Origin of the sequence: Microbacterium sp. T2.11-28 (genome assembly GCF_950097975.1) — a bacterium.
Lineage (GTDB): Bacteria > Actinomycetota > Actinomycetes > Actinomycetales > Microbacteriaceae > Microbacterium.
Genome location: NZ_CATNHF010000032.1, coordinates 1 through 56,390 on the forward strand (window position 1 = coordinate 1; position 56,390 = coordinate 56,390).

Sequence of the window (56,390 nt, forward strand, 5' to 3'; positions counted from 1 at the left end):
CGGGGTGTGACGCTTCCTGCTGTTCGTCATGATCTGACCAGTCTCCCTGCCCGCGACCGCGGACAACAGGACGACTCTCATAACGACTGGACCTACGAAACGGGGTCAGCCCAAACCCATCGGTGGGCAGCGGCGCACCTGCTCGGGGAGCCTTGGTTCTCCGTGCAGATCCTCGGCCGCTGAACGCCCGCCACATGAGGTTCGCCGAGAGCTACAGCTGCTCGGGAACGTCCGTCAACCGGTCGCTGCCCGATTAGGGGGATCCCTATCCGGGCATTGTCCGCTGGCGGGGCATTGCGGGCGCAGCCGACCGCGACAGCGGGCTACACCGCGCCCTCGTCCGCCTGAGCATCATCATCGCCAAGCAGGCTCGCGAGCGGCCCGCGCCAGTCGTAGTGCGCCACAGGAACGACGAGAGTCCCCTCACGAAGGTCGTGAACATCGCCCGCAGTGAGCTGCCATCTCGCGGTCAGTTGCTCGGGAGACTCGTCCTCAACGAAGAGGACCAGCACGATGTCGTCCTCCTCCGTCATCCGGGCCTCCTTGGAGCGCAAGAGGTTCAGCGATAGTGACAGCTTCGCAGGAGAGGTCTGCGAGATCTGGAGGAGGCCATCGGTGTCGCGAGCCGCGAACGGGGCGATGTGCGTGTCCCTCAGGATGTACGCCAGACTGTCTCGACCCCACTCTGGCGGGCGATCCGGAAACAGTTCGGCCCGGTCGTCGCGGTCCGGATCCTCCCAATCGAGAGCGCGCACCGGCTCATCGAACTCGATGTCGACACGGACGTCGCGGAGGGATCTCATTTCCGGGTTCTTCACGCGAAGGCGAATCCCGACGGCGATTCGCGCCGCGAGGTCGTGGAGTCCGGATGCTGGATCCGCCATTGCAGCCGTGCTCCAACGTTCGACTTGACGTCGGAAGTCGGTCTCGGAGCGCTGCTCCATCAGGCCCTGGGTTGCGAGGATCCCGAAGGGACCCCCTCCGCGGTCTGATCCGATTCCACGCAAATAGTCGTCCTTCGCGTCCTCGACCCAGCTCACGACTCGCTTCGGATCGAACTGGACACCCATTACCGATCCTTCGATGTCGACCGTGATGTCGGGCAATTTGGGAGCCTCCCCGGACGCCATCAGTCTCGCGAGCATGGACTGGACTTCCACCCCCTTGGCTTTCTCCGTGTTGCCATCCCCGCGAAGGTAGATGTCTCCGTTGAACAACCCCTCACCGTCTGCCAGACACGGCCAGATCCGCGCTGTCGGTGGGTCTGCAATGATCGCGATCACGTCATGCTCATCGTCGACGCGTATGCGCTCGAAGTCCCACCCCGGTCCGTCGGCACCGGTGAACTTACTGACCTCCCGCTCGAGATCCTTCGCCTCGAACGCGGCGATCCCCGAGATCGCGCCGGCGCTGACACCGAGAAGCATGACGGCGTGTCCGCCGAACCGCTTTGCCGCCTTCGCGGGGTCGCGGTTTGCGGCGCCCAGAACGAACTTCGCGACTTTATGACGACCACGCTTGCCGTTCAGGTCGACGTCCGACTTCATCTCGAGGAAGTACCTCTCCTGACGGTCGTCGGAGGAAGCAGCCCACTCAACCAGTGCCGACCACCCCCGCGCGCCGGTGGGAAGACGGCTGAGGTCGATCTCGGTCATAGCTCGATCGAACCATAAGACTCGGATACACCGGTCAACTGGTGGGATCCCTAACCGGGCGACGCACGTAGGTGGCGCTCTCGCGAGCGGTGCCGATGCGATGTCGCTCCTACGCCAGGCTGCCCTGACGTGACGCGAATGTCGGGGGACCGGTGCAGGATTTGCTCGGGAGGTCACGATGGCAAAGATGCAGTCCGCTGTTCGCGTTGGATTTGTGACGCATGTATCAGACGTCTGCCGCGGCGCCTCTCGTAGTCCGCGGCCGATCGCGGCTGCCTGAATGGAGGGGTCGTGCCGGAGCACTACGTGAAGGTCACCTACGAATGCCGCAACGGCTTCACCTGGGATCTCATCGCCACGGTGACACAGCAGGTGCATGTACGACTACGCGCGGCTCCGCCGACCGGCGTGGCCGGTGCCGCCGGACGTCCGGCGGGGGCATGCGACCCGCCGTCTGCGGTAAGGCTGACCGAATTGGTGACGGCGGAACTGCACAGCAGCCGCCATCCAGAGCACATCCGTCGCGGATCGGTTCTCATCCGCGAGTAGCAGCTATCGCAGCCGGCTGAGGAGCGTGTCCACGGTCGTCACGGCGACTTCGTGCGCCGCAGAGCCCAACGCGGCGGTCGGAATCGATTCGTCAGGGAGGAGCTGGATGGCCTCCTCGCGACTCGGAATCGACATCGACGAGCGCGATGCGCTGGGCACCGGACCCACCGTGACGCGCGGTGCGCCAGTGACGCGAAGCGCGACCGCGCAGCGGGCGGTGGAGACGTACTCCATCCGGTCGGTGAGGCGGAGGGCCCGGGTGACGTTCTGCACTGCATCGTCGCGGTCAAGAAAGGAGCCCATCTGGTCCGCCGGCAGGACGAATGTCACCGCGAACTGACCGGACTTATCGATGGATGCGGCGTCGAAGCGGGACGGTCGCACGCTGTTCCATCCAGCCCGCGGGCCGTCGTCGCTGGAGGAAAGCCTGAACGTATCCACGCCGTCGTGCTCCGTGAGCCCAGACAGCTGTGAGATAACGTTCTCCGAGCGGAGCATCGCTGCCAAACGCTGCGCAGCCTGCCGGAACACCCGGTCCGTGGTGGGAGTGTCGGCGACCGGGAGGACCCGCACTTCAAACCTCGGGTCCCGCGATCTGATGTCACGGTCCGACACCCAGCCAGGCTGGACGAGAGTTCCCAGCGGTGCGAAGTCGAGAGCGGCAGGTCGGTTCTGCGCGTCGCGGATGGCTTCGACGACACCCTGCTGCAGTTCTGTGGTTGTGGTGAACGTCTTCCAGAACCGCCCGCTGCCGTACTCACCGACCTCCTGGGCAAACTCTTCCTGGTCCGCGTCGAAGGCCACGCCGCTCTTGCGGAACACGTAGATCTGAAGCCCGGCCTGCCGGGCGGCGCGCCACTCATCGTTCGTGGCGGACTGACCCGTCTCCGGGAACCGATACCCGTAATGCGGGCCCAGCAGCAGGATATAGACGTCGCTGTCGGCGACGGCCGCAACGCACGCTTCGCGCGACGGCACCTTCTGGGCCGAGAAATCCTCGAACCGCACCGGGGTGTGCTCGAGCGCTCGAATGAGTCCGGGAAGCGCCTCACGCTCATCCTCCAGGCCGGCGCGGACACTGCTGATGAAGACTCTCACCGCGACTCCTCTCTACAGCAGCCCGCCAGATCCGGGCCTCTGAGCCAAGGCTAGGCGCTGCCGCCGACGTGCCGTGGGACCATCCACATACGGACATTGCACCAACAAGGCGCCGAAGCGTCGCCGCAGGGGCGGGAAAGATCGGTCACCAACGTCGGCCGTGAGCGAGCTCACCAGGACTGTTCGATTGACATGACAACTTCCGTGCAGATCGTGCGGAGCGCACTGGGCACGGGGTCAGTCGAGTCGGGGTAAGGGTTGCCCGCGCTGTTGATTCGAAGTGGCCGGAGCCCGCCCTTGCGGGTGATTGACTCGTAGTCCGCCGGCAGGACGGGGTCGACGTGCGCGCCGCCGTCGAAGTTGGCGGTCCGCAACACGAACCACGATCGATCGATCGACGCTCTATTGAACTCGAGCATCCGCCCCCGCCACCACTGCGAGAAGGTGCACTCGAATTGGGGCATGCCTGGAATGTGCCGGTAGCCCGGTTCATTCGGTCCTTCGACCCATGGCGGGCCGACAAAGGTGTCTTCGAGCAACGGCACGGCTGATAGCCAGGTGATGCGATCGCGCATCTTCAGCTGACTGAGCAAGCTCTGAGATGCGGCAGTGTCGTGGACGAGTGTTCGAACGGCAACTGCGATCCTCTTCGATTCGGAGGTGGTGCCGGCGTCGAAGCTGATGGCCGAAGCCCGCAGCCAGGCGATCTGCTCCCCAAGTCGTTGATCGAGTTCGCGCCTGCTTCGCACAGGAGAACGCTAGTGGAGTGGTGGCAGACCCGTTGCCATCGCCATCCGTACACTGCGCGGTAGCGGCACCCAGACCGGCAGTGGCCTCAGTGCCTTTTGTCCACGACTGCTGGCGCGCGATCCGGCAGGCGGGCTTTCTGCAGGGACCCCTCCGCCTGCTGGCAACGGTCACGCCGAGGGCAAGCCCCATTCGTCCAGGTTCGGATCGTCAACGAGTTCCTCGACTTCTTCCTCATCCGCTTCTTCGAGTGCGGACATGTCGAGAGGCGTCTGGCCGTCGTCCTTCTCATAGGCAAGGAACTCCACCAGCGCCTCCCGGTGTTCTACGGGCAGGTCATAGACGAGTGGGATCGTGGTGCCCAGCAGATCGGCCATCAGAATGTTGCTCCGAGTCACGCCCGTACCCGTCCGCTCCGCCAGGTCCACATTCACTCGACCAGACCTCGTGGATACGATGGACTGCGCGACTTCCCCCGCGCCCTCGAAGGTGGCCGACAGACCGCGCAGGCGCTCGGTGCTGATGGCGCCCTCATCGATCTTCGCGCTGATGTGTTCGGGACCGGAGTGGACGCTGACCTCCACCAGGTCGAAGCCCTCTGAGCGCTCGATAAACCGCTCGACGGACACGGCTTGAGCCGCGTCCTTCTCTACGTCGTCGAGGTCCTTCTTTGCCCCGCCGAGGATCGCGAAGAGGCTGGGAGCCTCAAAGCTAATGTGGCGTCCACGACGTGCCCAGCGGAACAGCTCACCCTCGACCGGGGAGTCGAGCCCGAGGGGGTCGCTCTTCACCACTGCTGCCCGCGCCGCGATCACATCCAGGTTCGCCCTCACGAGCCGCTGAATGTTGTCGGCATCGGTGTCGAAGTCCAGCGTCTCCAGATCTGTCAGGCGCAGACCACGCCCCACTCGCTTCCAGAACCCCTCGTCGTCGGTGCGCATGTACTTGACGAGGTAGCGCAGGGACTCAGGGTTGAGACGACCCGAGGTATCCGCACCGCCGGGGAACTGAGTGAGCGATCCTTCGCTTCCGACCCAGACTGCCTGTAGTACACGGTTCATGCGCCACGCCTGTGGTCCTCCGAGGCGATCTTCAATCGCGGTCACGGCCTCGGCAGTCTGCTCGAACTCGACCTGTGCCGCCGCGTCAAAGCCGCGCGCCACCACGTCCGCGAGGTCTACGGCTTGATCCGCCACGAACGTCCCGCGACCGCCCTGCGCGAGCGCATTGCTTAGCATGTTGGCGGTCGAATCGGACTGCTTGCGGTCGATGAGGCGTTGCAGCGCGGATGGCTCCGTGAACATGGCATTGGTGTCCGCGATCACCTCATCAATCGCCGGTTTGGCTTCGACCGACTCCGGGCTGGTGAGGCCAAAGATGAGCGGATCGGTGGAGTCGATGAGGGCCACGTCGTCCACGAGGGCGTCGAGATCGTAAGTCAGGCGCAGATAGACCCGGCGGCTGGTCTCGTCCGGCCACGTCATCACGAAGTCGGGCGCGAACGTGTGGTTGAAGTAGTTGGTGGACCGGATTTTCGCGGTCGCATCGAGTGCGGACAGCTCCTTCGCCACCGCGTCCTTGACTCGGAAGATCGACTCGCGCGGGGATGGGTCGAAGAGACCGTCGAGGATCTGGGCGGCGAAGCCGGACACGTCAGGCATCAGTCTCCCTTCCTCGCCTCGTAGTCTTCAATGACCCCGCGATGCTCCTTCGAGATCACCAGGTTTTCCTGCTTCTCGGACAGGACGATCAGCCACAGTCTGCTCGCCACCGCCGACACCGCGTCGGCGTCGATCAGGGCTTCGGCCTTGTCCTTCTCCTTGACGCCGAACACCCGCTCGCGGTGCACAATGACATGCTCGCGCACGTACTCCGCGCTCATGAGTTCGGGCCACTTGGTGATCGAATGCGGGCTCCACGCCAACCACATGAAGTTGTCGCACATCCCCGGCTTGTCGAGATAGGCAACGTAGCACTGCGCGAGGAACTGGGAGTAGTGGGTCGCGAGGTCGCTCGGGGCGTCGTAGTTCTTGGACTCCGCGAAGAACATCTGGCCGTCGTACTCGCCGTACCGGAGGAGCCCGCCGAGGTCGAAGGAGAAGTTCTGACCGCCATGAGGCCACGCGAAACGGAGCTTCGTCACGGCGGGCGGGTCGGGGTTCACCCACTGGGCGTTCACGCGGGTGGTCGATTCGAGCCACCGCTTCGCGCGGCGTGCGCCGTCCGCGCCTTTGGCCTGGGCCGTCTCCCCTTCGATCCGGGTCATGATCCGTACATTAGCGAATCCTCACATTGCTCCCGCACATTGCGACGTGACAGCCGCCGCCGGGATGTGCATTCCGCTTTCGAACACAGCGCCCCGATAACCTGCGACCATGACCTTCGGCGACACCCTCCTGGCAACCCTCATCGGTGCGCTGGTCGGCGCCGTCGTGGGTGCGTTCGCGGCCTGGCTGTTCTCGCTTGACCTCCGACGCCGCGAGACCGAGGACAGCGATCGGACTCGGCTCGACCTGGCCGTGGCCGACGTGGTGCGCCTCCTCGGGCAAGTCGGCGGCGCAGGCGAGGCATTCATGTTCGCCCTCCAGCTCGGAAACCCCGCCGTGCCCGCTCCGCCTCCGCACCTGGCGCGTCAGCAACTACTCTCTGCAACGCTCGCGGCGCGTATGGCGGCAGGTGATGACGAGGGGCCACTCCTCGCGGTCTACGAGCTCGTCACTCGGAAGGACGACAGGACGGCGAACCGCACCGCCATCGACTACGAGCACGCGGCGCACCTCCTTGTGCAGTGGCGGCAAGGCAAGGTCTCGACAGCCGACGCTCATGCACAGATCGCCGCCGGGTCGCTCCCTCCCGTTTCCCCTGAGGGCTGAGAAGCCAGCGCGCGGCATCCCGTGGGTCTTCCTTCACCTCGTGAGGGGCCGGGATCACCTCGCGCAACTTGAAGCCCAAGTGCGCGATTGCCGGTCCATGTGCGTGCGGTTCGCTCCGGCTCAGCCCGTCGACCGCCCGTGCCGAAGCAGCGTCTCAGATGCCTAGCCCGATGAAATGGACGGAGTCCTCCCTTATCCGTACATGTCCCGCCGACCTGCAGCGCGCCGCCAGGTCGTCAGCTGCACAGGGCCAGAGGATGGTGATGCACGCAGGCACTTTCTGTGTGAGCACTTACGCGTTAGACATATTGCGCGTAGCGTGGGAGCGTGCGCGGAGGTCTCGAGCGATGGAAGCGGGGCGTTGAGTCCCACGGGGTTCGGCAGGCGATCGCGTACGCGTTCGACGCGACGTGCGACGCGCACTGGTCGCCGTCGCGTGGAGCGGCCGCGGCGGCTGAATACGGCTCGATCGTTGAGGGCGTCGCTCGGTTCGTGGCGACTGACCTCGGCATTGCAGCCGATCGGCTCGACGCTGACGCGTTGCGGCTATGGATCGATGGCTGCGATCCATCGACGGGGGAGCGGCGCGGCTTCGAGCTGATGAGCCCGGACGCCGACCTGTTGCTCGACGGCACGATCAACGCACCGAAGTCGTACAGCATCGCTGCTCTGCTTCACCCTGAGATTGCGCGGGAGCTCGAGGCGCTTCAGGATCGCCTGCGTGATCGCATCATCGCCACCTGGCTCCGCGAGCTGAATGCGCGCCGTGGCGCTGGCGGCCATATCAGAGAGAGCCTCGCCCGAATCGAGGTAGTCGAACTTCAGCACCGTCGATCGCGTGCCTTGGATCCCCACATCCACCGCCACTTGTGGCTGAACGTGAAGGTGCAGGGGCGCGACGGCCGTTGGTCGAACGTGGATTCCAGAGTCGCCATGAGGCTTCACACCCTGATCAATGCGGAGGGTGATCTTGCCGCTCGGACGGACCCGCAATGGACGGCCACTTTGGCGCGTCACGGCTTCTCACTCGACGCCGACGGTGAGATCTCCGAGCTTTCTCACGTCGTTCGCCCCCTGTCTCGCCGGTCCAATCAGATCGAGGCGAACCGTGCTCGCTTCATCGCGGAGTGGCGTGCGGCGCATGCGGGACAAGTGCCGAGTCCGGACGTGCTCCATCAGATCGATCGGCGCGCGTGGGCGACGAGCCGTCCCGGGAAACCCATGGCGATCTCAGAATCTGATTGGGAGGAGCTGGTCCGTGCAGAGATAGCAGCCCTCGATGATCGTGTACTTGTCGCGCGATCACCGATCGCGCGAATCGCCACGGACCTCGACTGTCTGGATCTGGACCTGCTTGCACAGAAGGCGGTCGTGGACGCCGATGCGCGCTCCACGTCGTGCGGCGGGCGGTTTAGCATGCTCGACGTGCGCGCGGGGGCGACCCGCGCGGTCGCATCCTCTGGCGTTGTCGCGACCCGTGATCGTCTCCAACCGCTCATCGACGCAGTCGCCGATCGCGCGCTGGATTGCACCGTTGACCTACTGGCCGCGGATCCCCACCGACCGCCGCACATCAAGGCCCTGATGGCAACCGCAACGGTCACGCTGAAGACGTGCCTGGAGGAACAATACCGCCGCCTAACATGGCGCGGGGCTCCGTGTGACTCACGCACAATCTTCTTAGCGCTGCGGTCAGTCGTGGGCCACGGCAACAAGGTGGATGCGACGCAGGTCGAGGCAGCCGCAGCTATTGCCGGAACGGATCGCCTCGTTGCCGTGATCGGTCCGGCCGGCGCCGGGAAGACGTCCGTGCTTCGATTGACAAACGCCGCGCTGCGGGCGGACGGGCGCCGGATGATCGTGGTCGCACCAACTCGGAAGGCGGCCGGCGTCGCGAGTCGCGAACTCGGCGCGACTACATCCAGCCTGCACGCTCTCCTACATGACCACGGTTGGCGGTGGGGTCGCGACGACGCCGGGGCGGAGAACTGGCGGCGCCTCGAGGCCGGCGAGCCCGACCCGGACACCGGCGTCCCGTACCCCGGACCGACACAATTCAGGATTCGACCAACAGACCGGATTGTCATTGACGAAGCAGGGATGGTCGACCTCCACACCGCCATAGCCATCACCGAACTCGCCTCATCGACGGGAGCGTCCCTAGCGATGATGGGCGATCCCCTGCAGGCTCGACCCGTCGGACACAGCGGCGCGATGTCGATGCTCACCCATCGAGCAACAGCCGTAGTCGAACTGACCACCATCCACCGATTTGAAGACCCGGACTACGCGCCACTCACTCTCCGCATGCGCGAGCCCCAATCACGAGATGACGCTGAGGCGGTCGCCGCTCAGCTGGACCGACGCGGACACCTGCACCACGCTCCGCACCTTGATGCCGCCCGCGACCTCATGGCCGAGCAGTATTTCGCCAGCGTGGACCGGGGTGATCGCGTCGCGCTGGTCGTCGCAACCAACGACGATGCTGACGCCCTCAATGAAGCCATCCAGCAACGGCGACTCGACGCTGGCGAACTGAACGAACACGACCTCGCGATTGGACAACAGCAGCAACGGCTCCTGGTAGGTGACCGTGTCCAGACGCGTCGCAACGATCGTCGCAATGAAGTCGACAACCGTGCGCTCTGGGTCATCCGCGCCGTCCACCGCGCTGGTGTTGACCTCGTGAGTGAGGTCGACGCGGGAGTGATTCGAACCGTCTCACACAACTATGCGGCTGAACATCTCCATCTCGCATACGCGACCACCATCCACGGCATCCAGGGCGAGACCGTCGACGTATCCATCGTCGGGCCGGGCGTCGATGCTCCGGGCCTCTACGTCGGAATGACGCGAGGGCGGCGCCACAACGCCGCCGTCGTTATCGCATCGGAGGTGGAGGCTTGCTCAGAACTCGCGACCACGATGACGAGAGGGCGTATCGAGATGACCATCGGAGACGCCGTTCGCGCAGCCCGAAATGAACTCGTTCGATCAGCGCGACCGGTACCCACACCGCAGCCCGGCGGATACGACTCCACCATCGACGAGAGAGCTCAGATGGGGCGATGAGCACGCGACCGCTGGTAACGGTGGTTCACGTCGTCGGCCGCTCGAGGCGAGGCAGAACCGCAGATGACGTCGACGTCCCCCGGTGCAAACATTGCTTAGTGGTAGCAGGGGGCGGCACCGACGTGGCATCATGTCGCCAGGTACGCCAGCACGTGCGTCGGGGAGGACGTCCCATGCGAAAGCTGCTCATCACCGCGGGCGCGGCTATTGTTGCAGGTTTCATTGTTGGCGCACTGGCCGTGAACGCCATCACGGCGTCGCCGGAAGCCGAGCGCCCCGTAGCCCACCAGGAAGTTCACGCCGCAGACGCACCCGTGCCACGCGCATATGAAACTCCCACACCCGCGCGTGGCGTTCAGCCGGGCACCCGCGGCACAAACGAAGCGGGTCTGACATACGGGTACGACGCCGGCCCGAGCGAGCCGCTCCCAGACCTCGTCGAAGCGATCGCCACCAACGGGCAGATCGGCTACTACTACGCGAACGATCTCGCCAAGGTACTTCAGCCACCGGCCGACCTCGATCCCAACGCCGCGGCTGATCAGTCGCCGGAGGCGGTGACAATTCCCGTCTACCTCACCGATGGCGTCACGCAGATCGGCGAGTATCCAATTCTACCCGCGACGGTCGAGGCCATCGATGAGTGAGTCCATCCCGCCCGCCGCGCGCTCATCTATTCGTGCCCGCCTTCTTGTAGCAGGGTGTCTCCTTGGCGGCTTCCTGGTCGGCATCCCCGTCGGTGCCGCCGTGGCGACCACTTACTCGAGCTGGGTGACCTTCGGTAGCGGATATCACGTCCGTGCGTACACCGTTGACTCGAGCGGCACGCCGATCGGCGGCTCCCAAGTCGAGAAGGCCAACGGCAGCGCCTCGCCGACGGGGTACCTCGGGGGTGCCGCGACGCTTCAGCGCAGTACGGCATCGTGCGCGACGGTCGGGATGACTTACAACACTAGGTCTCTGGTCAGACTCATCGTGAAAGTCGAGTACGACTGCGGGGCGGGCAACTATCGGACGAGCGCCGTGGGCAGCGCGTACAACCCAAGCACGGGCAACTACTGGACCACCTCTACCCCCACCACTCCCTACCAATACGTCCCCTAGCTGACGGCCCGAGCCGCGCTTGCGTCGCATGCCGCCATGTGTTTACGGCGGTCGCGCCGATCACATGGATGCGCGGCGGGGACCCGATCCGATGACATCGGCGTCAGTGACGGGGCTCGCAAGTCGGATCCATTAGGGACTCGTACGGGGCCGCGGAAGGCGTCACTCACGGCCTCCGCGGTGCCTCGTCGAGGGGTAAGAAGCGTGCATGCTCGTGAGAAGCGGACGGGAGTACGATGGCTCCCGCCCGCTTCTTGTTGGTTCAGGTCAGCGTGCAACTGCGGTGTCGGCGTGCAAGGCCGGTGCTGTTGACGGCCCCGTAGCGTGTGCTGCGGGGCCGTTAGCTTTTGGGCTGCGGGCGACGTCGAGGTCGACGAACTTCAGGGATGCTCCCACGTTGTCGGCGACGATGTCGCGTGTCTCCCTGGTCTGGCCTGAGTCCTTGTCGGTGTAGGTGCCGAAGCGGAGGTCTCCGGCGACGAGGACGTTGTCGCCTTTGCGGAGGCTGCGGGCGACGTGGTTGGCCTGTTGGTTGAAGACGACGACGCGGTGGAAGACGGTGCCGGCGTCTTCCCATGTGCCGTTGGTCTCGTTGAGGCGGCGGTCGTTGACGGCGACGGTGAAGCGGGCGTATTCGCTGCCGTTGCCTTCGGCGAAGCCGTGTTCGGGGTCTCCGGTGAGGTTGCCTTCGATGGTGACCGGGATTTTGGTGGTCATGGTGTTTCCTTTCGTGGTGAGTCACCCGGTTGGGTGTCTCGGTGGGCGTGTGACCGGGTGGTCCACGCGGTCCAGGCGTCTTCGTCGGTAACTCCGTCCCAAGTGCGGGGCGTGAGGTCGTGGTGCCCGTTGTTGCAGCCGCCGCCGTAGGCGCGGGTGAGGCGGGGGAGGGCTTGGGTGAGGCGTTCGTGCCAGGAGATGGGCCCGTAGCCGGTGTCGGCGTCGTCGTAGGAGACGGTGTGGGCGGTGTGGAGGGCGGAGAGCTCTTCGACGAGTTGTCCGTGTTGCCACCAGCAGGTGGGGATGGTGGAGACGGGGATGTTGTAGCGGGTGGTGAACCATTCGACGAACGCGCGGAGGGACCGCCAGGCGGCGGGGGCGTCTTCGGGTTCGAGGGTGCGCCAGTTGATGACGGCGGCGCCGAGGGTAAGGGAGGATCCGCGGCGGTTGCGGAAGTCGTACGCGCCGATGCCAACGAGGTCGTCGTCGAGGAGCGCGTCCGGGTCGTCGACGTTGTCGGGGTCGGGGTAGTAGTTGCTCATGCGGACTCCTGGAGTTTGGGGCGGAGGCGGCTGAGGGCGATGTGGGTGGCGTCGCGGCGTGTGCGGTTGCGGGAGAGGAGTTGGTCGCGGTCGATGAGCCGGTGGAGCAGGTCGTGACAGTAGGGGTGGAGGGGGAGGAGGTCTTCGTGAAGTTCGAAGGCGTGCATGATGCCGCCGGTGGAGGACATGCCCCGGTAGTCGAGGTGGTGCAGCTCGAGCTCAGCGCGTGAGGCGTTCCGTCCGCAGCCGGCGCAGGTGAGTGATCCGAGAGTGACAGCGTGGTCGAACCAGCGTGCTCTTCGGGCGTACCAGGCGCGGGAGTGGAGGTATATGGCGTGGTACAGCGGCACCGCGCTGGGTCGGCGTCGGTTGCTCATGGCTCGGTCACCTCCTCCGCTTCCTCGGGATGTGTGACCTCGGGCGGGCGTGTGGGCCGGTGGGCGGCCTCGAAGACGGCCTGCTGCTCCGTTTCGGTGGCGTGTTTGCCCGCGGTGATGTGGCGGGCGTCGCGGCGTTCGTCCCAGCCGGCGAGATCGAGGAGCACGCCACGGCGGTTGCGGTAGGCGAGCAATCCGAGCGTTTGCGGCATCCGTCGGATCTCGTCCACCGACATGAGGGGGCGCCGGTCGACTTGTTCCGACGTTTGATGCCCGTGGCTGGTCGTGGACCAGGAGCGTTGGGTGCGGCGCGTGTCGCGTTCGCCGAGGAGGGTTTCGATGTCGCGGAGGTGGTCGACGTGGGACGCGCCACCGAGAAGGACTTTCGCGGTCGCGGCGGCCCAAATGGTGTCGGCTTCGGCACGGGACCAGGCTGTCTCCGCTTGAGAGAGGGCTTGGAGGACGACGAAGGTGCAGATGCCTCGGCCGCCGCCGTCAGCCATGATGCGGGGGAGGTTCGCCCACCGGAACATGTTGACGATCTCGTCCAGGATGAGCCCGAGTGGAAGATGCAGTCGTGACCCGACGGACGCGAGCGCACGGGTGCGGGCGACTTCCACGACGTCGTCGAGCACCGCTGACAGCCAGCCGCCCATCGCGGCAGCGCCGGAGGATGAGCCGAGGAGGTAGAGGGTGTTGGGGGCGTCGAGGAATTCGCGGGGGTCGAAGGTGGGGTCGCCGGGGTGGGGTTGGAAGGTGTCGCGGATTTGGGGGACGGCGAGGGGTGCGACGGCGCCTTGGACGCCGAACCAGATGGAGGAGACGAGTTTCTGGTCGCCGGCGATGGTGGCTTCGAGGCTGTCGCCCCAGCCGGGTGCGCCATCGGTGCGGAGGATGTCGACGGCGGTGCGAGCGAGAGCGGGGGAGGAGCCCCAGTCGTAGATGTCGGTGACGTTCCTGCCGCCGACGGCGGCCGCGTGGAGGAGCCTCCCGAGGACGATTCCGGATGCTTGGGCCCATTCGGCGTTGGTGGCGGAGGAGCCGAGGGCGGTGCCGGTGATGATGGCGGTGCCGCGTTGGGTGGCGACGAGGGGGTCGTCGCATCCGGCGACGGGGTCGATCCGGAGCGGGTCGCGCATGCCCGAGAGGCCTTGCGGGTCGAGGACATGGACCTGTCCGCGGCGCTTGCGCATCTGGAGAGTGGCCGTGAGGTTGTCGTTGGTGGTCGAGGTGGTGATGAGCGGGCCTGACCAGTCGAGGATCGCGGAGATCAGCACCCGGTACCCCTTCCCGGACCGGGGTGGGCCTTCGAGGGCGACGGAGTCTTCGATGCTGACGTACACGTCCATGCCGCGGGACGCGCCAACCCGCCACCCGACATCGGTCGCCGCCGGCCTGTCGAGATCGGGGCGCAGCTGCGGGGCTCGGCGGAGAACGGCCTTCGACGAGAGGTGCTGACGGATCTCGGAAGGTGTCGCGAACCCGGGGCGGAGCTTCAGGTCCGCGAGGAACGCCCGGTCGGATTGCCGGTATCGCTGCCACCACAGCAACACGGCGACCGCGGCGGCCACAATGAGGGCGACGGCGAGGAGATCGGCGATGCGGATCTGCCACACCGGCACTTCGCATCCGTCCGGCGCCGTGTAAACGGTGGGATCTCCGATGAGGGCGAGCCACAGCCCGGAGAAGAGGGAATCGGGTTTCGCGGGTGCTCCACAGGTCAGGCGGGTGATCCCGTCGGCGACGCCGGCGAATGCGACCGCGATCATCACCAGCGCCGCGAAGGCAACGGCGAGGCTCTTCCCGATCGTTCCCTCGTTCACGGCCAGATCCCTACTCGAGCCCGTCGGAGACGGCCGCCGCTGCAGCCACCCACGCATGCCGGGTCGCGGGGCGGAGCGTGTCGAACCGGAGCGGCCCGGCCTTGAGTGCCGCGTCGTAAGGGATGAGCCGGACCTCGCGGACGAGCGGGTCGAACGCGTCAGCGATGCGCCGGGCGACGGCCCACCGGCCCGGTTCGGACTGGGTAACGACGACGACCGCGCTACCGGCGAGCTGCCGAGATCGGTCGTCGCGGGTGCGGAGGGCATCGAGGAGGAGCCGGGCGGATTCGGCGGACTCCGGGGCTGTGAGGGTGGGGATCACGAGCGCCCCGGCGGAGTCGATCATCCGCAGCCACCGGTCGGCGGATTCGTCGTTGCCGGAGTCGAAGATCACGAGCCGGTAGTACCGGGCCGCGACCCGCATCAGGCGGTCGAAGTCCTCCGCGGTGAGCCGCTGGTCGACGGCGAGCAGCTCCGGGTTGGAGCGGAGCACGTCGTACCGGTCGGCGCCCTGATGGTGCACGTACCGGGTGATGTCGGCCACGCCTGCGTCTGCGGCGAGGAGGGTGTCGGTGGCGGGGAGGAGGTCGCGGATGGTGGTGTCGTAGAGGCCTTGTTCGGTGCGCCAACCGAGGGTGCCGCGGGTGTCGTTGTTGTCCCACGCGAGCACGTTCCCGCCGCCGTGTCGTCCGTAGACGGCGGCGAGCATCGCGGTGGTGAGCGTCTTCCCCACGCCTCCTTTCCCGTTGGCGATTGCGATGGTTCGGCATCCTGCCCAATGCCGTGACACGGCCCCCACCTGCCGGTCCCGTTCCAGCTGGCGCGGTGTTGGAGGGAGTGTGAGACCGAGCCTGGCAAGCAATCCCGTGCCACGGGATACCGCAGTCGGGTCGATGAAGGACGCGCGGGGTGTCTCGCTTCGCGTCTCTGCCGCCGCGGGGGTCTCCTCTGTCTCAGTTCCCTCCTCGGTGACGGTCGGCGGGGAGTCGACGGGCGGTTCGGGGGTGGTGCGGTCGGCGCGGAGGGGTGGGTGTTCGGCGTCGGGGTAGGCGGCAAGGGTGCCGTCGGCGCCGACGAGGAGGTGGTGGTCGCCGCGGTCGCCGCTGGTGATGAGTTCCAGGGTGGTTCCGGCGTCGCGGGCTTCGGTGGTTGCGCGGCGGACGACGGCGTGGCGGATGTCTTCTGTCCCGGTCGTCGTGACCGGTTCGGTGTGTCCGGCGCGGTCGGTGAAGACGGCGACGGGTCCGGTGACGGTGGCGTAGATGCGGGCGGTTGGGGTCATGAGTGCTCCTCAGCGGCGGGGGCGGTCAGCCACCCTTCGAGGTCGGCGACGACCGGGGTGGCGGTGGGCCAGAGTTCGTCGAGCCCTCCGGATAGGGCCGGGGTAGGGGTCGGGTCGTAGTCGGCGGGGTGAACGGCGTCGTCGGTGGCGAACAGGTCTTCTTCCCAGGCGGTGGAGGTGGCGAAGCAGTCGACGAGGTAGGAGTACTGGCCGACGTAGGCGATGAACTCCCCTTTCCGCAGTTGCCGGGCCATTTCGACGTGCGCGGGTGGGAGGTGGAGGCGGTCGCGGAGGGAGGCGTGTTCTTGGTGGTTGACGCGGAAGATGAACTTGTTCTCGATGTCGCCGATCACCGAGTACGCGAGGGATCGTTCGAGGGAGCCGGCTTCGCCGACGGCGTCGAGGTCGCCCATCTTGTGGAGGATCACGATGTTGCTGATCCCGTAATGTCGGGACAGTTTCAACCACTGCTGGAACATCTGCAGCGACGCGAGGGACGTCATGTCGCGCCAGCCCTCTTCACGGACGACGTATCGGGTGCGGTGCGCGTTCCGGTCGCTGATGACGGCTTGGATCCAGGCGGTGGAGCACACCTGGGCGAGCTGTGCGGCGAGTTCCCCGCGGGCGAACAGTTCGCTGGTGTCGGTGACGACGATCGGGGCGTCCTGGTCGAACTCGACCGTGGAATCGTCCTCGAACAACCCAGACAGGTCGCCTTCCACGAAGCGGCGCAGCACGAACCGGGGTTGGACGGCGCCTTCGTGGGCGCGGAGCTCGGAGTGGGTTTCGGAGGCGATGGTGCCGAGTTGGTTGTAGACGCCGCGGAGGGTGGGGTGGTCGCCGGTGAGGGTGATGCACCGGTCGAGGGCGTCGTGGATCGCGGCGTGTTCTACGGCGGTGAGTCGGGTGCCGCCGAGTGCCATTTCGACGAGGGAGATGAGGGTGGCGATGCGGCGTTGCTTCGCCATCTGCTCGTGTTGCTCATCCGACGTGTCCGAGCGCCGCGGTCCCCTCGCCAGCGGGTTGAGGCGGGCGCCGGTACCGCCGCCCAAACGGATCACTTTCCCGCCGGGGATCGCTTCGGCGACCGCCACCCATTCTCCCTTGGGGTCCGATGGGACGACGACCTGATGCCCGAACGCGATCGATCGGGTCACGAGCGTCTTGACGGTCCCGGATTTTCCCGACCGGTATGCGCCGAGCACGAGGATGTTGGTGGAGAAGGTGCCGCGGTCGCTCGCGTCGACGTACGCCTCCCAGGGGGAGAAGTGCCACAGCGCGTCCGCGTTCAGATCGACACCCAGCACGGGCCCGCGGTGACCGAGGCCGGCATCTGCGGCGAACGGGTAAATCCCCGCGATGTGCTGAGACGTCGCCTGGTGGGCCGGCACCCAAGCCGGACTCACATTCCAATACCCACCGGTGACGATGCCGGGTCCGAACGGACCGCGAACGGCTGCCTCCGGGAGTGTCCGGTCACGACGGGATGACCGTGCGGGCCGGGCGTCCCGGTCAGCTGCGGCCAGCTCGCGGCGCAGCGCCCGGCGGTCCCGGCGGGACGCGTCGCCTGGTTCGAAGGAGACGGTGCGGCGAGTCACTTCATCCCCAACCCAAGGGGCAGCGCGTTCACCATGAGCGCCTCGGCCTGCTGGCAGTACAGCGTCTGCGCTTCCATGCCGGCACGGGAGAGCGCGTTCCGCATCCCGGCGATCGCCTGATCGAGCTCCTCTTCCGATGGGGCGGTGATGGTGAGGTATCCGCCGTACCGGAACTCGCCATGACCGGACACGATCTCCTGCTCCTGCCGCTCGAGCGCGTCCCAGTCCGCGGCATCCGCAGCAGACCCGTCCGCGCCCCGCTTGGCGCGCAGCTGCTCGTTTCCCCGCCACACCTTCTTCTCATCACGGATCCGCTTCAGCGCCTTCGACACCGGCACCGGTGTCAAGACCAGGGTGAAGATGTGCGTCACGGCTTCCCCGGTGACGGGATGCCGGGCGAACACCACCGGCGACAGAAACCCGACCGGGGCGTCCGACCGGGGCCACTCGTGGATCCACATCGTGGTGTGCACTCCGGAATCAGTCCGGACGACACCGTTGCGACCCTTCGGCTCCTCCAAGTGCATCGGCCCGATCGCGACCGGATCCACGCCGCTCTGTTCGTCGGGGCGGTTCTGGACGGTGGCGGCGAAGTCGGGGTCGAACGCAACCCGCACCAGCGCGGCGATGTCTCGCGGGGTCAGCCAACGGCGGACCGTGATCTTCGCGGCTTGGAGAGCGTCGGCGAGGTTCGCGGCTTCGATCGCCGCGAGCGACAGGATGGCATCCTTCCCGCCACCAAGGGACTTCAGCTGCGCTCCCATCGCGACCAGGTCGAGAGTGAAGGTGAGGTAATTGCGGTGCGCGACGGCGAACCGCTCAGACCCGTCCATCACCTCCCGATAGTTCGCGGCCACCGGCGACTCCGGGTCGATGCGGTGGAGCTCGGCGACGGTGTCGTAGTGGTCGCGGGCCGCACGGATCGTCGACGGGAGCGTGCGCTCCTGCAGCGCCACCCGCTTGATTCCCGACCGTTGGGTGAAGGATGCGAGTACTCGCTCCCACTGCTGCGCGAGATCCCACCGGGCGGGAAGGTCCTGCATCAGGAACCCCTGCACCTCGAGCTCCGCTGTGACCGACACCGTCCGGTCAGCGGGGGAGTAGACAGCGGCGATGCCATCCACTTGCCACAGCTGCACTGATGCGCGCACCCCGGGGAGGTTCAGCGTTCCCTCCAGCCGGGGCGCCTCGGGCCGGAATGTCTGCTCCGTCGCACCGGTCCCGTGACGGATCTGCTTCATCACCCACAGGCCGATCATCCGCGGCGTCGAGACACCCCGGATCGACGTCACCGCCGCCACACCCAACGCCAGATAGAGAGGGGCCGCGTACAGCAATCCCACGGGCCCGAAGCGATTGATAGCCATCCACAGCACGATCCCCGCGGCGGCGAGGGTGGCGACCTGCCACCCATCCAGGCCCAGCACCAGTCCCTGCCCGGATCTGCGTGGAAGCCGCACCGGCCGGGCGAACTCCTGAGCACTCATGACACGCTCCCTTCTTTACGAGGCGGCACGGACGTCTGTGGGGACGGCGATGGCGTCGGGCGAGCGGACGCCCGGCCGCCGGGCGTCGCAGCGCTGGCGGGTCGAGCTGCGCCGGCAGTGCGGCCGCTCCGACTGGGGCTCATTACGCTTCCACCAATGCGACTGCGTGAGCCGGCCGTGGAAGATGTGGATGTCGAGGGTCCGCCAGAGCTAATGCCCGCGGGTGAGCCACCGAGTCGCGTTGGGATGCTGGTCACCGTGCGCCCCGCAGTCCGCGCGGCACCGGCCGCACGGGACCCGAGGTTGGAGCCGAGGGAGTCGGCGGCGACCGCGCCGACGAAGCTGAACAGGCCGAACACCGCGAATGGGGCGAAGGAGACCATGACCAGCCCGACGAGCAGCGGCCAGGCCTGCGGGTTCCAGATGCTGTCCATCGCAGAAAGCCCGTTCACGATCAGCGTCACGAACGCGATCGTGAGCGGTGCAGTGAGCAATAGCACGATGAGTGCGGAGAAGTAGCGGACGACCCACTGGGGTCCGATGCCGCGGACGGGGTAGATCATCCATGCAAGGGGGCCGATCATGATCAGGGCGGCGAGAGCGATGTTCCGGAACGTGAACACCAGCATCAGCAGGAGCAATCCGATCATCAGGAGCGCGTGGATGAGGAACCCGAAGAAGTAGTTCGCTTCGCCGCCGGCCCACATCACCTGCTGCAAGGTGCGGAACAATCCCCACGCGCCATCGCGACTCAGGATGTACCAGGTGAGGTCGTCGATCGCGTTAAGCACATGCCCGGTCGCCCACAGCGACAGCACCGACGCAGGGAACGCGAGGAAAGAGCGCAGAAGCGCCCCCACCAGCTCGCGTCGCTCCCCGCTGATGGCGGCCGCTGTGACCGACCACATCATCGCCACCAGGAGCACGATCAGCACTGCCCACGCCCAGAACGACCACTCACCCGTCGCGGCATCCCAGAGCAAGGTGCTCGTATCGAACTTCATGTTTTCCGCGACACTGAACATCATCGCCATCGTCGCGAGCGCCATCCCCCGTCCCGCGTTCTCGAACGTCACGCACACCACATCGCCGAGACTGCACCCGTACCCGACCATCACCTCTTTACCCCCGGCGGCTTGAATCGCCGACGCATGCCCCTCGTAGGTTGTGCAGATCGCGACGCGCTCGCCCGCCATCAGCACGCCCAGGTAACACTTCTGCGGTTTGATTTCGGAGGCGTTGTCCGGAACGCATGACACTTGCGCCGCGGACACATTGCAGGTCACCGGGTGCGCTGGAGATGACCATGGCTCTCCCGTCACATCTGTCGGGGTAGCAGCGGCCGATGCCGAAGTTGCTGATGCCGGTGCGCCGGCGCCGACAATGGTCAACATCCCGACGAAGATGCCGACGAGGATGACTCGACAGAGGGCCATCAGAACCCGAAGTCGAATCCGACGAAGAAGCCCATGATGGCGGATGCTGAGCCGAGCACTGCGGCAGCGATGAAGATCCACATGATGTTCTCGCCGGCCCACGTGCGGACCCTGTCGGACGCCAGTCCGCGGAAGGCGAGCGCGGCTCCCGCGATCATCAGCAGGATCAGCACGACGACAAGCAACGTCGCCAGCACGTAGGACGCGAGGACCTGAAGGCCCTCCAGCCATGGGGCACCGTAGTCAGGTTGGATGTCCGGCACCTCGACGTCGAATGGGTGTAGGAGAGATTGCATGGAGAGCTCCTTCGTGTAGGTCAACGGAGGGGGAGGCCGAGGGCAGTCATGAACGGCTCGGGGTCGATGGCGACGCCATCGAGCTGCACTTCGAAATGCAGGTGGCATCCCGTGCTCTTGCCGGTGCTGCCTTCGAGACCGAGCGGAAACCCGACGTCGACGTCGTCCCCGACAGCGACGATCAGGGAGTGCCATTGCATGTGCCCGTACAAGGTGACGATTCCGTCGCCATGATCGATGCGGACAGTGTTGCCCCACCCGGGCATCGGCCCCGCATCGATCACTCGCCCCGCGGCTGCGGCGAACACAGTCTGCCCACATCCGCTGGCGAGATCGATGCCTTCGTGGTCGGAGGGGCAATACGCGCACCCCTTCACCGGGTGCCAGCCGAACCCCCGACCCGTCGTCCATCCAGGCGCTAACGGTTCGCCCCACACGCCCGAGGTCCTCGGGATCCCGCCGGGCCCGGCGCCCCCTGCAGTTGTCACGGCATCGCCCGCGACTGCAAGTGGTATTAGCCAGAGCGGTGACAACAGCATTAGCGCGAGCGTTATCAATGCGCCTACAAGCCCGACCACGACCCTGCGGCCAGTCCTCGATCGTGCGAGGGCTGCGGCGGCGGTGACCGGGGCGCCCACGTCAGGGCTCCAATGGCTCCGGGAAGAAGCGCACCACCTTGCAGTCCCCAGCCTGCTGCGCACTGTCCGGGGTCGGGACAGAGCCCGCGCCGCACAACACCTGCACGCTCACGCGCACGGTGTCCTCATACGACAGCTCCCCATCGCTGCCATCCGTCCGCGTGATCATCAACACCACATCAGCGGTACCGATCGACATATCTCCCGACTCGTCGTCGGGAACCACCTGAAAGTCGATCGGCCCATTCACCGTGGCGACCACCCGGCCCGCTTCGGAGTCCAACGACTCCCATTCCGACTCCGGCAAGACAACGGACTGCCGCAACTCGAGCCGGGCGGACTCGAGCTCGGCTGTCTGATCGGCGGTGGCATATCGGGTGTCCGGGGTGAACCATGAGTCCAGGAACGAAAGCCATTGGTCGCGCACCGCGAGCTGAGTATCGAACGTGGACGCGGCCGACAACGCCGCGCGGACGTAGACATCCCCGTCGCGGGTGATGGGTTCTGCCACCCAGCCAAGTTCGCGGACCGAGGCGTCCACGGAATCGCCCGCGGATGGCTCGGTGGTCGATGAGGAACCCGGAGTGTTCTGGGTGCTCGTGGGGGGAGCCGACGGAATGTTTGGGGTAGGCGTCTGAGTAGCGCCCGAACTCATGCCAATCACAATCGCGACCACAGCGATCAGGAGGACAGCGCCGCCCAAAGCGGCCCACACAAGCCCGAGGTTGCGGCGCGAAGGCGACATCTTCATCTCGGCGCCTCCTCGTCACGAGCGTGCACGTCGACCAGGCGGACCGAAACAGAGGAGCGTGTCGACGACGCGTACTTGCTGGCCGACGGTACCCGTGCCGCGCGGACGGCGTCTGTAGGGCACTTGGGGGACAAGCTCCTCACCACCTTCCACGCACTAGGTGTCGCCTTAGACGTCACCTTAGGAGAACGCGCTTTAGTCGTCAAGTGGCGCGATGGATAATGATCAGGTGCCTCGATACGCTGAACCCGCCAACGGAGGTTGGGGGCAGGACCCGGTGGCTTCGCTCGGCAACTCGGTCAAGCTGTCTATCATCCGCCTACTGCGGGAACATCCAGGGTCCACGTCAGTGCAGTTGACCGAAGCACTACAACTCGGTCGCACCACGGTGGTCGAGCACCTAGCTCAACTCGAGGACGCGGGCTTGCTGCAGGCGGTGCCACCGCGAGGAGCGCGTCGGCGAGGAGAGGTCGTCACCTACCGAGTACAGAACGCGCGGGTGACCGAGCTATACCTCCAACTTGGACAGGCGATGGGGGAGGTCTGAGGCCCGATAGCCAATCAGAACGTCGCGGGTGGCACGCCGTGGAAATATCGATGTGAGGCGTCCAGCTTGATTCGAGGACCCGGATGTGTGAGTAGGGAGATTGCCGCCCTCGCAGCGATCCTGTCCTGTCCTCAGGACTGGGGGATGAGGACCATCGAGTGGTTCGCGAAGAACGCGGTGCCACCCGCCCCGTGTCGTTGCATCGTGTGCGCGATCGCTTCTGCGTCACCCTGGTCGGAAGCAACGCGCAGGAGAGCGTTGCCCTTCTGAAGTGCTTCTGCGTAAGCGGCGAGCTCGTTCTCTGCTGAACCTAGGTGCTGCAGGTTTCGGACTCGACGTCCTTTTTGTCATGCCCAGTTCCGTACAGATCGAAGATTCGAACGCCTTCCGGCCCCGCAAGCACATCCGCTTGCTGGATGTGAAACGGCGCACCCCCGAGCTCATCGCATGCGGCATACGCGACCTGGCTCGACCACTACACCCTAGACAGGCACCACCTCGGCATCGGAGGCAAGACCCCCATCGACCGAATCAACAACGGTCGAGGTCAGTACATCTAGAGCGGGAACCTACAACGACGACGGACCTGCTCGGACGCCGTCCTTCTGCGCGACGGACCGCCAGGGTGAAGGTTCTCGATAGGAGCTGCAATTTCCACCGGCGGCGGGCGGACGGGCTATTCGTTTTGTCCGATGGGTCGTGTGTACCGGCATCTCGGGCTGTTCGTTGCGGCCACGTCGCCGGCATGTCCGACCAGCTTGACGACTACATCACCCGGCCAGGGCTGGGACGTCGGTTTGATGGGTGGTGGCGGGGCGCCACCAGGCGGGCGCTCAACCTTCAAGCCGACGGGACGCGCGGTCAGCGTGTCTGCCGGGGATGGTGAGGAGGGCGACGGAGCCGATCACGATGGCGGTGCCGGTCCAGCCGAGCACGCTCTGGGTCTCCTGCAAGAGCCCGACGGACAGGACGATCCCGAAGACGGGCACGAGAATCGTCCATGTTGTGAGGATGTCGAGCCGGGACCGTTGCGTCTCCGCGTACCAGGCGACGGTGGTCGCGGCGGTGCCGGCCAGGGACATCCACAGCAGGGAGAGCACGAATCCCGGCGTCCATTCAATGACCGGCGGACCTTCGACGATCGCGGCGGCGACGAGGAGGATCCCGCCGCCGAGCAGCAGCTGCACGGTGGCGACGAGGAACGGGTCGGCGCGCACGGCGCGGCTGATGAGGGTGCCGGCGGTGACGGCGGCGGCGGCGGTGAGGGACAGCCATGCCCCGGTCCCGGCGCCGGCGGGCAGCACGATGAGCAGGAGTCCGGCGAGCCCGGTGAGCATCGCGGCCACCGATCGCAGGGAGGGACGTTCGCGGTAGAGCCACCAGGCGGGCAGCAGGATGAGGACGGGCTGGACGTTGGCCAGCACGGACGCGACGCCCGTTGTCAGGCCGATGGTGCCGCCGAACATGGCGGCGTAGGCGATGGCGACGTTCACGACGCCGAGCACGCCGATCAGCGTCCAACTGCGTACCTCGCGGGGGACGGGCGCGCGGCGGATGACAGTGAGGATCAGCAGAGCGGCACCGGCGACGAGGGCGCGCAGTGCTGCGAGCCACAGCAGCGGCGCATCTTGCAGCCCGACGCTGATCGCGACGAAGCAGGACCCCCACGCGAAGGTGATCCACAGCATCCGCCACGGGCTCGGCGCCCGCCGTCCGGTGCCGGCCGCGGTGGGGGTGCTCATGCGTCGTCGTCGGGGGGCGGGTTCGTGTGGTCGTGACGGGTCTGTTCACGGTGTCGTCCGTGGCCTCCGTGTCCGCGGTGGCTGAACAGGTGCAGTAGGGCGATCACGATGATGCCGGCGTAGGGGGCGGCCGCGGCGAGGTGGGTCCAGTGGTCGATGACCAGGTAGATGACGATCCCGGCGACGGCAAGCGCGATGATCCCCCAGATCCACACGCGTCCAGGGCGGGGCGGTCCGGCGTGCGGGGTGGTCATGACCGCTCCGCGGCGAGGAAGTCGTGTCTCATGCCGAGGGTGTTGTCGGTGAGACGGATGGAGGCGGCGGAGTCGGTGACGGTGCCGGTGAGGGCACGGATCGCGTCGATGGTTTCGGGGACGACGATCGCCTCGTTGCACACCTGGTAGGTGAGGTATGCCTCGTCGCCGTCGACGGTGACGAGGTCTTCCCAGACCGCGACTTCCCACATGTCCCCGCGGGGTCGGCCGAAGTCGCGCATCAGCTCGACCGTGGAGTTGAGGGCGACGAGCCCGTCGGACATGCGGATGAACGCGATGCGGGGGGCGGCGCGCAACGCGTCGAGGATCGGGTCGCGTGAGGCGCGGCGGGTCAGCTGCAGGGTCCAGTAGTGGTTGTGGGTATGCGTGCGCGCGCCCTTCGCGGCGATCGTGACCACGTCCAGGCCGGGAATCACGGTGCGCGCGTCCGCACCCTGGTGGGAGGGAATGACCGGTTCGGGAACCATCGTGTTCATGATGCCGCCCAGGTGCGATTCCCATGGGTCGGGGTGAGGCGGGCGGCGGATCTGATGCGCCAGTCGGTGATGATGTCCGCGACGCCAGTCAACTGCATGTCGGGTCGGGCGTGGACGGCGTCGGCGACCCTCTTGCCGATCACGCCGTATCCGTTGACGCCGACTTTGATCCTGTCCCATCTCCCTTTCCCCTTTTCATGGTGTTCTCGAGGCCGCGCACGGGTTAGTGGCGGGGCCGGCGGCGCCGCAGAGTCCATAGCAGGTAGCCGCCGAGCGCGCCGATCGTGCCGGTCCCGGCGCCGATCAGGACGCCTTCCCGGGAGCGCCATTTCGTGTTCCCGCCGACGAGGGTGCCGATCCCGCCGATCAGCGCGGCGGCGATCATTCCCGCGACGACACGGTTGCCGACGCGTTCGGCGCGCCCGACGAGAGGTTCCAGCTCCGTCGCGCGCAGGTGCACCTCGAACCCGCCGTCTTCGAGGAGATGCCGGAGCCGGCTCAGGGTGGCGGGCAGCTCGGTGAGCAGTGCTCCGGTGTCGGCTCCCGCGCGCGCCCATCGCCGGGCCAGAGCCGGCAGGGACAGCTGGGCGCGGGTGAGCTGCTCAGCGTAGGGCTGCAGGGCGTCGAGCATCTGGAAGTCCGGATCCAGCCGCGCCGCGGTCCCTTCGGCCATCATCAGCACTTTGAACAGCAGCGCCGTCTCCTGCGGAAGGTGCAGCTGGTGCTGCCGCAGGATGCCGAGCAGCTGCTGGAGCATGGTTGCGAGGCTGATCTCCGACAGCGAACGGCCCCGGTAGCGGGCCGTGAACGCGGTGATCGCCTGCCGCAGCCCTGCCCGGTCGACGACGTCGGCGGTCCGGGAGAGTTCTATCAGGGCGGTGGTGAGGGCGTCCGGGTCGTCGCGGGTGAAGGCGAGCACGATGCCGGCGAGGCCGTCCGTGGTCTGTTCGGTGAGCTCCCCGACCATCCCGAAGTCGATCAGCGCGAGCGCGCCGTCGGGCTGCACGAACATGTTCCCGGGATGGGGGTCGGCATGGAAGAACCGGTTGTCGAACACCATCGTGAGCACGATGTCGGCACCCAGCCGCGCGAGTGCGACCCGGTCGATGCCGGCGGCGTCCAGGCCCTCCAGGTCGTCGATCCGCACCCCGCTCATCCGCTCCAGGGTCAGCACGCGCGAGGTCGTGGTCTCCCCGTGCACGCGGGGAATCCGCACCCGCGCCGCGTGGGCGAACTCCTGCGCGAACCGTTCGGCGTTGCGGGCCTCCTGCAGGTAGTCCAGCTCGGCACGCAGCGTGCGGGAGAACTCCTCCACCAGCCCGGGCAGGTCGTACTGCCGGATGGCATCCCAGCGCCGGTCGGCGCGGTCGGCGAGGTTGCGGAGAATGTCCAGGTCTTCGTGCACCTGCGCGACCACGCCGGGCCGGCGCACCTTCACGACGACCTCGGTGCCGTCGTGAAGAGTTGCCGCGTACGCCTGCCCGATGGACGCCGCCGCCAGCGGCATCGGGTCGAACTGGGCAAACACGTGCTCTGGGTCGGCGCCGAGCTCTTCACGGAGCACGTCCCGAATGCCCTCCCACGGTGCCGCGGCGACGTCGTCCTGCAGTTTGGCGAACTCGGCGACCCATGCCGCGGGGAGCAGATCGTGCCGGGTGGAGAGGATCTGGCCCAGTTTCACGAACGTCGGCCCGAGCTCCTCCAACGCGACCCGCACATGCTCCGGGTTCGTGTAGGGGTCCTCCTGCCGGGCGTGTCCGAGGGCGCCGCGGTGGAACGGCACCAAGCCGCCCAGGCCCAGCACGCCGGCCAGGACGCCGAGTCCGTGCCGGCGCAGCACGGCCCCGATCTGCCGGTACCGGCTACCCCCCGCGCCCATCAGCTCACGCCCCTCTCAGCTGGCCTGTCGGCCGATGCTCGTTCCAGGATGAGTTCGACGCGCACGTCCGGGGCGAGCGCGGGGACGGTGACGACGGGGAAACCCAGCTCCTCATACACCTGCCCGAGCAGGTCGTGGATGCGCCGCTGCGCGGCGGGGTCCTCGGTGCGCGCGTAGTCGGGCGCCAGCGGGAGCAGGTCCAGCAGGAACACCGTCGCGTACCGGGTGGCGGCCAGCGCGCCCAGCAGGGCGGTGTCGGGCTCGAGGTTGAGGAAGCGGTAATAGGCGAGCGAGTCCGGCAGGGCACGGTCCAGGAACACCGTCTGTTGCGGGTCGAGGGAGTGCTCCTGCTCGATCTGCATGTCTACGACCGCGCGCTGGAACTCGCTCTGCCGTGCCCGCACCTCCGCAGTGCTGCGCCCGGTGATCCGTTGCAGGTCGATGTAGTGCCGGGCGTGCTCGATCGTGGTCGTGTATCCGCGGTCGCGCAGCAGGTTGACCGTGGTGGTCTTGCCCGAGCTGGGACCGCCCGTCACGACGTGCCAACGGGTGGGCTGTGCGGGCCGCGGCTCCTGGATGCCGGTCATGACCTCACCCTACACCCGGTACCCCTACAGGGTATGGTAGATTGTAGGTGGAGGTACGAGATGGCACACGGGTATGTGGACAACAAGCCGGCGCTGCTGGCGCGGCTGAGCCGCGCGGAGGGGCAGGTCCGCGGGATCGCGCGGATGATCGACGAGGACGTCTACTGCATCGACGTGCTGACCCAGGTGTCGGCGGCGACGAAGGCGCTGGAGTCCGTCGCGCTGGCGCTGCTGGAAGACCACCTCGCGCATTGCGTCGCGCAGGCGACCGCCGAAGGCGGCCCGGTCGCGGAGGAGAAGCTGCGTGAGGCGAACGCCGCGATCGCGCGCCTCGTGCGCTCCTAACCTCGCCCCACTCACATCGTTCAACGCTCTTGAAGGGAGCACATCATGACCGGACAGGGATTCCAGGACCTCGGACTGCAGGCGACGAGCACCGACGCGGGGTGCGCGTGTTGCAGCCCCACCTCACACGGCGCGGCAGCCACCGACACCACCGCAGTCCCGGCGACGGGTGACGTTGTGTCGGCGCAGTTCCTGGTGGAGGGGATGACCTGCTCGCACTGCGTGCGCAGCGTGACCGAGGAGGTCTCCGCGATCGACGGTGTCTCCGACGTCGCCGTCGATCTGCGCGCCGGTGGCGTGTCCACGGTGACGGTGTCCAGCGCGACGCCGGTGGATGCGGCGCGGGTGCGGGAGGCGGTGGAGGAGGCCGGCTACAGCCTCGCCTCAGTGTCATGACCACGACGACGACGGATGTTGATCTCGACATCACCGGGATGACCTGCGCGTCGTGCGCGACCAGGGTGGAGCGGAAGCTGAATAGACTGCCGGGGGTGGCGGCGACGGTCAATTTCGCCACCGAGAAAGCCCGCGTGCACGCCGAGTCCCCGGTGCCGCTGGAGGAGCTGATCTCGGCGGTCGAGCAGGCCGGGTACGGGGCCTCCGTCCCCGCCCCACCGGCCACCGAAGCCCCCGATGAACAGGCCACGGTGCCGCGGGATACGGAGTTGGTGTCGTTGCGGCAGCGGCTGATCGTCTCGACGGTCCTGGCGGTGCCGGTGGCGGTGTTGTCGATGATCCCGGTGCTGCAGTTCACCTACTGGCAGTGGCTGACCCTGACCCTTGCGGCGCCGGTGGTGGTGTGGGGAGCGTGGCCGTTCCACCGTGCCGCGGCGATCAACGCCCGCCACGGTGCGGCGACGATGGACACCCTGATCAGCCTGGGCGTGCTGGCCGCGTTCGGCTGGTCCCTGTATGCAATGTTCTTCGGCGGCGCCGGCATGCCCGGGATGCGGATGAGCGTCACCTTCGTCGGCACCCCGCAGTCCGGCGGTCACGAGGTGTATCTGGAGGTCGCCGCCCTGGTGACGGTGTTCATCCTCCTCGGCCGCTACCTGGAGACGCGCGCGAAGCGGCAATCCGGGGAAGCTCTGCGCGCCCTGCTGGAGCTGGGCGCGAAAGATGCCGTCGTCCTCCGCACAGGTAGCGAACAGCGCGTCCCCGTCGCCCAGCTGGTGCCCGGCGACATCGTGGTGGTGCGGCCCGGGGAGAAGATCCCCGCCGACGGTGTCGTCACCGAGGGTGTCTCCGCGGTGGACGAGTCGATGCTGACCGGCGAGTCCGTACCCGTCGAAGTCGCCCCCGGCTCGAAGGTGGTCGGCGCGACCGTGAACACCGGCGGCCGGCTGCTGGTAGAGCTCACCCGGGTCGGCGCGGACACGGAGCTGGCCCGGATGGCCAGGCTGGTGGAGGAGGCGCAGACCGGGAAGGCGCAGGTGCAGCGCCTCGCCGACCGGGTCTCCGCGATCTTCGTCCCCATCGTCATCGCCCTCGCCATCGTCGCGTTCACGGTATGGCTGCTGGTCGGCGCCTCCCCGGAGGTCGCGTTCACCGCCGCGGTGACGACGCTGATCATCGCGTGCCCGTGCGCGCTCGGGCTGGCGACCCCGACCGCGCTGCTGGTCGGCACCGGTCGGGGCGCGCAGCTGGGCATCCTGATCCGCGGCCCGCAGGTGCTGGAGCAGACCCGCCGCATCGACACCGTGGTGCTGGACAAGACCGGCACCATCACCGCCGGCACCATGACCGTCACCGCCACCCACCCCGCCGCAGGGACCGACGAGACGGAGCTGGTGCAGGTCGCCGGGGCGCTCGAGCACGGCTCCGAGCACCCCATCGGCCGCGCCATCACCAACGCGGCCAGCGGCCCGCTCGCGGCAGTGGAATCGTTCCAAGCCGAGGCCGGGCAGGGCGTGCAGGGCATCGTCGACGGCCGGATGGTCGCCGCGGGCCGCGCCTCCTGGATCACCACCCAGTGGTCCCTCCCCATCCCCTCAGGCCTCGCCGACACCATCGCGGCGGACGAGGCTGCGGGGGCGACGGTCACGGTGGTGGCGTGGGACGGGCAGGTGCGCGGGGCGATCAGCGTCGCCGACACCATCAAACCCACCAGCCGTGAGGCGGTCGCACGGCTCCGGGAGCTCGGGTTGACCCCGATCCTGCTCACCGGCGACAACCCCGGCGCCGCCCGCGCGATCGCCAACCAGGCCGGGATCGAGGACGTCCGCGCCGGGGTCACCCCGCAGGGCAAGCTCGACACCATCCGCGACCTGCAGGCCGCGGGCCGGGTGGTCGCGATGGTCGGCGACGGCGTCAACGACGCCGCAGCCCTCGCCGCCGCCGACCTCGGGATCGCGATGGGCACTGGCACCGACGCGGCCATCACCGCCGCGGACCTGACCATCGTCTCCGGCGACCTGATGCTGGTCCCGGACGCGATCCGGCTGGCCCGCCGCACCCTGGGCACGATCAAGGGGAACCTGTTCTGGGCGTTCGCGTACAACGTCGCCGCGATCCCGGTCGCGATGCTCGCCCTGCTCAACCCCATCCTCGCCGCCGCGGCAATGGCGTTCAGCAGCGTGTTCGTCGTCACCAACAGCCTCCGCCTGCGCCGCTTCCGCCCCCTGCCCACCCCAACCCGTGCCGGCGCCCCCGCCACCCGAGAGCCCGCGCCCGTCCAGGCCTAACCATCGCTCGAGAAGGAGACACACCATGTCCCACGACCACGACCACGACCACTCCGGGCACGACCACACGCACGGGCACGACCATGGAGGACACGAGCATGGTGCGCACGAGCATGGTGCGCACGAGCATCACCATCACGAGCCGCCGGCGGGGGCGACGAACCTGGTGACCTGTCCGGTGATGCCCGGCAACCAGGTCGACCCGGCCTGGGCCGAGCAGCGCGGCCTGTTCCGCGACTACCAGGGCAGCCGGTACTGGTTCTGCTGCGCCGAGTGCGGGCCGCTGTTCGACGCCGACCCGGCCCGCTACGCGCACGCCGCCTGACCGGCCAGATAACCCGGTCGGAGATAGAGGGTGGACACGGCGGTCGGGCTGGTGCAGGCGTACCTGCGGGTCAACGGCTACTTCACCGTCGCCGAATACCCCGTGCTGGACGCCACCGGTCCCGGCGGTCCCCGCACCATCACCGACCTGGACATACTCGCCGTACGGCTGCACCGCGCACCGGGAGCGTCCGGGACCGTCGACGCACCGCTGGACCCGGCCCTGGGTGCCGGGGGCGGAGCGGACATGATCGTCGGCGAGGTCAAGGAAGGCCGCCCGCACCCCAACCCGGCGATGCGGGACCCGGCCGTGCTGGAAGCCGCGTTCACCCGGTTCGGGTGCTGCGCCCCGACCGATGCCGCCCGGCTGGTCGCCGAACTGCTGGAAACGGGACGGACGGTGGCGCCGGAAGGGCACACGATCCGCACGGTCGTGTTCGGCAACCCCACCTCCCCGCCCGGGGCGGGGGCGCCGTGGCACACCGTCCCGTTCGCCCGGGTGCTGCGCTACCTCGAAGACCACCTGAGCGCGCACTGGGGCATCCTCGGCCGCACCCAGATCAAGGACGACACCCTCGCCCTGCTGGCCCTGCGGGAGAAGGCCCACCGCGCCGCGACCGGCGCCTCCCGCCAAGGCACGGACCGGTAGGGCGGGTCATGGCGGGGGAGCGTGTGCACACGCAGGGGGAGCCGGTGTGGGTGCGCACCCGTGACGGGCGCGCCCTTTATGCGATGGTGCTGCCGGGTCCCGCCGGGGGCCCCCGGGGTGCCGACGGTGGTGTTCGAGGCGGGATCGGCGGCGACCCGCTCCACCTGGGCGTCGGTGCAGACCCGGGTCGCCGCGTTCACGCGGGCCGTGGTGTATGACCGGGCAGGGCTGGGTCGGTCCGCCCCGGATAGTGCAGGGCGCACCCTGGACCGGATGGCCGACGACCTGAACGATCTGCTGGACGGCCTCGAGCCGAGCAGCGGGTTCGTGCAGGTGGGGCATTCCGCGGGCGGCCCGATGGTGCTGGTGGATCCGACCGACGAGGCAGCGACCCAGCAGTTCGGTGTGCCGTCCCGGGTCGGGGAGAAGATCGTGATCGCCGTGGAGTGGGTGCTGGCACGGGTGGGGTTGCTGGAGCGGTTCTTCCGGTTCCTCGGGGAGGGGATACCCGAGGATGTGCGGGCGGATCTTGACCGTGAGGCGTTCCGGCCCGCGGTGGTTATCACCCAGGGTCGGCATGCGCGCACGTTCCTCACCGAGCTGCACGCCTGGCGCGGCGACCCGCCGGTGCTGCCCGATGTCCCGGTCACCGTCATCTCCGGCAGTCTCGCGGACGGGATGCCGCGACGGGTCCGGGATACCGCGACCGCCGCCGGGCGGTATCGGGCCGCACGGTCCCGGCAGGGCCGGCACGTGGTCGCTGCCCGCTCCGGCCACTACATCCCCGCCATAGAAGCGGAACTGATCGCTGCGGAGATCCGCCGCCTCGTCCTCCCGCCCGTCGGATAGCCCCGGGTTGTCGGACCGGGCATGCCTGGTCAGGCCACGGCAGGGGTGCGTCGCCGCCGGGCGATCGCACCGGTGAGGGCGAGACCACCCAGCCCACCCCACAGGGTGACAGTGGAGACACCTTGTCCGATGAGGACGGCGGGGGTGAGCCCGGTGCGCAGGTCGGTGTCGGCGATCATCGCCCCGGCCTGTCCGGCGGGCAGACCGGTGAGGGTGCTGCCGTCGGGGCGGATGATCTGGCTGGTGCCGACGGTGGAGACGTTCACCACAGTGCGGCCGGTCTCCACCGCGCGGATCCGGGCGACCGCGAGCTGCTGCAGGTTCTCGTCCGTGCCGCGGAAGTCGGCATTGTTGGTCTGGAACACCAGCAGCTCCGCACCGGCGGTGACGCTCTCGGCGATGACCTCGTCGTAGATCACGTCGAAGCAGATCGCCAACCCCACCGGCACACCGCCGACGGTGACCAGCGGCACGTCCGTGCCGTGCGCGTAGTCGCGTTGCAGCAGCCCGACCAGGTCGGGGGCGAGCAGGGTGTAGAACGCCCGGTCGGGCACGTACTCGCCGAACGGCACCGGGTGGCGTTTCGCGTGCGTCTGCGTCTGCTCCCGCCGCGGCGTGGCACCGGTGGTGGCCGGGTCCCACAGGAACGACGTGTTGTAGATGTTGCCACCCGACGTGGTGGCCGCGTTCGCCAGCAGCGGGGCCCCTGCCCGGGTGCTGATGCCGGTGAGGTACTCCGCCAGCCACGGGGTCTGGAACGGGTCAGCATCCAGCCCTTCCGGCCACACCACCACATCCACATCCGCGTCGAGCACCGGGCCGGTCGCGTCTCCCTGCGCCCGGGCGATCGCCCCCACGGTGCGCTGGTCGAAGTACCCGGACGGGCCGTTGCCTTGCACCGCCCCGACCCGCATCGTCCCGGCCGGTGTCGTGGGAAACGCCGGGACCAAAACCAGCATCAGGGCGGTGACGGCGGGTACGGCGGCGGGCAGCGGGCGACGCCACAGGCCGGTCCGGATCGTTTCGATCGCGGCGGCGACGGTGAAGACCATCAGGAAGGTGAGCCCGCTCACTCCGACCCAGGACACCGTCTGCACGAGGGGGCTGTCGGCTTGGGTGATCCCGAGCCGCGCCCACGGCAGCCCACCGTACGGCCAGGCGCCCAGCAGCACCTCCCGGCCCGTCCATAACGCGGCCAGCAGGCCCGGCAGCAGGAGCAGGCGTCCGACCGGGCCGGGGGCGGCGCGCGGCATCCACCGGTACGCGAGCGTCAGCGGGATGATTCCGACCGCGGTCAGGGTCCCTTCCACCACGGTCAGTGCCGCCCACGGCACCGGCCCGAGATACCGGGTCGTCCAGGACACCAGCAGCCCGAAGAACAGCAACCCGAACACCGCCCCGACCGCGACTGCCCCCCACACGCTCCGGCCGATCAGGGCGAGAAGCAGCAGCCCGGTCGCGGCGAACGCGGCTGGCCAGAATCCCATCTCCGGGTAGGCGAGATCCATCAGCACCGCCGCGGCCGCCGCGACCGGCAACGCCACCGCCAACGGCATCACCGCCCGGGCACGGCGATTCGGCGGGGTGGGTTGGGGGTGCCCGTGCGGGTCCTGGAGGGGCGTCGGCGTGGCGGTCATGGCCGGTCCGCGATGGTGCGGGCGATCACGGCGGCGTCCCGGGACACCCCGGCGAGGGTGTCCGCTCCGGGGCGGCTGTGGGCGGGGATCCCGGCGACGAACAAGCCCGGCAGTCCGGTCATCGCCGGTCGGGACCGGGCTGCTGTCGCCTCGGCGGGGAGCCAGTCGTCACCGGGGTCGTATCCGGTGGCGAGGATCACCGAGTCCGGGGCGAGGGTGCTGCCATCGGCGAACGTGACATGCCCGTTGTTCGCACCGGTCACCGCCGGGGCGACCGCCACGCCCGCGTGACGCAGCGCATGGTAGCTGTCGCCGAACACCGGCTGCACGGCGGGTGGGCGGCCCAGCCAGGACGAGCCTGCCCGGGCGTGGACGGGGAAGGTAGGGGCGGGTCGGTGCGGCCGTCGGGTGCGGACCGCGAGGGTGACCTTGTGGGAGGCGGACAGCTCTCGCGCCAGCTGCACCCCGCTGTTGCCGCCGCCGACGATCAGCACCCGCCCGGTGGGCACCTGCCGGGGGAACTGGTAGTGGGCGCTGTGCAGCACCACCCCGGGCACCCGCAGCTCTGACGCCCACGCGGGGATGCGGGGGTGGGTGGCGGCGCCGGTCGCGCACACCACGTTGCGGGTCTGCACGTCGCCCTCCGCGGTCTGCAGCTGCAGCACCGACCCGTGACCGCGGCGTTCCACCCCGACCACACGCAACCCCCAGAACGGGTCCACCCCCAGGGTGTGCTGCACCTGGTCCAGGTAGTTCGCGATCTCATCGGCCCGGGGATGCTCGTGCGGGTCCAGCGGCAGCGGCCGGAGCGGAAGCGTGCTGTGGCGGGCGTCGGACAGCAGCCGCATCGAATGCCACCGGGACGCCCAACTGCGTTGCCGGTCCGTGGCGGCGTCGACGACCACGAACTCCTGCTGCGGCCGCAACCCCAACCCGATCAGCGCGGCGGCCACCGCGAGCCCGGCCTGCCCGGCCCCGACGATGATCGCCCGCCGATGCGTCAACCCCGACCGCATCACCACCCCCTCCCCGCACAAGAGGGCCGGGGCGGGAACGGACGGAGGATGATCGCGCCGGCGCCGCGGCGGGACGGGGCCGGACGGGGCCGAGCGGGGCCGGGTGGGCGGCGGTGACCGGCCGCAGCCGTCGGCACCGGACCGGCGACGGGGGCCGCCGTGATACGGGTCGTCAAGACATTCTCCAAACCTAGAAATCGGCATCACACAGCGCCCGCACACGGGCGGGCGGGAAGACGCCGCCCATGGGTGGGCGGCATGCCGGATCTCAGGTTCGGGAAATCGACAACAGCAGCAGTGAGGGCGCGGCCGGACGCCGCGACACGGGCACCGGCACCAGCAGCGGCGCGCGCACCGGACGGGATACCCGCAGTATCCGCAGCCGGCTCTGTAACCGCAACCCCGTCACGGCCGCCAGTACCAGCAGCGTGCACACCACCCCGATCAGGCACCCCCACGCCCCGGACGCATCGACGGACACCCCCGCAGAGGACGACGCCGTCCGGCCCTCCACCGGTGCCCCCGAGTCCGGGGTAGAGCCGGTCGCGACGGGGGAGCCCGCACTGGTGTCGGCGTGCGCGTCAGCCGTGGTGTGGGAGGTGGTCCAGCCGCCGATGATGAGCACAAGTGCCAGGCCCAGGATGGTCAGCAGCCGCCCCGACCACCACCCCGCCGCGATGACCCGGTCGGGCCGGGATCGGGGGTCGCGGGGCATAGTCCCTCACTGTACCAATCCGACCTTTGCGTCTCCCGGATCCCGCCCGGCCGCAGGCCCTCCACGCCTTCGCCGACAGAGCAGCCACATCGCGTCCACCGGCACGTCGTTCTCGATTATCGGCGAACGACGTCCGTCTCCTGAGCGGAAGGATCAGTGCCCTCGGGGTGCCGTGGTGTCGGTGAAGGCGGGCAGCAGGATCGCCGTGACGCCGTCGGGGTCGAGTCTGCCGGTGCGGACTTCTTCGGCGGCGCCGTTGAGGACGGCACGGGTCGCTGAACTCCGCCGCGATCGTCTCGGCTGCGTCAGGTTCGCCCCACCGGGCACGTGCACCCGTCGCCACCGGAGGCGGCACCGGTTGAAAGAATACCCGGAGGGGGTATAAGGTGCGGGGAAGTGGTGTGCGAGGGAGAGGCGGGCGAGGATGATTCAACCGATCGACTATTTCCTGGTCGCCTGGTTCGTGCTGGTCGCGATCAGCACCGTCTGGGTCGGGGTGGACCAGTTCCGTCACAACCCGGAACCGGCGGTGATGAAGTGGGGCTTTATCCTGGTCACCCTCTACTTGGGGCCGATCGGGGCGCTGCTGTATGTGCTCGCGGACAAGGAGCCGCGACCGGGAGAGCATGAGGAGTTCACCCGGCCGCTGTGGAAGCAGGGCATCGGCTCGACCATTCACTGCGTCGCGGGCGATGCCACCGGCATCGTCGTCGCCGCCGTCGTCGTCGCGTCGCTGGGCCTGCCCATGTGGCTGGATCTGATCATCGAGTACGCCGCCGGGTTCGCGTTCGGGTTGTTCGTGTTCCAGGCCCTGTTCATGAAGAACATGATGGGCGGCAGCTACTGGCAGAACGTGCGCCGCTCGTTCCTGCCCGAGTTCATCAGCATGAACCTGATGATGGCGGGCATGGCGCCGGTGATGTCGCTGCTGATGATGGGCCGCGACATGCGGGCCATGCTGCCCACCGAGCTGCTGTTCTGGGCAGTGATGAGCTTCGGGATCGCGGTCGGGTTCGTGCTCGCCTACCCCGTGAACGTGTGGATGGTGAAGAAGGGCCTTAAACACGGCCTGATGACCGTCCGCCCCCAGCCCGCCACCCACCCCCAGGAGCATGACGCGCACGCGCAACACAGCCCGCGGCCGCCGGAGGCGCACGCCGGCCACGACCAGGCGGCGGGCCGCGCGACGTCGCCGGGGCCGGGGCATGAGGCACACCAGCCTTCCGGCGCCGGCCGGGTGACCGTGCCGCAGCTGACCGTGGTCGGCGCGTTCTCCGCGATCGCGCTCGTGGTCGGGATGGTCGCCCCCGCGAACGCCGTCAACATGACTCTTAGCGCGCACGACGTCGGTGGGCTGATCATGCCGCCCGGGATGATCATGACCCGTGACACCCCCGCCGAGGCGATGCGGGACATGGCTGCCGTCGACCCGCGGGCCGCGACCGCCGCGTACGACGTGGACACCCGCGGTGATGAGGTGCTGGAACCTGCCCGCATCGAGGACGGGGTGAGGGTGTTCGAGCTGACCGTGTCGCAGATCCGCTGGGAGATCCTCCCCGGCGTCACCGTCGACGCGTACGCGTACAACGGGCAGATCCCGGGGCCTCGGCTGCAGGTCACGCAGGGCGACCGGATCCGCATCGACGTCACCAACGAGCTCGACGAGTCCACGACCGTGCACTGGCACGGCCTGGACGTGCCCAACGAGATGGACGGGCCCGCCGGGATCACCCAGGATCCCATCCAGCCCGGCGACACCTACCGGTACGAGTACACGGTGAAGCAGTGGGGCACGTTCTTCTACCACTCCCACGATCACGCCGACCGGCAGCAGGCCCTCGGCTTGTACGGGGCGCTGATCATCGACCCCGCCGACCCTGGCCTGCAGCCGCCCGCCGATCACGAGTACACGATCCAGCTGCAGGAGTGGCTGTCCCGGGAGGGACTGACCTATCCGGCGATGCCGATGGAAGGGGGCATGCCGAACTACTTCACCATCAACGGGAAGGCGTACCCGGCCACCGAGACCATCGACATGAAGGTGGGCGAGACCCTCCGGGTGCGCTTCATCGGCTCGAACACCAACGACATTCACCCGATGCACATCCACGGCGGCCCGTTCACCGTCGTCGCCCGCGACGGGGCGGCTCTCACCACGGCGCAGCAGTTCCAGGCCGACACGATCAACGTCGGGCCGGGACAACGCTACGACGTGCTCTGGAACGCGCTCGAGCCCGGCCAGTGGCTCATCCACTGCCACATCAACCACCACACCACCAACAACAACGTCGAAACCGACGGCGCCGGCGGCCTGACCATGATCATCAACGTCACCGAGTAACCCCACGAACCAAAGAACCGCCGCCGTCATCGCCGTTGCCGGGTCGAGTCACGTCCGCGCCCTCCGGCAGCACAGCAGGCCGATGCCAGGGGTGCCCAGTTCATCGTGCCCGACCGTTTCGGTTGCCGGGGGCCGAGGTCGCCCGCCCGCCCGCAACGGGGCGCGGTGACCTCGCCGTGGTCAGGTGGTCGCGGGAGGGAGGACGCGTCGGCGGCGGGCGACGGTGACGGCCGCGGCGACCGTGAGCGCCGCCGAGACGGCGAGGAGCACGGCGGCGAGGAGGATCTGCCCCGGTGGCGGGGTGGCGGCGGTGACGGGCTGGTAGAGGTTGCGCTGCTGGCTTTGCGGGCCGGTGAGTTGCTGATCGACGGGCACCCACACCTCGAGGGTGCGTTCGCCGGTGGCGAACTGGGCGTACACGAACCACAGCCCCGGTGACGGCAGCGCCAGTTCCCCGGTGAAGGTGCCGGGAGGCGGGGTGCCGGGGTGCGCGCGCAGCGGCGCGGTGAGGTCCTCTCCCGCGCGGCGGGCGACCAGCCGGGTCGGGGTGAGGTCGGTGTCGTCGGTGAGGCGGATGCCGGTGATGGTGACGGTCAGCTGCCCGGTGCCGTCGCCGGTGACGGTCATCTGTGCGGTGCCGTAGGCGGTGCCCTGGCCGGGGTCGTGCGCCTGCGCGGGTGGGGGCGGGGCGAGGGCGACCAGCAGAAGGGTGAGGGCCGCGGCCGCGGCCCCGGATCGGAGGCGAGTCCCCGGCCGCACGGTGAGGGCGATCATGCTGACGATGATCACCGTGGTGGTGCCGACGGCGGACCAGGCGACGGGGGTGGGTGGGACGCTGCTGATCCCGGTCCCGGAGGCCAGCAGTTGCAGGGTGGTCACGGCGAGGGCGGCCACCGGCCACCGCCACCGGGGGACGGGCAGGGCCAGCAGGAAGAGCCCGGCCACGGCGACCGGCAGGTCGGGGGCGAGCCACCCAGAGGTGGTGAGCAGCACCCACAGCACCACCCGGAACACCAGGTACCCGGCGACGACGAGGACGATGTGGGTGCGGCCGGGGACCAGGGTGGTGATCACCCATGCCGCGCCGAGGGTGGTCGCCAGCAGCAGCGGCAGGGACAGGGTCTCGGTGAACTGGGGCACGTCGGTGTCGTATTCCATCACGATGATCAGCGCCGCCCCGAGCACGCCTGCGGCCAGGGCGATCCGCGGCGGGGCGGGCACGAGCCGGTCGGTGCCGGTGAGCAGGCCGATCAGCACGCACAGGGTGCCGATCACCGACAGCAGGTGCGGGGGCGACCAGAGCACCGCGTCACGCCCGAACGCGGTGTGCCAGAACGCGTCGGCGGGGGCGGCCGCCGCGGTCGCGACCGCCGCAGCGACCGCGAGGGCGAACCCGGGCGTGCGGAACACGGCGGTCACGGAGCGTGTCGCGGCCAGCCGCCGCCACCCCCAGCCGGCGATCACGACCCCGACGGTGAGGATCGACGCATACAGCAGCAGGTGGGGAGGGATGAAGGTGCTGTCCCGGCCGAGGGTGGTGTGCCAGGAGTCGTCCCAATACGCCGACCCAACCCCGGCGGCTGCGGCGGCTGCGGCGACCCAGACGCCCCCGGCCCCCAGCGCCGGGGAACCGCGGGCCGGGTCCGGCTCGGACGGGAGGGGGGCGCGGTCACGGGTGCCGTGTGGTCGCATGGTCTGTCCTTTCAGTGATGCGGCAGGGAGCCGGTCCGCCCCTGCCAGGCGGCTAACGCCATGGCGCCGCTCCCGGCGGCAGCGGGGTGTTAGAGGGGGAGCACGGTGGCTCCGATGAGGTTCTGGATGCTGGAGATGAGGAGTGTCCAGGCTCCGCTGATCATCGCGATGCCGGTGGCGATCATGAGGATCCCGCCGGTGATGTTGATGGTGCGGATGTGGCGGCGCAGGAACGTGATGCTTCCGGTGGCCCAGTTCAGGCCGGCCGCGGCGGCGATGAAGGGCAACCCCAGGCCCAGGCAGTAGGTGACGGCGAGGAGGGCGCCGCGGGCGGGGTTGCCGGTGGTGAGGCTGAGCGCGGAGATCGCGGCGAGGGTGGGGCCCAGGCACGGGGTCCAGCCGAGCCCGAACGCGATGCCGAGCAGGGGAGCTCCGGCCAGCCCGCTGGGTGGGTGGATGGCGGGTTTCGCGGTGCGTTGGAGAAGCCGGAACACGCCGAGGAACACGAGCCCCATCAGCAGGACCACGATCCCGAGGATGCGGGTGAGGAGATCTTGCCAGCGGATGAGCCAGCCACCCAGGGCGCCGAACGCGGCCCCGTAGCCGATGAACAGGACGGAGAAGCCGAGGGTGAACAGCCCGGTCCCGGCCAGCGCCCGCCACCGGGAGACCCCCGCGGTGGTGGTGGTGCCGGTGAGGTAGCCGAGGTAGCCGGGCACGAGGGGGAGCACGCAGGGGGAGGCGAAGGACACCAGCCCGGCGAGGAGGGCGAGGGGGAGGGCGGCCCAGATGCTGCCGGCGGTGATGATCTCCCCCATCAGGGGCTCGTCTCGGCGAGGACGGTGTCGATGAGGGAGGCGAGGGTGGTGCGGGTAGGAAGCTGCCCGATGATGCGGGCGGCCATCCGGCCGGTGCGGTCCAGGACGATGGTGGTGGGCACGGCGCCGGGGGCGGCTTTCCCGGCGAACGCGGCTTGCACGGTGCTGGTGGTGGCGTCCAGGATCGACGGGTAGGTGATGCCGAATTGGTTCTCGAACGCGGCGGCGGTGTCGGCGGTGTCGCGCACGTTGACGCCGATGAACACGACACCGTCGGGCTGGTAGGTCTGGGCGAGGGCTTCCAGGTCGGGCGCTTCGGCACGGCAGGGCGGGCAGGCGGCGTACCAGAAGTTCACCACGACGACCGAACCCTCCCACGCGGTGGAATCCGCCTGCTCCCCGGTGTCGGTGGTGCCGGTGAAGGTGACCGGGTCGTCGCGCTGATCGGCGGGGATCTCCCGCACGGTCTCGTCCGCGGACAGATACCCCGGGGACGGGGAGGAGGACAACAGGCCGGGCGTCTGGGCGGTGCACCCGACCAGAAGCAGGGTGAGCGCGCCGAACGCGGCGACCGCGGCGGCGGTGACCGTGCGGCGGGGTGGGCGGGTCAGGGCGGTGGGGGTGCGCATGCGGGGAATCGCTCCGGCCGGTCAGGTGTTCGTGTTCTTGGTGGTGGGGCGGCGGCGGCCGGCGAGGATGGCACCGGTGATCAGCAGCAGCGCCCCGGTCGGGTACCCGGCGACCAGGTCGAGCCAGCCGGGGGGCTGGCCGGGGCCGAATACTTCCAGGTGCGCGAGCCAGTGGATGATCGCGACGATCGCGCCGGCGGCCATCAGGGCCTGGCCGACCCGGACGAGCAGGCGGTGTCGCCGCCAGGCACGTTGCGGGTCCTCAGCCGGGGCGGGGCGGGGGGTGGTGCGGGTCATGAGCGGGTCCTTTCGCAGGGGGCGGGTCACAGTCCGGAGTAGGAGTGCAGGCCGGTGAAGAAGACGTTGACGACGCCGAAGTTGAACAGCACGGCGGCGAAGCCGACGATGCACAGCCAGGCCGCGCGGGTGCCGGCCCAGCCGCGGGTGGCGGTGGCGTGCAGGTATCCGGCGTAAAGCACCCAGATGATGAACGTCCACACCTCTTTCACGTCCCACCCCCAGAACCTGCCCCAGGCGCGGCCGGCCCAGATCGCCCCGGCGATCAGGGTGAAGGTCCACAGGATGAACCCGACGATCGTCAGCCGGTATGCGAGCCGGTCCAGATCCTCCGGCCCGGGCAGACTGTCACGCAGCCGGGTGAGCCGGGAGGGGCGACCCCGGCGGCGGGTGGTGAGCAGGTAGGTGAGGGAGACGAGGAACGCGAGCCCGAAGAACGCGGTCGCCAGCAGCGCGACCAGCACGTGGATGACCAGCCACCCGGATTGCAGGGCGGGCATCAGGGGGACGACGGGGACGTAGAAGCTGACCGTCGCGACGCCGAGCAGCAGCACGGTCAGCCCGAGCACGGCGCTGCCCAGGTACGCCAACCGCACCCGCAGCGACACGGCCAGGAAAGTGGCGATGATCAGCGCGGTGCCGGTGAGGGAGAACTCGAACATGTTCGCCCACGGCACCCGGTCCGCGGCGACCCCGCGCAGCACCACCCCGGCAAGATGGAACACCCAGCCCAGCACGGTCAACGCGAACCCGACCCGCGCCGCCTTCCCCGCACCCCGTCCGCCACCCGGGACAGCGGCGGCGGGTGTGGTGGCGGGGGCGGGGGTGGGGGGTGTGCCTGCCAGGTTCGGGTCGGTGGTGCGGGTGGCGCCGGCGGTGACCGGCACCCGGGCGGTGACCGGGACGGCAGGGGTGCTGGCGCGGCGGGCGAGGTGAAGGGTGTAGGCGACGAACGCGGCGGCGTAGATCGCGATCGCGGAGTACACCAGCAGCAGGGACAGGGCGTCAAGGAACGGGGTCATCAGAGCCTCCTCGAGGGGGTGTGGGGGTCGGGGTGAGGCGGGTGGCGAGGGTGTCGACGGTGGGTTGCAGGCGGGGGTCGTCGCCGCGGGCGAGCCCGGCGACCTCCAGCACCGTGCCGCCGCGGCGGCCGGTGGTTGTGCGGACCCAGAGGCGGCGGCGGGGCACGAACAGGGACAGGGCCAGCCCGGCCATCGCGGCGACCGCGGCGATCAGGGTGGGGGTCTGGGTGGGGTCGGCGGCGATCTCCAGCGACGCGAACCGGGGGATCGGGCCGAGCTCGATCGTGCCCAGCCCGTCCGGCAGCGGAACCGGGGTGCCGGGGACCAGCTGCAGGGCGGGGGTGGGGGTGCCGCGCCCGGCGATCTGGGTGAGGGTGCTGGTATCCAGTGCGTACACCGACACCGGGACCCCGGTGTTCAGGCCCAGGTCGCCGACGTACACGTTGAAGGTGACGACCGGGTCCAGCAGGTCCGGGTAGCTGGACGCGAACGCCCCAGAGGCGGTGGTCGCGCGGGTGGGGTACAGCATCCCGACCAGGCCGACCTGCTCGGCCAGCCCGTCGGGAACCTTCACGATCCCCAGGCTGGTCAAATTCGCGTCCTGCGGCAGGAACGGGACCGTGTCACTGAACACGATCTTCCCGGCCGGGTTTCGGACGGTGAGGCTGGGGGCGTACCCGTTGCCGAGCAGGTAGATGTCGGTGCCGGCCACCGGCAGCGGCTCGTTGACCCGGATGCTGGAGGCCTGCCGGGTGCCGCCTGTGGTGGTGGTGACCTGCGCGTCGAAGCTCTTCGGCATGCCGAGCGCGTTGACGTTGTCCAGGACGTAGTCGACGCGGAACCGGTCCAGGGTGAGGGAGAACGTCGGGATCTGCGTGTCGGTGATGAACCGGCCGGCGGTGAACGAGTCGTACGCGATCCGGGTGGACGCGAACGTCTGCCCCTCCACCAGCACCCGCTGCCCGGTGAACCGGAACCCGCCGCCGACGCCGACCACGACCAGCACCGCCAGCAGCGCCACGTGGAACAGCAGGTTCCCGGTCTCCCGCAGGTAGCCGCGTTCGGCTGCGACCGAGTCCCGTCCGTCGTCGCCGCGGACCCGGCGGGTGCGGTACCGCTGCCGACGCAGCGCCTTCTCGGCCGCGTCCAGGACCGCACCGGGGGGCGTGTCGGGGAGGAGGCGGCGGGTGTGGGCGGGCAGGCGGGACAGGTTGCGGGGGGTGGCCGGGGGCGGGGCGAGCAGCGCGGTCAGGTGGTGGCGGATGCGGGGGATGACGCAGCCGATCAGCGACGCGAACAGCAGCAGGTAGATTGCGGAGAACCACACCGACCCGAACACGTCGTGCAGCTGCAGCAGGTCCACCGCCCACATCCAGCCCGGGTTGGTCTTGTCGAACTGGATCACCCCGTTCGGGTCGGAGGAGCGTTGTGGGACCAACGACCCGGGGATCGCGGCCACCGCGAGCAGCAGCAACAACACCAGGGCGGTGCGCATGCTGGTCAGCTGCCGCCACGCCCACCGCGCCCACCCCGAAACGCTCAGGCGCGGATTCGTGGGCTCGTCCACCGGCCGGTCGACGTGATCGGCGGGCAGCTGCGGGGCCTGCTCACTGCGGATCGACACGCGCATCCTCCCTCTCCCGGACGGGTGTGCGGCGGCGGGCGCGCCAGGAGGCGTGGGCGAGCAGCCCGACCCCCAGTGCGGCGGCCACCAGGGCGGTGAGCACGTTCGCTTTCAGCCCGCCGGCGAGCAGCTCGGTGGGATCCAGCCGGATGGACTCCAGCGCCGCCCGCCCTGCCCCGTACCACAGCAGGTACACGCCCAGACTCCGCCCGGCGCCCAACGTAATCCGGCCGTGCCGGCGGCGGTGATGCTCGAGCAGCACGATCACGGCGGCACCGGCCAGGTTCCACAGCAGCTCGTACAGGAACAGCGGATGAAACAGGGTCCCCGCCGGGGTCCCCGGCGGGATCGCGGGAGCTGAGGGGTCGATCTGCAACCCCCACGGCAAGGTGGTGGGTGGGCCGAACAGTTCCTGGTTGAAGTAGTTCCCCAGCCGCCCCACCGCCTGGGCGACCAGCATCCCCGGGGCGAGCGCGTCCAGGGACAGCAGCACCGGGATCCCGGCGCGACGGGTGGCGATCACGATCCCGACCAGCCCGCCCAGGATCGCGCCGAAGATCGCGATCCCGCCCTCCCAGATGTAGAGCACCCGCCACAGGTCCGCGCCAGGGAAGAAGTAGTCGCCCGGATGGGTGAGCACATGGTAGATCCGGGCGCCGAGGATCCCGAACGGCACCGCCCACATCGCCACATCCACCACGACCCCGGCCGGATGCCCGACCGCCCGCAGCCGACGGCCGGTGATCAGCACCGCCAGCACGATCCCGGCCAGGATCGCCAGCGCGTAGAACCGGATCTGGAACGGCCCGACCTGCACGAAGCTGATCCCCGGGCTCGGGATCAGCGCCGGAGCCACAATGAGGAGTGCGTCCATCAGGGCCTCACCCTCGCCGGGAGCCACGCCAGCGGGTCCACCGCTTCGCCTCCGGTGCGGATCTCGAAGTGCAGGTGCGCACCGGTGCTGCGTCCACTGTTCCCGACCCGGCCGACCAGTTGCCCCACCCGCACGGTCTGTCCCGGGGTCAGGGCGAGGGACCCTTCCCGCATGTGCGCGTAGACGCTCTCCACGACTTGCCCATCGATCTCGTGTCGGATCACCACGTACACCCCGTACGCGCCGCCCTGCTCCGTCGCGGTGGTGACCACCCCGTCGGCGATCGCCTGGATCGGGGTGCCGATCCCGGGGGTCATGTCCAGTCCGGCATGGAAATTTGAGCAGGACGGGCACGGCCGGGTGCGATAGCCGAACGTGCTGCTGATCGGCACTCCCACGGTGAACGGCCACTGCACCGCCGACGCCGGGTCGTTGGTGAACGTGTCCGCGGTGTGCGCGTACGACTCGGTCCCGACGGGGGCGGTCACCGCCACCGTGTAGTCCCCGCGCACCATCACCGTCTCGGTGACGGTGTCGGGGGTGGTGAACGACTGGGCGCGCACCGGGGTGCGGGTCGCCTCGACGGCGAACACCGGCTCCGGCGTCAACGTGATAAGCAACGGCAGCGCGGCGAGGGGAGCGTCCGTGAACATCACGGTGCCGGCGAGCATCCGATGGTGGGTGAGCGTGCTGCGAGGCGCGTGTCGAGGTGTCCGGGCGTTACGGGTAGGCCGACGGCGTCGATCGCCTCGCGTCGGCACGGGTGGGGAAGAGAGGGCGGCTCTCGCAGCGCGGCGCGTATCGATACCGGTCGTCGGGGGAGAAAGGGCGGGTTCGGGCATACAAGACTTTCCTGGAGGAGGGGGACGATGAAGGTGAGCACGGTCGCCGCCGCCGTCACACGGTCCAACCAGGAGGTGCGGCCGGGAAGTGTGCCGCTTCGGCGGCGATAATCCTGAATCGGGTCACACACGGTGCTGCAGGCGGGGCGCGCTTCGGGGCGCACATCGTGGCCGTCGGCGGCATCACGCAGACGGGACGCGCCAGCGGTGGCTTAGAGGGCGGGCGCGAGCTGAGCGTTGATCAGGTGCGACTGATCGACAAAACGATCAGGGAGGGCCGCAGAAGAGCCGACCTGGACGTGCACGAGGCCGACCTGCCGGGGAGGGATCGCAGCCACGCCGGCAGCGACATCCATCCGTCCCGGGCGGGTAACACCAGGATGAGCAGGGTCAGCAACGCGAGCAGACACGTCACGGCAGCTACAGCATGAGACGTCCCGCAGACCGTCTCATCGCACGAGGGTGTCACCACCCCGCTGACCAGGATGTCGGCGGCGGTGTCGGGAGCCGCAACGGCGGCGGCGACGACAGCGCCCGCCTGGTCCTCTTCCAGACTCAGCGAGTGCATCGCGAGCAGCCCCGCGATGATCGCGGTCACCGCGGCCAGGTAGAACCACAGGGCGCGCCGGGACCCGAGTGCCCGCCGTCGCGCCACCAACTGATTCACCGTCGACGCTCCTTCCTCAATGTCGCCAGCATACCCCTGGCGGGTAGCCGTCTCCGAGGCGGGTCTCATCGGCGGCCGCGGGCGACCGCGACACGTCCCCCCCCCGGATACCCCGGATGGGTATATGCTGGGTGGGAGGGCGCCTCGCCCCGTGCGTGGTGTTCTGACCGTGTCGCGGAGGCAGGGCACCGCTACCCTGGACGGGAAGGAGGTCGGTCGTGAACGTGATTCGCTCGCACGCGCGTCTGAGCCCCGGGGTGCGACGGCTCCTGCTGGCCGCTCCGATCGCCCTGGCGATCATCACCGGGCTGCTGTCCATGCACATCCTGACCGGTTCCCACCAGCCCGCCCTGGCATCAGAGACCAGCGCGATGAGCACGCACAGCCCGGTCGGGGCCACACGAGCCGCCGATACGTCGATGACCACAGCTGCGGCGGAGGCCGCGGGGGGTCATTGTCAGGACGGGTGCGGCACCCCTGCGGGGGTGCCGGATCATTCGGTGCTGATGATGGTGTGCGTGCTGGCGCTGCTGGCCGCGGCGATCGTCCTGCTCGTCCCGACGTTCCGGGGCCTGTTCACCCGCGCGGTCGCGCGTGCCCGCTCCCAAACCCGGATGCTGCTGGCCGGGTTGCCGCACCCCCGCCCGCCCTCACTGCTTGTCCTGTCCATCAGTCGTACCTGAGTCCGTCTGCACCCCGGCGACCCCGCTGGGGATGCTGCACCGTGCCCTCCCGGGCAGTGAATCAGACCCTCACCGACTGACTAGATAAGGACACCCCTGATGCGTTTTCGTACTCTCGCGCTGACCGCCGGCGCCCTGGCCACCGTGCTCGTGCTCGCTGGCTGCGCCCCCACCGACGGCACCATGCCCGGCATGGACCACGGCCCTGGGGGGATGACCAGCACCGCCCCGTCCCCGTCCGCCGCCACGTTCAACGCCGCGGACGAGATGTTCGTGACCATGATGATCCCGCACCACCAGCAGGCCATCGAGATGGCCGATCAGATCCTCGCGAAAGACGGCATCGACGAGCGGGTGGTGGACCTCGCCGAGCAGATCAAGGCCGCACAGGACCCGGAGATCCAGACCATGAAGGGCTGGCTGGAGGAGTGGGGCGTCCCGTACGACGACTCCATGTCCGGAATGGATGGCATGGACATGGGCGGCGGGATGATGTCGGAGGACGACATGGCCGCTTTGGATGCCGCGACCGGGGTCGAGGCGACCCGCCTGTTCCTGAACGGCATGATCGCCCACCACGAGGGCGCCGTGACGATGGCGCAGTCGGTGCTCACCGACGGGCAGAACACGGACGTGGCCGCCCTCGCGCAGCAGATCATCGACGGGCAGACCGCCGAGATCACCACGATGCAGGACATCCTCGCCAGCCTCTGACCCGGTACCCCTCGGACGGGACCCGCGCTCCCGATGCCGGTCCCGTCCGAGTCCCCACCCTCGACCCCTGTGCGGTCACCGGTATCCGGCGTACCCGCACGGAAAGGCTCTCCGTTCATGATCTCTCCCACCACCCGCAGACTGGCGATCACGGCCACCGTCACCGTCGCGCTGCTGCTCACGGGCTGCAGCACCACCCCTGCGGAGCCCGATGCCCCCGCGAGCACCGCGGCCGGGTTCGGGCATGTGCACGGCATCGTCGACGCCGGTGACGGCACCGTGCTGCTGGGCACCCACACCGGCCTGTACACGCTGGGCGAGGACGGCACCGTCACCGGCCCGGTCGGTGGCATCGACCTGGACGCGATGGGACTGACCGCTACCGGTGACACCCTCTACGCGTCCGGGCACCCCGGCCCGTCCACCCCGGCGGAGCTCGGCGCCCCCAACCTCGGCATCATCCGCAGCCTCGACGCCGGCGCCTCGTGGGAACCGGTCGCGTTCACCGGGGAAGAGGACTTCCACGTCCTCACCGTCACCGGCGACGGCACCCTGTACGGGATCGGATCCTCCCGCCCGCTGCTGCGCACCAGCAGCGACGGCGGGCAGAGTTGGGCGGACGGTGCCGAGCTGCCCGCCGTCGACCTGGCCGCCGCGACCGACGGCACCCTGTACGCCGCCACCCAGGACGGGCTGCAGCACAGCACCGACGGTGGCGCCACCTTCACCCCGGCGCCGGACGCGCCACTGCTGTACCTGGTGGAGACCGACCCAACCGGTGGGGTGGTCGGAGTGGACACCGACGGGACGTTGCGACGCCTAGTCGGCACCGGCTGGGAGAACGTCGGCACCACCACGGGAACCGTCCAAGCCCTCGGGGTCACCGGGGACGGTGCGATCGTCCTGGTCGATGACCGCGGCGTGGTCTGGATCCGCGACACCACCGCCACCGTTCTCATCCCGGCGGCAACACCATGACCCCCGTCATTCGCACCTGGCGCGACCCGAGCGGCCGCGGATCGGAAGGAGACCGACCATGACCCCCACACCGGCACCCCCCGCGTGGGCGCACCGCACCACTGATGCCACCGTCGAGCAGTTGGCGGCGGTGGATGCGTGGTGGCGGGCGGCGAACTATCTGAGCATCGGCCAGATCTACCTGCAGGGTAACCCGCTGCTGCGCCACCGCCTCAGCCGGGACGATATCAAGCCGCGGCTGCTGGGCCATTGGGGCACCACCCCGGGCCTGAACTTCCTCTACGCCCACCTGAACCGTGCCATCCGCGACCGCGACCTGAACACCCTGTACGTGACCGGGCCCGGGCACGGCGGACCCGGCATGGTCGCCAACGCCTACCTGGACGGCACCTACACCGAACGCTACCCGGGCATCGACCGCACCGAAGAGGGGCTGCGGGCGTTGTTCCGGCAGTTCTCCTTCCCCGGCGGGATCCCCTCGCACGCGTCCCCGGAGACGCCGGGGTCGATCAACGAGGGCGGCGAGCTCGGCTACTCCCTGGTGCACGCCTACGGGGCGGCGTTCGACAACCCCGACCTGCTGGTCGCCTGCGTGATCGGTGACGGGGAGGCAGAGACCGGGCCGTTGGCGACCGCGTGGCACGGCAACAAGTTCCTCAACCCCGCCCACGACGGGGTGGTGCTGCCGATCCTGCATCTGAACGGGTACAAGATCGCCAACCCGACCGTGCTGTCCCGCATCCCCGAGGAAGAGCTGGTCGCGCTGCTGCGCGGCTACGGCCACGACCCCCACGTCGTCACGGTCGGCTTCGATGGGGAAACCCCGCGTGAGTCCCACGCGGCCTTCGCGGCAGTGCTGGATGCGGTACTGGATGAGATCGCGGACATCAAGGCCGCCGCGGCGGCGGGGACGTTGGAGGGGCGGCCGGCGTGGCCGGCGATCGTGCTGCGCAGCCCGAAGGGGTGGACCTGCCCGAAGATCATCGACGGTCTGCCGGTGGAGGGCACCTGGCGGGCCCATCAGGTGCCGCTCGCCGAGGTCCGCGACAATCCGGAGCACCTGCGGATCCTCGAGGACTGGCTGGCGTCCTACCGTCCGCACGGGCTGTTCGACGTGATCGGCGCCCCGCGCCCGACCACGGTCGCGATCGCCCCGGACGGGGATCGGCGGATGAGCGCGAACCCGGCCGGCAACGGCGGACAACTCACGATCCCGCTGCGGCTCCCGGACTTCCGCGAGCACGCCCACCCCGTCGACCCCGCCGCGCGCGGGGCGTCGACCGGCGAAGCGACCCGGACGTTGGGGGATTGGCTGGCGGGGGTGATCCGGGACAATCCGGACAACTTCCGCATCTTCGGCCCGGACGAGACCGCCTCCAACCGACTCGCCCCACCCGTCTACTCGGCGACGGGCAAGCAGTGGAACGCGGCCGTGGAGCCCGTCGACGAGCACCTGGCCCCGACTGGGCGGGTGATGGAGGTGCTCAGCGAGCACCAGTGCCAGGGCTGGCTCGAGGGCTACGTCCTGACCGGCCGGCATGGGCTGTTCAACTGCTACGAGGCGTTCACCCACATCGTCGACTCGATGTTCAACCAGCACGCCAAATGGCTCGAAGCGGCCCGGGAGGTGTCGTGGCGGGACCCGATCCCGAGCTTCAACTACCTGCTCTCCAGCCACGTCTGGCGGCAGGACCACAACGGGTTCTCTCACCAGGACCCCGGGTTCATCGACCTCGCCCTGAACAAGAGCCCCGACATCGTCCGCGTCTACCTGCCGTTCGACGCGAACACGCTGCTGTCCACCTACGACCACTGCCTGCGCTCGGCCGGGTACATCAACGTCGTCGTCGCCGGGAAGCAGCCCGCCCCGCAGTGGCTGACGATGGACGAGGCGATCGAGCACTGCACCCGCGGGCTGGGCATCCTGCCGTGGGCGGGCACGGAAACCGAGGGCACGGAGCCGGATGTGGTGCTCGCCGCCGCCGGCGACGTCCCCACCCTCGAGACCCTCGCCGCCGCGGCGCTGCTGCGCGAGCACGTCTCCGACCTGAGAGTGCGGGTGGTGAACGTAGTCGACCTGACCCGGCTGCAATCCGAGGACCAGCACCCGCACGGGCTGCCGGACCGGGAGTTCGATGCGATCTTCACCCCCAACAAGCCGGTGATCTTCGCCTACCACGGCTACCCGTGGCTCATCCACCGGCTCACCTACAACCGCGCCGGACACCAGAACCTGCACGTGCACGGCTTCCAGGAGCGCGGCACCACCACGACCCCGTTCGACATGGTCATGCTCAACGACCTCGACCGGTACCGGCTCGCGATCGACGTCCTCGACCACGTCCCGGGTCTCGCCGCCCGCCACGCGGAGCTGCGGCAGGAACTGCAGGACGCCCGCCTGCATGCCCGCGCCCACACCCGTGAGCACGGCACCGACATCCCCGCCGTCGCCGACTGGCACTGGCCCCACCCCGACACCACCGACTCCACCATCGGGAAGGAACCGAAATGAGCGACACCAGAACCGTGACCCTGCAGGTCAGCGGCATGATCCGCGCGACCTCCAAGAACGTCACCGAAGCCCACCTGGGCCGACAACCCGGAGTGATCGCCGTCGACGCGAACCCGGTCTCACAGACCGCGACCGTCACCTACGACCCCGAGACCACCTCGGTCGCCCACCTCCAGCAATGGGTCATCGACTGCGGGTACCACTGCGCCGGCCAGTCCGTCCCCGACCACATCTGCCCTCCCACCGGCGACTCACATGACCACGGCGCCCACGACCACGCCGGCCCCTCAGCCGACGGCGCACAAGAACCGCACGCGGGTCACGACGCGCACGAGGTCCACACGGATCCCACGGGTCACGCAAACCACGAGGGTCACGCAGGCCATCTCGACGACCCCGTCCACGACCACGCAGCTGGCCACGACCACACGCACGCACCGTCGACGACGGCGGATGCCGGTGAGCACGCCGGTCACACCGCGGCCGCGGGTGGGCACGATCATGGTGCAGCGTCGGGGCACAGTGCGCAGGAAATGATGGGCCACGGCGGGCACCACGGCGGGATGTCGATGGACGCGATGATCCGCGACATGCGCAACCGGTTCCTGGTCGCGCTGATCCTGTCGATCCCGATCACCCTATGGTCTCCGATCGGGCGGGAGGTGATCGGATTCGAGGTGCCCGCCCCGTTCGGGCTACGTGATGACGTGTTCATGCTGATCCTGTCGCTGCCGGTGATCTTCTACTCCGCGTGGATCTTCTTCGACGGCGCCTACCGGGCGCTGCGCGCGAAGACCCTCGACATGATGGTGCTCGTCGCGGTCGGAGTCGGCGCCGGCTGGCTGTACTCCCTCGCGGTCACCCTCACCGGCGGCGGTGAAGTGTTCTACGAAGCCGCCACCGTGCTTGCCACCTTCGTGCTGCTGGGGCATTGGGTGGAGATGCGCGCCCGCGGCGGCGCGAACGACGCCATCCGCACCCTCCTGGAGCTCGCACCCTCGCAGGCGGTCGTCATCCGTGACGGGCAGGAAGTCGAGATCCCCACCAGCGAGGTCGTCCCGGGGGATCTGATGCTGGTGCGGCCGGGGGCGAAGATCCCCACCGACGGTGTCGTGGAATCCGGAGAGTCCGAGGTGGACGAGTCGATGGTTACCGGCGAATCCATGCCGGTGGACAAAGCGCCCGGGTCGGAGGTGATCGGAGCGACCGTGAACACCGTCGGCACCCTCCGCGTCACAGCCACCAAAGTCGGGTCGGACACGGCGTTGGCGCAGATCGTGAAGCTCGTGCAGGAGGCGCAGAACTCCAAAGCCCCCGGACAGCGCCTCGCCGACCGGGCAGCGTTCTGGCTGGTCCTGGTCGCCCTGATCGGCGGCACCCTCACCTTCCTGGTGTGGCTGCTCGCCGGCGCTGCGGTGCCGATGGCGATCCTATTCGCCATCACCGTCGTCGTCATCACCTGCCCCGACGCCCTCGGATTGGCGACGCCGACCGCGATCATGGTCGGCACCGGGCTCGGCGCGAAACGGGGCGTGTTGTTCAAGAACGCATCCGGGATCGAAACCGCCGCCCGCATCGACACGGTCGTGTTCGACAAGACCGGCACCCTCACCAAGGGGGAGCCGGAGGTCACCGACTACATCCCCGTCGGCGGCGACGACCTCGAGACCCTCTCCCTCGCGGTCGCGTTGGAGCGGGAATCCGAGCATCCTCTGGCGAAAGCGATCGTGAATTACGCCGACGCCCGCGACATCCCCCGTCGCACCGCGACCGCGTTCCGAAACGTCACCGGGCAGGGCGCGATCGCCACCGTCGACGGTCGACAGGTCGTCCTCGGCAACCCGCGCCTTCTCACCGGGGAGGGGATCGACATCAGCGGGGTGCAGGCCGCTCAGCAGGACCTGGCTGGGTCCGGCCGCACCGCGATCCTGTTCGCCGTGGACGGGCAAGTCGCCGGGATCATCGGTCTCGCCGACGCACCCCGGGACACCGCAAAGACCGCGATCGACGCTCTCCACGAGCAGGGCGTCGAGGTCGCGATGCTCACCGGGGACAACAAGCCCACCGCCGACCGGATCGCCGCTCTCCTCGGCATCGACACCGTGATCGCGGATGTGCTCCCCGAGGACAAGTCCGCAAAGGTCGCCGAGCTGCAGAAGACGGGCAAGAAGGTCGCGATGGTCGGCGACGGCGTCAACGACGCCCCCGCCCTCGCCCAGGCCGACCTCGGCATCGCGATCGGCGCCGGCACCGACGTCGCCATCGAGACCGCCGACGTGGTCCTGATGCGCTCGGACCCGCTCGATGTTGCGATCGCACTCAAGATCGGCAAGGGCACACTGCGAAAGATGCGGCAGAACCTGGGCTGGGCCATCGGATACAACGCCGCCGCCCTCCCCATCGCCGCCGGCGTGTTCTACCCGGCGTTCGGGATCATGCTGTCCCCGGAGATCGCCGCCCTGTCGATGTCCGGTTCCTCCGTGATCGTCGCCGTCAACGCCCTCCTCCTCAAGCGGCTCCGCCTGCCCGCCCAGGCGCCCGCTGCGACGACCATGCAGAAGGAGCCCGAACATGCCTGACCGTCCGCTCTCTCCCACACCGTCCTCACCGATGCTGCTGACCCGAAGAGGTGTGCTCGGACTCGGACTGGGCGCCGTCGCGGCAGCCGTGCTCGCCTCCTGCACCCCCGCGCCGCAATGGGTGACACCCACCGGCGCAGCGGTGTCCGGCACGGAGAAGAACCGCGGCGGCACCGGCCGAGTCACCACCGTCGACCTCACCGCCGCCCCCACCACGCTCGACCTGGCCGGTACCGCCGCCGCCACCTGGGCGTTCGGAGGTATCCCGGCCCCGGTAATCCGGCTCACCGCAGGCGACACGCTGAAAGCGACCGTCCGCAACCAGCTCGACGCGGACACCTCCGTGCACTGGCACGGACTCGCCCTCCGCAACGACATGGATGGGGTCCCTCCGGTCACCCAAGCCCCCATCGCCCCGGGCGGACAGTTCGCATACGAGTTCGTCACCCCGCATCCGGGCACCTACTGGTTCCACCCCCACGTCGGCCCGCAACTGGACCACGGCCTCTACGGTGCGCTCATCATCGACGACCCGGACGAGAAGGTGACGTGGGACGACGAATGGGTGCTGATCCTCGACGACTGGCTCGACGGCGTCACCGCCACCCCGGACCAGGTCCTCACCGACCTCTCGAAGGGCATGGGAGACATGGGCGGGATGGGCGACATGTTCATGCGGATGGGGAACCTGCTGATGGGTGCCACCTCCGACCTGCTCGGCGGCGACGCCGGCGACGTCTACTACCCGCACTACCTCATCAACGGCAAACCCAAAGCCGACCCCGCTCAGTTCACCGGCACCCCCGGGAGCCGGGTCAGGGTCCGGATCATCAACGCCGGCAGCGACACCGCCTTCCGGTTCGCGATCGGTGGTCACAGCCTGACCATCACCCACACCGACGGGTTCCCGGTTGTGCCCGCTGTGGTCGATAGCGTCCTGATCGGGATGGGAGAGCGCTACGACTTGCTCGTCCGCCTCAATGATGGGGCGTTCCCGATCGTTGCCCAGGCGGAAGGCAAGCAGGATCGGGCCCTGGCCGTTCTACGCACCGGCGCGGGGACGGCGCCGGTGAGCGGGACTACAATTCCCGAACTGAGCGCTGGCAGGGTTGGACTGGCAACGAACCTCACAGCCGCCGCACATGTCTCGTTGAGGGACACAACCCCCGACCGGATCATTCACCTGGCCCTCACCGGCGGGATGCAGGCATATGACTGGGGGATCGACGGACGGCGGTTCGATGTGAGAGACCCGATGCGCGACGCCCATGCAATCAACGAAGGGGAACGCGTCCAGTTGCAGATTCTCAACGACACCAAAATGTGGCATCCCTTCCACTTGCACGGCCACACCTACCAGCACCCGGATGGAGGCCCACGAAAAGACACCTCGATCATTCTGCCCGGTCAGACCCTCAAAGTGGACTTCGAAGCTGACAACCCGGGCCTGTGGGTCGCTCACTGCCACAACATCTACCACGCTGAGTCCGGTATGACCGCGTTGGTCGGGTACCGGTCCTGATCATTCCATGACTCCGGAAAGCCCGTAGGGCCACGACGACTTAGGACGGCGCGTCACCAGCGTCACATTGCCGCCGCTGCGATGGCCGGACGACACTCCCAAGCAGATACAGGAAGCCACCATGAACAAGACTGTTTTCAGAGTGGGATTGATCGCGACCGCCCTGGTTGTTGCAGCCCTCCTCTATGCGATCCTCGTCGCAATGGTCGAGTCGGAACGTCAACGCCATTCGCTCCCGGGATCAGGCGAGATAGGAGTCGACTCCGAGAATCGTGTCATGGTCGTGACCCGGCCCCTCACACAGGGGGATCTCTCTTCCGAGCCGGGCGCTATCGACGCAAGAAAAGTGGGTGCCGACGTGCTTCCTAGTCGGTCGAATCTCCCGGGGGACCGCTGTCCCGAGGACCGCCGCTGGGGTATGGGCTCGCGAGGGCTGGCCGTCGTCGGGACCGGCTGGGATCGGATCACGCAGGTTGCTGGCCCACTCGATCGCCATCCACGCGTCGCTCGCGCGCTGCCGCTGAGTACTACGGACCGCACGCCACTGTGATGCCTTCTTCGAGTCCGATCGCGGCGAATTCGATCCCGATCGTGTTGCGAAAGGGCACACAGTCATGAGCAGCCACTTGCCAGATCGCCGCCGCGCGCTCGTCGTCGACGATGAAGAGGCGCTCGCGGACGTGCTCGCCGGATACCTGGAGCGCGAGGGGTTCGAGGTCGCGTCGGCGGCCGATGGGCCTTCGGCGGTGCGCTTGGCGCGCGAGCGGGATCCTGCTGTCGTGGTGTTGGATCTGGGCTTGCCTGGCCTGGACGGGGTGGAGGTCTG

At 68.7% G+C, this 56,390-nt stretch carries 54 protein-coding genes (1 of these 54 running past the window's edge); 20 read left to right on the forward strand and 34 right to left on the reverse strand.

Translation table 11 applies throughout. From position 1 onward, the window contains the following. A partial coding sequence (locus QQZ13_RS15335; RefSeq protein WP_284530364.1) for a hypothetical protein occupies positions 1–183 on the forward strand: 183 nt, incomplete at its 5' end. A gap of 140 nt (positions 184–323) precedes the next feature. On the opposite strand, the gene QQZ13_RS15340 is transcribed toward QQZ13_RS15335, so the two are convergent. After that, positions 324–1,655, reverse strand: coding sequence for a hypothetical protein (locus QQZ13_RS15340; RefSeq protein WP_284530366.1), 1,332 nt, complete (start codon positions 1,653–1,655; stop codon positions 324–326). A 291-nt stretch (positions 1,656–1,946) separates the two neighbouring features. Between QQZ13_RS15340 and QQZ13_RS15345 the strand changes: the two genes are divergently transcribed. Further along, positions 1,947–2,204, forward strand: a complete 258-nt coding sequence (locus QQZ13_RS15345; RefSeq protein ID WP_284530367.1) for a hypothetical protein — start codon at positions 1,947–1,949, stop codon at positions 2,202–2,204. A gap of 3 nt (positions 2,205–2,207) precedes the next feature. On the opposite strand, the gene QQZ13_RS15350 is transcribed toward QQZ13_RS15345, so the two are convergent. The 4 genes from QQZ13_RS15350 to QQZ13_RS15365 form a co-directional block, all read right to left on the reverse strand. After that, positions 2,208–3,302 (reverse strand): DUF4062 domain-containing protein, encoded by a 1,095-nt coding sequence (locus tag QQZ13_RS15350; RefSeq protein WP_284530369.1) that lies wholly within the window; start codon positions 3,300–3,302, stop codon positions 2,208–2,210. A 170-nt stretch (positions 3,303–3,472) separates the two neighbouring features. Then, positions 3,473–4,051, reverse strand: a complete 579-nt coding sequence (locus tag QQZ13_RS15355) for a hypothetical protein (protein WP_284530371.1) — start codon at positions 4,049–4,051, stop codon at positions 3,473–3,475. Positions 4,052–4,219: 168 nt separating this feature from the next. Then, positions 4,220–5,710, reverse strand: a complete 1,491-nt coding sequence (locus QQZ13_RS15360) for a hypothetical protein (RefSeq protein ID WP_284530372.1) — start codon at positions 5,708–5,710, stop codon at positions 4,220–4,222. Continuing rightward, positions 5,710–6,315: a hypothetical protein gene (locus tag QQZ13_RS15365; protein WP_284530374.1), complete on the reverse strand. Its 606-nt coding sequence runs from the start codon at positions 6,313–6,315 to the stop codon at positions 5,710–5,712. Before QQZ13_RS15365 ends, QQZ13_RS15360 begins: the two co-directional genes overlap by 1 nt. A gap of 109 nt (positions 6,316–6,424) precedes the next feature. Between QQZ13_RS15365 and QQZ13_RS15370 the strand changes: the two genes are divergently transcribed. From QQZ13_RS15370 to QQZ13_RS15380, 3 genes are all read left to right on the forward strand, one after another. Further along, positions 6,425–6,922 carry a hypothetical protein gene (locus QQZ13_RS15370; RefSeq protein WP_284530376.1) on the forward strand — a complete coding sequence of 166 codons (498 nt, stop codon included), beginning with the start codon at positions 6,425–6,427 and terminating at the stop codon, positions 6,920–6,922. Between the two features lie 327 nt (positions 6,923–7,249). Beyond that, positions 7,250–9,994: an AAA family ATPase gene (locus QQZ13_RS15375; protein WP_284530377.1), complete on the forward strand. Its 2,745-nt coding sequence runs from the start codon at positions 7,250–7,252 to the stop codon at positions 9,992–9,994. 173 nt (positions 9,995–10,167) lie between these two features. After that, complete coding sequence (locus tag QQZ13_RS15380) at positions 10,168–10,641, forward strand: hypothetical protein (RefSeq protein ID WP_284530378.1); 474 nt, start codon at positions 10,168–10,170, stop codon at positions 10,639–10,641. A 724-nt stretch (positions 10,642–11,365) separates the two neighbouring features. Here QQZ13_RS15380 and QQZ13_RS15385 read toward each other — a convergent pair. From QQZ13_RS15385 to QQZ13_RS15435, 11 genes are all read right to left on the reverse strand, one after another. Continuing rightward, positions 11,366–11,815, reverse strand: a complete 450-nt coding sequence (locus tag QQZ13_RS15385) for a single-stranded DNA-binding protein (RefSeq protein ID WP_284530379.1) — start codon at positions 11,813–11,815, stop codon at positions 11,366–11,368. Continuing rightward, positions 11,812–12,357, reverse strand: a complete 546-nt coding sequence (locus QQZ13_RS15390; RefSeq protein ID WP_284530380.1) for a hypothetical protein — start codon at positions 12,355–12,357, stop codon at positions 11,812–11,814. The genes QQZ13_RS15385 and QQZ13_RS15390 overlap by 4 nt, the downstream gene beginning before the upstream one ends. Next, positions 12,354–12,734, reverse strand: a complete 381-nt coding sequence (locus QQZ13_RS15395; protein ID WP_284530381.1) for a hypothetical protein — start codon at positions 12,732–12,734, stop codon at positions 12,354–12,356. The genes QQZ13_RS15390 and QQZ13_RS15395 overlap by 4 nt, the downstream gene beginning before the upstream one ends. Continuing rightward, a complete protein-coding gene (locus QQZ13_RS15400; RefSeq protein WP_284530382.1) occupies positions 12,731–14,557 on the reverse strand; it encodes a type IV secretory system conjugative DNA transfer family protein in 1,827 nt (608 codons plus the stop codon). The genes QQZ13_RS15395 and QQZ13_RS15400 overlap by 4 nt, the downstream gene beginning before the upstream one ends. A 10-nt stretch (positions 14,558–14,567) precedes the next feature. Beyond that, positions 14,568–15,839, reverse strand: a complete 1,272-nt coding sequence (locus tag QQZ13_RS15405; RefSeq protein ID WP_284530383.1) for a ParA family protein — start codon at positions 15,837–15,839, stop codon at positions 14,568–14,570. Further along, positions 15,836–17,437: a hypothetical protein gene (locus QQZ13_RS15410; RefSeq protein ID WP_284530384.1), complete on the reverse strand. Its 1,602-nt coding sequence runs from the start codon at positions 17,435–17,437 to the stop codon at positions 15,836–15,838. Before QQZ13_RS15410 ends, QQZ13_RS15405 begins: the two co-directional genes overlap by 4 nt. Then, entirely contained in the window at positions 17,434–18,924 is a 1,491-nt protein-coding gene (locus tag QQZ13_RS15415; RefSeq protein ID WP_284530385.1) for an SCO6880 family protein, read from the reverse strand. Before QQZ13_RS15415 ends, QQZ13_RS15410 begins: the two co-directional genes overlap by 4 nt. Further along, on the reverse strand, positions 18,921–20,360 hold the full coding sequence (locus QQZ13_RS15420; RefSeq protein ID WP_284530386.1) for a hypothetical protein: 1,440 nt from the start codon (positions 20,358–20,360) through the stop codon (positions 18,921–18,923). Before QQZ13_RS15420 ends, QQZ13_RS15415 begins: the two co-directional genes overlap by 4 nt. Then, a complete protein-coding gene (locus QQZ13_RS15425) occupies positions 20,360–20,656 on the reverse strand; it encodes a hypothetical protein (RefSeq protein WP_284530387.1) in 297 nt (98 codons plus the stop codon). The genes QQZ13_RS15420 and QQZ13_RS15425 overlap by 1 nt, the downstream gene beginning before the upstream one ends. Positions 20,657–20,676: 20 nt before the next feature. Further along, the gene (locus tag QQZ13_RS15430) at positions 20,677–21,195 is read right to left on the reverse strand and encodes a M23 family metallopeptidase (RefSeq protein WP_284530388.1); all 519 of its coding nucleotides are present in this window, start codon (positions 21,193–21,195) and stop codon (positions 20,677–20,679) included. 100 nt (positions 21,196–21,295) lie between these two features. Continuing rightward, entirely contained in the window at positions 21,296–22,045 is a 750-nt protein-coding gene (locus QQZ13_RS15435) for a hypothetical protein (protein WP_284530389.1), read from the reverse strand. 214 nt (positions 22,046–22,259) lie between these two features. On the opposite strand from QQZ13_RS15435, the gene QQZ13_RS16340 reads away from it, so the two are divergent. Continuing rightward, positions 22,260–22,592, forward strand: a complete 333-nt coding sequence (locus tag QQZ13_RS16340) for an ArsR family transcriptional regulator (protein WP_369335402.1) — start codon at positions 22,260–22,262, stop codon at positions 22,590–22,592. 833 nt (positions 22,593–23,425) lie between these two features. Here QQZ13_RS16340 and QQZ13_RS15440 read toward each other — a convergent pair. The 6 genes from QQZ13_RS15440 to QQZ13_RS15465 form a co-directional block, all read right to left on the reverse strand. Beyond that, positions 23,426–24,334 carry a DMT family transporter gene (locus tag QQZ13_RS15440; protein WP_056207410.1) on the reverse strand — a complete coding sequence of 303 codons (909 nt, stop codon included), beginning with the start codon at positions 24,332–24,334 and terminating at the stop codon, positions 23,426–23,428. Then, entirely contained in the window at positions 24,331–24,588 is a 258-nt protein-coding gene (locus QQZ13_RS15445; RefSeq protein ID WP_056518825.1) for a DUF2933 domain-containing protein, read from the reverse strand. The genes QQZ13_RS15440 and QQZ13_RS15445 overlap by 4 nt, the downstream gene beginning before the upstream one ends. Beyond that, entirely contained in the window at positions 24,585–25,085 is a 501-nt protein-coding gene (locus QQZ13_RS15450) for a hypothetical protein (protein ID WP_284530390.1), read from the reverse strand. The genes QQZ13_RS15445 and QQZ13_RS15450 overlap by 4 nt, the downstream gene beginning before the upstream one ends. Beyond that, positions 25,082–25,228, reverse strand: coding sequence for a hypothetical protein (locus QQZ13_RS15455; RefSeq protein ID WP_284530391.1), 147 nt, complete (start codon positions 25,226–25,228; stop codon positions 25,082–25,084). Before QQZ13_RS15455 ends, QQZ13_RS15450 begins: the two co-directional genes overlap by 4 nt. Before the next feature lie 80 nt (positions 25,229–25,308). Further along, positions 25,309–26,964 (reverse strand): AarF/ABC1/UbiB kinase family protein, encoded by a 1,656-nt coding sequence (locus tag QQZ13_RS15460; RefSeq protein ID WP_284530392.1) that lies wholly within the window; start codon positions 26,962–26,964, stop codon positions 25,309–25,311. Further along, positions 26,964–27,551 (reverse strand): ATP-binding protein, encoded by a 588-nt coding sequence (locus QQZ13_RS15465; protein ID WP_284530393.1) that lies wholly within the window; start codon positions 27,549–27,551, stop codon positions 26,964–26,966. Before QQZ13_RS15465 ends, QQZ13_RS15460 begins: the two co-directional genes overlap by 1 nt. A gap of 60 nt (positions 27,552–27,611) precedes the next feature. Between QQZ13_RS15465 and QQZ13_RS15470 the strand changes: the two genes are divergently transcribed. From QQZ13_RS15470 to QQZ13_RS15495, 6 genes are all read left to right on the forward strand, one after another. Further along, positions 27,612–27,896: a metal-sensitive transcriptional regulator gene (locus QQZ13_RS15470; protein WP_056207405.1), complete on the forward strand. Its 285-nt coding sequence runs from the start codon at positions 27,612–27,614 to the stop codon at positions 27,894–27,896. Between the two features lie 45 nt (positions 27,897–27,941). After that, a complete protein-coding gene (locus QQZ13_RS15475) occupies positions 27,942–28,292 on the forward strand; it encodes a heavy-metal-associated domain-containing protein (RefSeq protein ID WP_284530395.1) in 351 nt (116 codons plus the stop codon). After that, on the forward strand, positions 28,289–30,580 hold the full coding sequence (locus QQZ13_RS15480) for a cation-translocating P-type ATPase (RefSeq protein WP_284530397.1): 2,292 nt from the start codon (positions 28,289–28,291) through the stop codon (positions 30,578–30,580). The genes QQZ13_RS15475 and QQZ13_RS15480 overlap by 4 nt, the downstream gene beginning before the upstream one ends. A 25-nt stretch (positions 30,581–30,605) precedes the next feature. Next, positions 30,606–30,905: a YHS domain-containing protein gene (locus QQZ13_RS15485; RefSeq protein ID WP_101305236.1), complete on the forward strand. Its 300-nt coding sequence runs from the start codon at positions 30,606–30,608 to the stop codon at positions 30,903–30,905. Between the two features lie 30 nt (positions 30,906–30,935). Then, positions 30,936–31,553, forward strand: coding sequence for a hypothetical protein (locus QQZ13_RS15490; protein ID WP_284530398.1), 618 nt, complete (start codon positions 30,936–30,938; stop codon positions 31,551–31,553). Between the two features lie 273 nt (positions 31,554–31,826). Further along, positions 31,827–32,402, forward strand: a complete 576-nt coding sequence (locus tag QQZ13_RS15495) for an alpha/beta hydrolase (RefSeq protein ID WP_342395274.1) — start codon at positions 31,827–31,829, stop codon at positions 32,400–32,402. 29 nt (positions 32,403–32,431) lie between these two features. Here the strand turns inward: QQZ13_RS15495 and lnt are convergent, their stop codons facing one another. The 3 genes from lnt to QQZ13_RS15510 all read right to left on the reverse strand — a co-directional run bounded on the left by lnt (position 32,432) and on the right by QQZ13_RS15510 (position 35,770). Beyond that, positions 32,432–34,039 (reverse strand): apolipoprotein N-acyltransferase, encoded by a 1,608-nt coding sequence (lnt, locus tag QQZ13_RS15500; protein WP_284530400.1) that lies wholly within the window; start codon positions 34,037–34,039, stop codon positions 32,432–32,434. After that, positions 34,036–35,055, reverse strand: a complete 1,020-nt coding sequence (locus QQZ13_RS15505) for an NAD(P)/FAD-dependent oxidoreductase (RefSeq protein ID WP_284530402.1) — start codon at positions 35,053–35,055, stop codon at positions 34,036–34,038. Before QQZ13_RS15505 ends, lnt begins: the two co-directional genes overlap by 4 nt. Before the next feature lie 268 nt (positions 35,056–35,323). Further along, the gene (locus QQZ13_RS15510; RefSeq protein ID WP_056518817.1) at positions 35,324–35,770 is read right to left on the reverse strand and encodes a hypothetical protein; all 447 of its coding nucleotides are present in this window, start codon (positions 35,768–35,770) and stop codon (positions 35,324–35,326) included. Positions 35,771–36,194: 424 nt separating this feature from the next. On the opposite strand from QQZ13_RS15510, the gene QQZ13_RS15515 reads away from it, so the two are divergent. Beyond that, complete coding sequence (locus QQZ13_RS15515; protein WP_284530404.1) at positions 36,195–38,111, forward strand: multicopper oxidase domain-containing protein; 1,917 nt, start codon at positions 36,195–36,197, stop codon at positions 38,109–38,111. Between the two features lie 180 nt (positions 38,112–38,291). Here QQZ13_RS15515 and QQZ13_RS15520 read toward each other — a convergent pair whose 3' ends face one another. The 9 genes from QQZ13_RS15520 to QQZ13_RS15560 all read right to left on the reverse strand — a co-directional run bounded on the left by QQZ13_RS15520 (position 38,292) and on the right by QQZ13_RS15560 (position 46,507). Continuing rightward, positions 38,292–39,803 carry a hypothetical protein gene (locus QQZ13_RS15520; RefSeq protein WP_284530405.1) on the reverse strand — a complete coding sequence of 504 codons (1,512 nt, stop codon included), beginning with the start codon at positions 39,801–39,803 and terminating at the stop codon, positions 38,292–38,294. An 89-nt stretch (positions 39,804–39,892) separates the two neighbouring features. After that, positions 39,893–40,621, reverse strand: coding sequence for a cytochrome c biogenesis CcdA family protein (locus QQZ13_RS15525; protein ID WP_284530406.1), 729 nt, complete (start codon positions 40,619–40,621; stop codon positions 39,893–39,895). Further along, entirely contained in the window at positions 40,621–41,250 is a 630-nt protein-coding gene (locus tag QQZ13_RS15530) for a TlpA disulfide reductase family protein (protein WP_284530407.1), read from the reverse strand. Before QQZ13_RS15530 ends, QQZ13_RS15525 begins: the two co-directional genes overlap by 1 nt. A gap of 21 nt (positions 41,251–41,271) precedes the next feature. Further along, positions 41,272–41,547 (reverse strand): hypothetical protein, encoded by a 276-nt coding sequence (locus QQZ13_RS15535; RefSeq protein ID WP_284530408.1) that lies wholly within the window; start codon positions 41,545–41,547, stop codon positions 41,272–41,274. A gap of 26 nt (positions 41,548–41,573) precedes the next feature. After that, the gene (gene ccsB / locus QQZ13_RS15540; RefSeq protein ID WP_284530409.1) at positions 41,574–42,569 is read right to left on the reverse strand and encodes a c-type cytochrome biogenesis protein CcsB; all 996 of its coding nucleotides are present in this window, start codon (positions 42,567–42,569) and stop codon (positions 41,574–41,576) included. After that, positions 42,553–44,199, reverse strand: a complete 1,647-nt coding sequence (locus tag QQZ13_RS15545; protein WP_284530410.1) for a cytochrome c biogenesis protein ResB — start codon at positions 44,197–44,199, stop codon at positions 42,553–42,555. Before QQZ13_RS15545 ends, ccsB begins: the two co-directional genes overlap by 17 nt. Continuing rightward, complete coding sequence (gene lgt / locus QQZ13_RS15550; RefSeq protein ID WP_284530411.1) at positions 44,177–45,067, reverse strand: prolipoprotein diacylglyceryl transferase; 891 nt, start codon at positions 45,065–45,067, stop codon at positions 44,177–44,179. The genes QQZ13_RS15545 and lgt overlap by 23 nt, the downstream gene beginning before the upstream one ends. Beyond that, a complete protein-coding gene (locus QQZ13_RS15555) occupies positions 45,067–45,738 on the reverse strand; it encodes a M23 family metallopeptidase (RefSeq protein WP_284530412.1) in 672 nt (223 codons plus the stop codon). The genes lgt and QQZ13_RS15555 overlap by 1 nt, the downstream gene beginning before the upstream one ends. Before the next feature lie 412 nt (positions 45,739–46,150). Beyond that, positions 46,151–46,507, reverse strand: a complete 357-nt coding sequence (locus QQZ13_RS15560; RefSeq protein WP_284530414.1) for a DUF6153 family protein — start codon at positions 46,505–46,507, stop codon at positions 46,151–46,153. Between the two features lie 287 nt (positions 46,508–46,794). On the opposite strand from QQZ13_RS15560, the gene QQZ13_RS15565 reads away from it, so the two are divergent. The 7 genes from QQZ13_RS15565 to QQZ13_RS15595 form a co-directional block, all read left to right on the forward strand. Further along, on the forward strand, positions 46,795–47,259 hold the full coding sequence (locus tag QQZ13_RS15565) for a DUF6153 family protein (RefSeq protein WP_284530415.1): 465 nt from the start codon (positions 46,795–46,797) through the stop codon (positions 47,257–47,259). 99 nt (positions 47,260–47,358) lie between these two features. Then, positions 47,359–47,973 carry a DUF305 domain-containing protein gene (locus QQZ13_RS15570; protein ID WP_284530417.1) on the forward strand — a complete coding sequence of 205 codons (615 nt, stop codon included), beginning with the start codon at positions 47,359–47,361 and terminating at the stop codon, positions 47,971–47,973. A 117-nt stretch (positions 47,974–48,090) separates the two neighbouring features. Beyond that, entirely contained in the window at positions 48,091–48,951 is an 861-nt protein-coding gene (locus QQZ13_RS15575; RefSeq protein WP_284530419.1) for a F510_1955 family glycosylhydrolase, read from the forward strand. Positions 48,952–49,009: 58 nt separating this feature from the next. After that, positions 49,010–51,463, forward strand: a complete 2,454-nt coding sequence (locus QQZ13_RS15580) for a phosphoketolase (RefSeq protein WP_284530420.1) — start codon at positions 49,010–49,012, stop codon at positions 51,461–51,463. Beyond that, complete coding sequence (locus tag QQZ13_RS15585; RefSeq protein WP_284530421.1) at positions 51,460–54,042, forward strand: heavy metal translocating P-type ATPase; 2,583 nt, start codon at positions 51,460–51,462, stop codon at positions 54,040–54,042. The genes QQZ13_RS15580 and QQZ13_RS15585 overlap by 4 nt, the downstream gene beginning before the upstream one ends. Then, positions 54,035–55,564 (forward strand): multicopper oxidase family protein, encoded by a 1,530-nt coding sequence (locus QQZ13_RS15590; RefSeq protein WP_284530422.1) that lies wholly within the window; start codon positions 54,035–54,037, stop codon positions 55,562–55,564. The genes QQZ13_RS15585 and QQZ13_RS15590 overlap by 8 nt, the downstream gene beginning before the upstream one ends. A gap of 614 nt (positions 55,565–56,178) precedes the next feature. Then, on the forward strand, positions 56,179–56,390 hold the beginning of the coding sequence (locus tag QQZ13_RS15595; RefSeq protein ID WP_284530424.1) for a response regulator transcription factor. Its footprint extends 499 nt past the window's final position; only the first 212 of its 711 coding nucleotides appear in the window; its start codon is at positions 56,179–56,181; the stop codon falls past the right edge of the window.

What these genes read in the sequence shown, in the direction of transcription:
- QQZ13_RS15340 (WP_284530366.1), bottom strand. Translation starts at nt 1,655, where the DNA reads ATGACCGAGATCGACCTCAGCCGTCTTCCCACCGGCGCGCGGGGGTGG.
- QQZ13_RS15360 (WP_284530372.1), bottom strand. Translation starts at nt 5,710, where the DNA reads ATGCCTGACGTGTCCGGCTTCGCCGCCCAGATCCTCGACGGTCTCTTC.
- QQZ13_RS15365 (WP_284530374.1), bottom strand. Translation starts at nt 6,315, where the DNA reads ATGACCCGGATCGAAGGGGAGACGGCCCAGGCCAAAGGCGCGGACGGC.
- QQZ13_RS15370 (WP_284530376.1), top strand. Translation starts at nt 6,425, where the DNA reads ATGACCTTCGGCGACACCCTCCTGGCAACCCTCATCGGTGCGCTGGTC.
- QQZ13_RS15380 (WP_284530378.1), top strand. Translation starts at nt 10,168, where the DNA reads ATGCGAAAGCTGCTCATCACCGCGGGCGCGGCTATTGTTGCAGGTTTC.
- QQZ13_RS15385 (WP_284530379.1), bottom strand. Translation starts at nt 11,815, where the DNA reads ATGACCACCAAAATCCCGGTCACCATCGAAGGCAACCTCACCGGAGAC.
- QQZ13_RS15390 (WP_284530380.1), bottom strand. Translation starts at nt 12,357, where the DNA reads ATGAGCAACTACTACCCCGACCCCGACAACGTCGACGACCCGGACGCG.
- QQZ13_RS15395 (WP_284530381.1), bottom strand. Translation starts at nt 12,734, where the DNA reads ATGAGCAACCGACGCCGACCCAGCGCGGTGCCGCTGTACCACGCCATA.
- QQZ13_RS15405 (WP_284530383.1), bottom strand. Translation starts at nt 15,839, where the DNA reads ATGACCCCAACCGCCCGCATCTACGCCACCGTCACCGGACCCGTCGCC.
- QQZ13_RS15415 (WP_284530385.1), bottom strand. Translation starts at nt 18,924, where the DNA reads ATGAGTGCTCAGGAGTTCGCCCGGCCGGTGCGGCTTCCACGCAGATCC.
- QQZ13_RS15420 (WP_284530386.1), bottom strand. Translation starts at nt 20,360, where the DNA reads ATGGCCCTCTGTCGAGTCATCCTCGTCGGCATCTTCGTCGGGATGTTG.
- QQZ13_RS15425 (WP_284530387.1), bottom strand. Translation starts at nt 20,656, where the DNA reads ATGCAATCTCTCCTACACCCATTCGACGTCGAGGTGCCGGACATCCAA.
- QQZ13_RS15430 (WP_284530388.1), bottom strand. Translation starts at nt 21,195, where the DNA reads ATGCTGTTGTCACCGCTCTGGCTAATACCACTTGCAGTCGCGGGCGAT.
- QQZ13_RS15435 (WP_284530389.1), bottom strand. Translation starts at nt 22,045, where the DNA reads ATGAAGATGTCGCCTTCGCGCCGCAACCTCGGGCTTGTGTGGGCCGCT.
- QQZ13_RS16340 (WP_369335402.1), top strand. Translation starts at nt 22,260, where the DNA reads ATGGATAATGATCAGGTGCCTCGATACGCTGAACCCGCCAACGGAGGT.
- QQZ13_RS15440 (WP_056207410.1), bottom strand. Translation starts at nt 24,334, where the DNA reads ATGAGCACCCCCACCGCGGCCGGCACCGGACGGCGGGCGCCGAGCCCG.
- QQZ13_RS15445 (WP_056518825.1), bottom strand. Translation starts at nt 24,588, where the DNA reads ATGACCACCCCGCACGCCGGACCGCCCCGCCCTGGACGCGTGTGGATC.
- QQZ13_RS15450 (WP_284530390.1), bottom strand. Translation starts at nt 25,085, where the DNA reads ATGAACACGATGGTTCCCGAACCGGTCATTCCCTCCCACCAGGGTGCG.
- QQZ13_RS15460 (WP_284530392.1), bottom strand. Translation starts at nt 26,964, where the DNA reads ATGGGCGCGGGGGGTAGCCGGTACCGGCAGATCGGGGCCGTGCTGCGC.
- QQZ13_RS15465 (WP_284530393.1), bottom strand. Translation starts at nt 27,551, where the DNA reads ATGACCGGCATCCAGGAGCCGCGGCCCGCACAGCCCACCCGTTGGCAC.
- QQZ13_RS15470 (WP_056207405.1), top strand. Translation starts at nt 27,612, where the DNA reads ATGGCACACGGGTATGTGGACAACAAGCCGGCGCTGCTGGCGCGGCTG.
- QQZ13_RS15475 (WP_284530395.1), top strand. Translation starts at nt 27,942, where the DNA reads ATGACCGGACAGGGATTCCAGGACCTCGGACTGCAGGCGACGAGCACC.
- QQZ13_RS15480 (WP_284530397.1), top strand. Translation starts at nt 28,289, where the DNA reads ATGACCACGACGACGACGGATGTTGATCTCGACATCACCGGGATGACC.
- QQZ13_RS15485 (WP_101305236.1), top strand. Translation starts at nt 30,606, where the DNA reads ATGTCCCACGACCACGACCACGACCACTCCGGGCACGACCACACGCAC.
- QQZ13_RS15495 (WP_342395274.1), top strand. Translation starts at nt 31,827, where the DNA reads ATGGCCGACGACCTGAACGATCTGCTGGACGGCCTCGAGCCGAGCAGC.
- lnt (WP_284530400.1), bottom strand. Translation starts at nt 34,039, where the DNA reads ATGACCGCCACGCCGACGCCCCTCCAGGACCCGCACGGGCACCCCCAA.
- QQZ13_RS15505 (WP_284530402.1), bottom strand. Translation starts at nt 35,055, where the DNA reads ATGCGGTCGGGGTTGACGCATCGGCGGGCGATCATCGTCGGGGCCGGG.
- QQZ13_RS15510 (WP_056518817.1), bottom strand. Translation starts at nt 35,770, where the DNA reads ATGCCCCGCGACCCCCGATCCCGGCCCGACCGGGTCATCGCGGCGGGG.
- QQZ13_RS15515 (WP_284530404.1), top strand. Translation starts at nt 36,195, where the DNA reads ATGATTCAACCGATCGACTATTTCCTGGTCGCCTGGTTCGTGCTGGTC.
- QQZ13_RS15520 (WP_284530405.1), bottom strand. Translation starts at nt 39,803, where the DNA reads ATGCGACCACACGGCACCCGTGACCGCGCCCCCCTCCCGTCCGAGCCG.
- QQZ13_RS15525 (WP_284530406.1), bottom strand. Translation starts at nt 40,621, where the DNA reads ATGGGGGAGATCATCACCGCCGGCAGCATCTGGGCCGCCCTCCCCCTC.
- QQZ13_RS15530 (WP_284530407.1), bottom strand. Translation starts at nt 41,250, where the DNA reads ATGCGCACCCCCACCGCCCTGACCCGCCCACCCCGCCGCACGGTCACC.
- QQZ13_RS15535 (WP_284530408.1), bottom strand. Translation starts at nt 41,547, where the DNA reads ATGACCCGCACCACCCCCCGCCCCGCCCCGGCTGAGGACCCGCAACGT.
- ccsB (WP_284530409.1), bottom strand. Translation starts at nt 42,569, where the DNA reads ATGACCCCGTTCCTTGACGCCCTGTCCCTGCTGCTGGTGTACTCCGCG.
- QQZ13_RS15545 (WP_284530410.1), bottom strand. Translation starts at nt 44,199, where the DNA reads ATGCGCGTGTCGATCCGCAGTGAGCAGGCCCCGCAGCTGCCCGCCGAT.
- lgt (WP_284530411.1), bottom strand. Translation starts at nt 45,067, where the DNA reads ATGGACGCACTCCTCATTGTGGCTCCGGCGCTGATCCCGAGCCCGGGG.
- QQZ13_RS15555 (WP_284530412.1), bottom strand. Translation starts at nt 45,738, where the DNA reads ATGCTCGCCGGCACCGTGATGTTCACGGACGCTCCCCTCGCCGCGCTG.
- QQZ13_RS15570 (WP_284530417.1), top strand. Translation starts at nt 47,359, where the DNA reads ATGCGTTTTCGTACTCTCGCGCTGACCGCCGGCGCCCTGGCCACCGTG.
- QQZ13_RS15575 (WP_284530419.1), top strand. Translation starts at nt 48,091, where the DNA reads ATGATCTCTCCCACCACCCGCAGACTGGCGATCACGGCCACCGTCACC.
- QQZ13_RS15580 (WP_284530420.1), top strand. Translation starts at nt 49,010, where the DNA reads ATGACCCCCACACCGGCACCCCCCGCGTGGGCGCACCGCACCACTGAT.
- QQZ13_RS15585 (WP_284530421.1), top strand. Translation starts at nt 51,460, where the DNA reads ATGAGCGACACCAGAACCGTGACCCTGCAGGTCAGCGGCATGATCCGC.
- QQZ13_RS15590 (WP_284530422.1), top strand. Translation starts at nt 54,035, where the DNA reads ATGCCTGACCGTCCGCTCTCTCCCACACCGTCCTCACCGATGCTGCTG.